Genomic DNA, 49940 nt, shown 5'->3' with positions numbered 1-49940 from the left:
TTAAACCCTTTTTAACACGTTCGATTTTTAATAATCTTGTGGTTAAAGTTTTTTTCAACATTCGGCAAATCGCTTCATTTACCTCCGCTTTTTTGCTATATTTGATAAAATAACCGGGGTTTTAAGACAAACTGACGTTGTCTGATAGAGAATTAAAATTAGCTGTAAGTAGAGAACGTTTTGAAAAACTTTTTAATCTAGCAGATGTGCCTTTAGCTTTGAATAATATTGAAGGGCAAATTATTGATTGTAATAGAAGTTTTGAGAATATTTTAGGTTATACACCTGATGAAATACTTACTACTGAAGAGTGGTTTAAATTGGCATATCCAAATCCTGAATATAGAAAAGAAGTAATTAATATTTGGACAAATGAGGTTGAAATTGCGAAGGAAAAAGGAGTTAACATTGCAGCAAGAGAATATGAAGTGCAAAATAAAGCTGGAAAAAAATTAACCGTTATAATTTCTGGAACAATTATTAATAATGAAATACTTGTTACTTTTTTTGATATTACAGAGCTTAAAAAAATTGAAAAAGAATTAATAAAAGCCAAAGCAAAGGCAGAGGAATCAGATCTTTTAAAATCGGCGTTTCTTGCTAATATGAGTCATGAAATACGAACACCTATGAATGGTATTCTTGGCTTTGCAGAGCTTTTAAAAATACCTAACTTATCAGGTGATAAGCAGCAAAAATACATTCACATTATAGAAAAAAGTGGCGCTAGAATGTTAAATATTATTAACAATATTGTTGATATTTCAAAAATAGATTCCGGGTTAATGAAAGTAGTAATTGCTGAAACCAATTTAAATGAACAAATTGATTTCATATATAAATTTTTTGAACCTGAAATTATACGTAAGAAAATACAGTTTTTGGTTAAAAACAGCTTAACTTCAGAAGAAGCTATCATAAATACAGATCGAGAAAAAGTATATGCAATTCTTACAAACTTAGTTAAAAACGCTATTAAATATAGCAATGAAGGATTTATAGAATTTGGTTGCGAACGGAAAGGTAAATACATAGAATTTTATGTAAAAGACACAGGAATGGGTATTCCTATTGATAGAAAAGAGGCTATTTTTGAACGTTTTATTCAAGCTGATATTCTTGATAAGAAAGCATTGGAAGGAGCTGGGTTAGGATTAGCAATTACGAAGGCATATGTTGAAATGTTAGGTGGTCAAATCTGGGTAAATACCGAAGAAGGAAAAGGTTCTATATTTTATTTTACACTTCCATACAATACAGAAAAAATTGAAATAAAGAATATTAAAACTAATTCTTTTGAAGAGAACGAAGAAATTAAAAACCTTAAAATATTAATGGCTGAAGATGATGAAACTTCTGATTTATATCTTACTGTAATACTTGAGAAGTACGCTGTTGATATTATTCATGTTATAGATGGAAAAGCAGCAGTTGAGAGCTGTGTAAATAATCCCGACATAAATTTAGTGCTCATGGATATCAAAATGCCTATAATGGATGGTTATGAAGCTGTTAGAGAGATTAGAAAATTTAATAAAGATGTTATTGTTTTTGCTCAAACGGCATTTGCATTGGCAGGAGATAAGGAAAGAGCTTTAGAATCGGGATGTAATGAATACCTTAAAAAACCAATCATAAAGGAAGAAATAGAAGTTTTAATTGAAAAGTATTTTAAAAAATAAACAAAAATTATAATGTTCTGTTAAAAAGCACACTGTAAAAAGCGTGCTTTTTTTCTTTAAAACAGTTATTTATATATTAGCGAGCTAATTAAGTTAATTCTATGAGAAAATTTATTTTTTTATTTTTTTTAAATGTGTCATTTGCAGTTTCTGCTCAAAGTAACACAACATATTGGCAACAACATGTTGATTATAGTATGGAAGTTGATGTAGACGTGAATAACTATCAATACACCGGAACCCAAAAATTAGAATACACCAATAATTCGCCAGATGAACTAAATAAAGTTTATTTTCATCTTTATTTTAATGCCTTTCAGCCAGGCAGTGAAATGGATGCTAGGTTGCAGTCAATTGTAGATCCAGATAGTAGAATGGTAAACAATTTAGGTACGCCTGAAAACCCTAAATATGAAAGCAGAATTGCAAAATTAAAACCAAATGAAATAGGATATTTAAAGGTAATATCATTAAAACAAAACGATAAAAATGTAAATCACAAAACAGTTGGAACCATTTTAGAAGTTACCTTAAATGAAACCTTAAAATCTGGTGAAAAAGCAATTTTTGAAATGACTTTTGAAGGTCAAGTTCCAGTGCATATTAGAAGAGCTGGCAGGCAAAGCGAAGATGGAGTTGCACTATCAATGGTTCAATGGTATCCGAAAATGGCGGAGTACGATTTTCAAGGGTGGCATGCACATGAATATATTGCCAGAGAATTTCATGGTGTTTGGGGTAATTTTGATGTAACTATTCATATTGATAAAAAATATACTTTAGGAGGCACTGGATATTTGCAAAATCCACAAGAAATCGGACATGGTTACGAAGACAAATCTAAAAAATTAAATATTCCGAAAGGAGAAAAATTGAATTGGCATTTTAAAGCACCAAATGTGCATGATTTTACATGGGTAGCAGACCCAAATTATAAGCACGACAAAATAATTAGTGAAAACGGAACAGAACTTCATTTTCTATATAAAAATGAGCCAAAGTACGCTAAAGCTTGGAAAGAAATTCAGCCAATTACTGCAAAAGCTTTAGAATATTATAATCAAAATTATGGAGAATATCCCTGGAAACAATATTCTGTAATTCAAGGTGGAGATGGAGGTATGGAATACGCCATGTGTACTTTAATTGCTGGAGGCGAAAAATTAAGTGATATTGCTGGCACAACGTTGCACGAGTTTGCTCATTCTTGGTTTCAACATTTATTGGCAACCAATGAAAGTTATCATTCTTGGATGGATGAAGGCTTTACCTCGTACGCTTCTTCTTTAGCTTCAAACAAAATATTGAGAAACAGTTCTGACGAGCCAAATGCTAATAGGTATTTTGGTTATTTTTATGCAGTGAAAAATGATATTGAAGAGCCATTAACAACGCATGCAGACCGATTTAACACCAATGCTGCTTTTAGTATTGGGAGCTATACAAAAGGATCTATTTTTATTTCTCAGTTAAATTATATTATAGGAAAAGAAAATTTAAAGGAAACATTTTTAAAATATTACAACGATTTTAAATTTAAACATCCAACGCCAAATGATTTTATTAGAACAGCAGAAAAAGTATCAGGAATTCATTTGGGATGGTATTTAAATGAATGGACTCAAACCTTGCACACCATAGATTATGCTATTTCAAAAGTTGAAGAAAATACTGTATCACTAGCTAGAGTTGGAAAAATGCCTATGCCAATAGATGTAATGGTAACATATGTTGATGGAACAACAGAGGAATTTAATATTCCTTTAAGAATGATGCGAGGAAATAAACCAACGAATGCTACAATTTTGGAAGATTGGCCTTGGGCACAACCTACTTACAATTTTTCAACTTCAAAAAAAATTAAATCTGTTGAAATTGATCCGTCTCAATTAATGGCTGATATTGATAGGGAAAATAACAAATTTATGAAGAATGAATTATGAATATTTGGTGTTACAAACACTAAATTACCTAGTTTAGGGAGTTTTTGAATAACGAACTAATGCATTTACTGATATTAAAGCCCAAACGCCTTCCAAAATAATGAAAGGCCAATAATTTAATAGTACAGAAGCTAAACAGGCTAAGGTAGCACCAACTAAATTTAATAGAATAAACCATAAATTCTTTGTCGAAATCAACTCTCTTTCATTCAAAAAAAAGGCAATTAAAATTAAAAAAACGCCAATAAATCCAATCCAATCTATACTATTCATTAATTTAAAAAATTAATTATTCCCATTGAAATATCTTTTTTAGCTTCATCAAGTTTTTCATTTCACTACAAAAATAAATCTTGTAAAAATATAGAAACTCATTACGATTTTTAGATAATTTGTTAAGTCTCAACCACCAGTTTGAGCTATAAATCCTTTTGCTTTTTTCGTTGCTACCCATTTCTCTTAAGCCAATGAAAAGGATAGTTTTTTAAAATAACTTACCATGCTAAAGCAATCCATTTAATAAATATTCAATTTCATAAGTTAATTTAAAATCGATTTAACTCGCCCCACTTCTCCTGTTTCTAACATTACTTTAATGCCATGTGGATGTGATGCAGTATTAGTAAGAATACGTTTTACAATTCCTTCAGTTAATTCACCAGACCGTTGATGGTTTTTTTGTACAATAGCCACTTCACATCCAATTTGAATTGCTTTTCTTGTTGTTCCGTTGTTGTTCAATTTAATATTGATTTGAGCATTAAGAGAAAAATCCCAAATAACTAAATAAAACGCCAAATAAAAGCACTAATGGGCCTAAAAATAGATACATTTTTTCAGATTTAAGCATTACTTTAAAAAATGAAAAAGAGGTTGGGAATGCCAAAATTATAATTCCTTTAATTAAAGCAATATAACCAATAATTGATATAACTATAGCGAGTGAATTATCCCAATAGGGATGAAATTCTAGAATTAAAAGCCCAAATGTAATGGCTAAAAACCCTGCTAATATCATAAAGGAAGAGCTTTTCATTAATTTTGTAAAAGTTTCTAAGTAATATTTTTTATTAAATATAAGGCCAATACCAAAGGATAAATATACCAATCCAATAATTTTTGAAATAAGCAGCGTTGTTTCCATGATTATTATTTTAAGTTAGAATTATTATTTTAAGTTAGAATAATCTCTAATAAAGGAGATATTCACTCAAATTTACAAAACATTCAAGTATGAAATGCACAACTAGTTAGTTTTTAGACATTTTAAATTTTTGAAACAGTTTTGTTTTTTAACCGTTTCATTTTTTTGGGACCGTACCATAGCCAAAAACCAGTAATTGTAAAAAGCAATAAAGAAAAACCCATTATAGAAGTGTATATTACTTTTATTTGAGTATTGGTTGTGCCAAAATAGGCATCAAGAATAGAACCGTCGTGAATTGATTCAATTAGGTCTGACTGCCTTTTTCCAAGATGCAATAAATCACCTGAAACACCATCTAGTTGAACTTCCCATAAATGTTTTTCAAAAATAAATTTAACAATACCCTTTTCTTTTCTAATATCTATTCTATCAAGTACTAAAGATATGTTTGAAGAAACGGAATCTTGCAGTATTTGAACTGCGTTTTTGTGCAAACTATCTATAGTTAACCAGTGTTTTAAATTAGATGAACTTCCTATTTCTGTTGTAGGAATTATTAAACCAGAACTATGATTTTTCCAACCTAATAGCATACCTGAGATTGCAATAAAAAAGAAAAACACAAAGAGCATAGCACCCATAGATCGATGAACTTTTCTAAATATTCTTAAAATTTTGGCTTGTTTAGTTTTTGAATTATTTTTGATCATGTATTACTTATTCTAAAAGATGGATTGTTGGAATTTTATATAGTTTATCTTTTGGAATAAAACCTTTTAAGATTAATAAAACACCAAAAAACATAAGCATTATACCCATAATTCGTTTTATTTTATAGGCAATTCTAGGTGTTAAATTGCTTTTTAATTGTTTGGCTAATAGTATTTTAACAACATCAGTTATAAAATAACTCACAATAATGGCAGTAAAATAATTAAGAATTTTATGAGGACTCATTGCAACATTAGATCCAACAATTAAAATCATTCCTAACCAAAAACCCAATACGCCAACATTAATAAAATTCAGAAAAAATCCTTTTAAAATTAGTTTTAAGTAATTTGATTTTTCAGTAAGAACCAAAGAATCATCCTGAACTTCAATTTGTTGTTTTTTATCTAAAAAGGAAATGACACCATAAATAAATAAAATAGCACCTCCAATAAAAAATGAACGAGGGTCGTCTTTTATTGTTTCGAGAACACTTTTACTTCCAAAATAAGCGATTAGAACAAAAACAATATCACTCAAAACCACACCAAAATCAAAAGCTAATGCAGCACGAACACCTTTAACAATACTAGTTTGAATTAAAGTAAAAAACACAGGACCAATCATAAAGGATAAAAATATCCCTACTAGGGCGGCGTCTTTAATTTCGTAAAAAGTCATAAATTTTGTTTGAAGAGTGAAAATACTATAAATTATTAAATATCGTCATAATCAATAGTAATTTTTTGAGTTGTTGGATGTGCTTGACATGTTAAAATCAATCCATTTTTTACTTCTTCTTCTGACAAGATTATATTTTTAATCATACGCACTTCACCTTCTGTTATTTTTGCCAAACAACTACTGCAAATACCACCTTGACAAGAATAAGGAACGTCGATTCCTTCTTTCAATGCAGCTGCCAAAACAGTTGATTTTATTTCTGAAAAAATTGTGGTTTTTTCTCCATCTAGAATTATGGTTATTTCAGATTCCTCATCAAAAACCTCAATATTTTCTTTTATTTCTAAAACTGGTGTTGAAAATAATTCGAAATAAATGGAGGAAGCCTCCATACCAGATGAAACCAATGTTTTTTTAGCAATATTTATAAGATCTGCGGGGCCACATAAAAATGCTTTATCAAAAATTTTATGTTTTTTTACAAAATTGATATTTCCTTGGTCTATTCGTCCAAAAAGAGCACCTTCAATTTGCACCCTACTAAAAACATATTGAACAATGAATCGATCTAGGTACTTTTGAATTAAGGCATCAATTTCATTTTTAAAAATGGTGTCATCAATCGTTTTATTGCCATAAATAAGTGTAAATGTACTATTTGGTTCTTCGGTTAAAACTCCTTTTATCATTGCCATAATTGGGGTAATTCCACTTCCAGCAGCAATTCCTAAATAGTTTTTTTTATTTGTTTCTGCAGTTTCTAATCTAAATTTTCCTTCAGGTGTTGAAACTTCCAACATATCACCTTGTTTTAAAATAGTAGTTGCAAAAACAGAAAAATAACCGTTATCAACTGCCTTAACAGCAATTCGAAACTCACCACTATTTGGAGCAGAACAAATAGAATATGCCCTGCGTAATTCTTTACCTGCAAGTTGTTTTTTAATAGTAATGTATTGACCAGCAATAAATTGAAATTTTTTTTTAAGTTCAGAAGGAATGTGAAATACAATAGAAATTGCATTTTTGCTTTCCTTTTTTAGTTCTTTTATAGTAAGTGAATGAAATGTTGACATGGTAGAAAATTATGATGACAAAAGTAGGCAATCTTTATCTATTTTTATTTTAAAAAAAAAGTACATTTACCGCAACTTAAGAAAATAAATATTGACTTATTACTAAAACGGCTCATGAATGATCAAACATTTTATAAATTTTGAATGGAAACAATTTTTTCGCTCATCGTACTTCCAAAAAGGAATTGGAATTAAAATTTTACTCTTTTTAGGAGTTTTATATTTTGGAGGAATAGCTTTGTTTTTGGGAATTGCGTTATACTTTATCCTTAAAGAATCATTACCAACACAAGATCCGATTGTATTAGTAAATAATTTTTTAATTTATTGGCTTTTGTTTGATTTGGCAATTCGATTTTTTATGCAGCAATTACCTGTTATGAATGTAAAACCCTTAATGATAATACCTGTAAAACGAAATACAGTCATAAATTATTTGTTAGGGAAAACAGCAATTTCATTTTTTAATTTTATACCCATATTTATCTTTTTGCCTTTTAGTATTGTTTTATTAACGAAAGGTTATCCAGTTTTGAATGTGATTTGTTGGTTTTTTACAATCTTGTTTTTAGGGTTTTCAAATAACTTTTTAAATTTTCTTATCAATAAAAGTAATACGGTTTTTTATGTTCTTATTTCAGTTTTAGCTTTGTTAGTTGGGTTAGAATTTTTCGATATTTTTAAAATATCCAAACCTATAGGTATTGCTTTTAATGCACTTTATAATAACCCGATTTTAGGTATAATTCCTTTACTATTAATGATAGGATTGTACTACATAAATTTCAATTTTATTAAAAAAGGATTTTATTTAGATGATGCTGTTTCAAAAAAAATAAAAGAAGTAAATGCAGCTGATTTATCTTGGATGAATCGGTTTGGAAGCGTTGCAATATTCCTAAAAAACGATGTAAAATTAATTTGGAGAAATGCAAGACCAAAACAAGTGATGATGATGTCGTTCTTATTTTTATTTTATGGCTTAATCTTTTTTACAAGTAAAACGTACAGTAATTCACCTGCTTGGTTGGCTTTTGCGTCCATATTTGTTACAGGTGGGTTCTTATTAACATTTGGTCAATTGGTACCTTCTTGGGATAGTGAATATTATAAATTGTTAATGAGCCAAAATATTCCATATAAAAAGTATTTAGAATCTAAGTGGTATTTAATGGTTTTTGGAGTTACGTTGTCATTTATATTAAGCACGCCGTATTTATACTTTGGTTGGAAAATTTACGGAATGATTGTCGCTGGAGCATTGTTTAATATTGGATTAAATTCATTTACCACTCTTTTTGGAGGAGCTTTAAATAGAGTGCCAATTGAGTTGAATGTAAAAGCAAAAGCATTTAGCAATACCAACGGTTTTAATCCAACACAAATGTTAATAGCTATACCTAAAATGGTATTGCCAATGCTACTATTTTACATTCCTTATAAATTTTTAAATTATGAAGCTGGCCTTTTGGTTTTAGGATTAAGTGGTGTTTTGGGAATAGTGTTTAAAGATTTTTTCTTAACTAAAATTGAAAAAATTTATCAAAATGGGAAATACAAAACAATAGCTGCATTTAATGAAAAAAATAATTAAGATAATATAATATTCAATGATACAAACAACCGAACTTTCAAAAAAATATAGTGGAATTACCGTTTTAAACATACCATCTTTAGAAATTCCAAAAGGACAATCCTTTGGGTTGGTTGGGAATAATGGTGCTGGAAAAACTACCTATTTTAATTTATTGTTAGACCTTATAAAGCCAACAACTGGACACATAATTAATAACGAAATACAAGTAAATAAAAGTGAAAAATGGAAACCTTTTACTGCAGCTTTTATTGACGAAAGTTTTTTAATTGGATATTTAACAGCAGAAGAATATTTCTATTTTATTGGTGAATTAAGAGGAATGAATAAAGTTGATATTGATACTTTTTTAGAGCAATTTAAAGATATTTTTAACGATGAAATTTTAGGCAAGAAAAAATATTTAAGAGATTTATCAAAAGGAAATCAGAAAAAAGCAGGAATTGTTGCAGCGTTAATTGGAAGTCCTGAAGTTATTATTTTAGATGAGCCATTTGCAAACTTAGACCCAACTACACAAATAAGGCTTAAAAAATTATTGAGAGATTTAACCTTAAACAGTAATTCTACCGTTTTAATTTCTAGTCACGATTTAGGTCATGTTACCGAAGTATGTGAACGAATAGTAGTGTTAGAAAAAGGAAATATTGTTAAAGATATTCAAACTTCAGATGAAACCCTACAAGAGTTAGAGGCATATTTTTCGGTGTAAATGAGTTAAATGCACATTATTTTGTATTTTTACAATCCTTCTACAATAATTAGAGCCATTTAACAGTTGTAGGGGTTACGTAAAACAAAACAATTTGAAGAATACTTTTAAAATAGGTTTCGGATTTTTATTTTTAATTGTAGCTGGTTGTTCAACCAAAAAAGATGCATTTTTAAACCGAAGTTTTCATTCCACAACCACCAAATATAATGTTTTGTTTAATGGGAAGGAAGCTTTAGAACAAGGTTTAGATCAATTGAATGCCAATTATGAGGATAATTATTTGGAAATCCTTCCAATAGAACCTCTAAAAGTTGAGATATTGGCATTACCAGGTATGGAAGCAGATAAAGATGGTTCTCCTATTGAATTTGAAAAAGCTGAAGAAAAAGCGGTAAAAGCCATTCAAAAACATTCCATGTTAATTGCCCGTCAAGAACGAAATAAGCAAATTGACGATGCATACCTTCTTTTAGGAAAATCGCGCTACTATTCCAAGCGTTTTGTGCCAGCATTAGAAGCCTTTAATTTTGTTATTGAAAATTATCCAAAGGCTAATTTAATTAACGAAACTAAAGTTTGGCACGCAAAAACGTTAATACGTTTACAAAATGAAGAACAAGCCATTGAAAATTTAAAGAAAGTATTAAAAGGAACCGATTTGAGCGATGATGTTAAAGAAAGAGCACATACCGCAATGGCAATGGCATATAGCTCTATTAATAACTCAGATTTAGCATTACTTCATTTAAAAAAAGCTGTAAAAACAGATGTTAATAAAGAACAAACTGCTCGTAATTTATTTGTTCTTGGGCAAATGTACGGTTCTAAAAAACTAAAAGATTCAGCTAATTTAACTTTTACTAAATTGTTAGATTTAAAAAAAGCACCTAAAAAGTATAAAATAAGAGCGGAATTAGAAAAGGCCAAAATAGCAACCAATAAATTAGATATTTTAAATTCAAAAGAAACTTTGGTTAAGCTGAGTAATGATAGAACAAACAAACCTTTTTTTAGCGAAATTTATCATCAGTTAGGTTTATTAGAAAAAGCCACCAATGAAACTCAAGCGATTTCATTTTTTCAAAACTCATTAAATGCAAACCCAAATTTTAATGTTCAGAAGGAATTAACTTATCAAGAATTAGGAGATCTTTATTTTGAAAAAGCAGCATTTGTTACCGCAAGTAAATATTATGATAGCATTTTAAATATTACAAGCAGCGACAATTCTAAACGAGTATTAAGTTTAACTCGAAAAAGAAATAATTTAAATGAAGTAATTAACTACGAGGCTATTGCAAAAAATAGCGATAGTATTTTAGAGCTGGTTGCTATGAATGAAGAGGAAAGAATTAATTATTTTACAGATCATATTCAAAAAGTAAAGCAAGCTAAAGAAAAACAACAAAAGAAAATAAACACTGGAAGCGGGTTTTTAAATTTTAAGAGTAATGACGAAACTTCCAATAATGCAGGAAAATGGTATTTTTACAACTTACAAGCAGAAGGTTTTGGTCAACAAGAATTTTCACGCATTTGGGGGAACAGACCACTTGAAGACAATTGGAGATTGAGTGATAAAAGCAAACTACAGAGCGCAAGTTCAATCAACAAAATAACTCAAAATCAAACTATACCAATAAATGGAAATGAGCCTACTGTTGAACAATATTTAAGTAAAATTCCAAATGATAAGTATCTAATTGATAGTATTTCTTCCCAAAGAAATAACGCCTATTTTAAACTGGGACTTATTTATAAAGATCAATTTAACGAAAATGAAATTGCTCTTGAAAAATTTGAAAAATTATTAACTTTTAAACCAGAAGAGCAACTAATTATCACTTCAAAATATCATATATATAAAATTTATAGTCAAACAGACAAGGAAAAATCAGAAGTGTTGAAAAGCGAGTTCGTTGCAATTTATCCTAAATCGGTTTACACACAGTATATTTTAAATCCAAATGTACTTATTGTAAACTCAGATCAAAAGGCTTCTGAAAAAGAGTATGCACTTGTTTTTTATGATTATAAAGAAGAACTGTATGATGTTGTTATAGAAAAAGCAACAAAAGCAATTAACACCTATGAAGGATTGCCAATTGTACCCAAATTCGAATTATTAAGAGCATATGCTATTGGAAAAAGAGAAGGTTTAGAAGCGTTTAAAAAAGCATTAGATTTTATTGCTATGAATTACCCCAACACAGAGGAAAGTAAAAAAGCCTTGGAAGTTATTGCAACAATAAATACTAAATTATAAACCAAACCCCGAAAAATAGAAATTATGTTTTCAGAAAAAAGAGAAAAATTACCCATAGTATCAGAGCGTAACGTGGTAGGTAAAAACACGTCCATTGTTGGAAACGTTAATTCTGAAGGAGATTTTAGAATTGATGGTAGTGTAGAAGGGAATATTAAAACAGCAGGAAAAGTGGTGATTGGAGAATATGGTTGTGTTAAAGGAGAAATAGAATGCGATACAGCAGATATTGAAGGTAAATTTACAGGAGAACTAAAGGCTTTGAGTTTACTTTCGTTAAAATCAAAAGCTGTTATTACTGGAAATGTATACATTGGAAAATTATCTGTTGAACCAGGTGCGGAATTTAATGCTACGTGTACAATGAAAGGAGTTATTAAGGAAATGAACCATGGACAATCCCAACAAGAAAAATCAGTTTCATAAGTATTTAGAATTAACAAGTGTTGCTTTTCAGATGGGTATAACTATTTATTTAGGAACCTTTTTTGGGAAATGGCTTGACGGTTATTATGAAACCACCAATAGAATTTTCACTATTATTCTTACATTAATTTCGCTACTTATTGCTATTTGGAGCGTTTTATTACAATTAAAACGAATAAATAATAAGTATGATTAAAGAAGTTACTTTTTTTACATTAAAACTGGTTCTTTTTATTGCGGTTGGATTTAGCATACATATTGGAGTACTTGACTATTTAGAGAAGCCTGTATTAGATCATTTTATTATCCCGTCGTACTTCACTAATATAGTATTGGCATTATTTATTTTTATTTCATTAGTAAAACTTAAGGAAAAGCAAAATCATTTGCTAGGATTTGTTTTTATGGCTGGGAGCTTTTTAAAATTTGGAGCCTACTTTATTTTTTTCAATCCTCTATATAAAGAAAACGGAAACGTCAGTAATATTGAGGCAACTACATTTATGATTCCCTATTTAATGTGTTTATTTTTTGAAACTACTTATGTTATAAAAATGTTGAACAAAGAAGGTTAAAATCCGATTTGTAGCACCTTATTTTACTCAAAAAATCGATAAAAAATTATTTTTTGGTTTCTATTTTAAAAACGTACATTTGCAAAATATTTTTAGAAAACACTATTAATAAAGTGATATGCATAGAATTAACATAGTAAAATTACTTTCGTTACTACTATTAACTGTAACATTTTCGGTACACGCACAAGATGAATCTCAAAACGATAATCATGCAGAAAACAGCCACACAGTTAAAGATTTAAAAACTGAAATTAAAGAATATATTAGTCACCACTTATTAGATTCACACGATTTCACCTTGTTTTCTTATACAACTGTTGAAGGAGATCATAAATATATTGGATTTCCATTACCTGTAATTTTATGGGATAATGGGATTAAAATATTTTCTTCATCAAAATTACACCATGGAGAATCGGTTGCAGAATTGAATGGTGAGTATTTTTCTTTATATCACAATAAAATATACAAAACAGATGCTGAAGGCACTATAACATTTGACAATCATCAGCACCCAACCAATAGTAAACCATTAGATTTTTCACTTACTAAAAATGTTGCTTTTATAATTTTAGTTGGGTTGTTTATGTTGTGGATGTTTAACAGTATGGCTAAATCTTATAAAAAGAGCACCATTCCTTCTGGAATTGGACGTTTTTTAGAGCCAATAATTTTATATGTAAGAAATGATATTGCAATCCCTAATATTGGTGAAAAGCATTATAAAAAATATATGAGTTATTTATTAACGGTATTCTTTTTTGTGTGGATTATTAACTTATTAGGTTTAACACCATTAGGAGTTAATGTAACTAACAATATTGCAGTAACATTTGCTTTGGCTTTAATAACGTATTTATTTACCACTTTTACTGCCAACAAAAATTATTGGAAACATATATTTTGGATGCCAGGAGTACCGTTACCAATGAAAATAATTTTGGCTCCAATAGAATTACTAGGAACTTTTATTAAACCGTTTTCATTAATGATTCGTTTGTATGCAAACATTACAGCAGGTCACATAGTGTTAATGAGTATTATTGGTTTAATGTTTATTTTCAAAAACTGGATTGGTAGTCCGTTATCATTTGGTTTAGCTTTCGCATTGGCGCTTTTAGAATTATTAGTTGCGGCATTACAGGCCTATATTTTCACTATGTTATCTGCACTATACTTTGGTATGGCAGTAGAAGAACACGAACATAGTGAGCATCATTAAAAAAAAGAATGTTTAATTAAATAAATATATACATTATGACAATTCCAAACATAGTAGGAGCAGGTTTAATCGTAATCGGTGCTGGATTAGGTATCGGTAGAATTGGTGGTTCAGCAATGGACGCTATTGCACGTCAGCCAGAGGCTTCAGGAAAAATTCAAACAGCAATGCTAATTGCAGCGGCGCTTATTGAAGGTATTGGATTTGCTGCATTATTTGCGGCTTAATAAATACAACAACAACTATAACGGTTGGTTATAGTTGTTGTTTTTAATTTTAATTAAATTTAGATTATATTAAACATATAACATGGAAAAGTTAATAGAACAGTTTTCATTAGGGTTATTTGTCTGGCAATTAATTTTATTTGTTGGATTGGTACTTTTATTGAAAAAATTTGCGTGGGGACCAATTTTAAACGCCGTTAATGAAAGAGAAGAAGGTATTAAAGATGCTTTAGAAGAAGCTGAAAATGCCAGAAAAGAAATTCAAAATCTGACTGCAGATAATGAACGAATTTTAAAAGAGGCAAGATCAGAACGCGATGCAATGTTAAAAGAAGCTCGTGAGATGAAAGAAAGCATTATTACAGATGCCAAGGAAGAAGCGAAAGCACAAGCATCTAAAGTTGTTGAACAAGCACAAGCTACTATTCAAGCTGAAAAGCATGCCGCTATTGCCGATTTAAAAAATCAAGTAGCAGAACTTTCTGTGGGAATTGCAGAAAAAGTAATAAGAGCAGAATTAACAAACAAAGACAAGCAAATTAAACTTGTTGAAGAAATGTTAAAAGAAGTAACAATTAGCTAATAAAAATGAATGGATCTAAAGCAGCAGTGAGGTATGCAAAGGCAATTTTAAGTTTTGCACTTGAACAAAAAACAGAAGTTCATGTGAATAACGATATGTTGCTGATAGTTAATACAATTAATGAAAATAAAGAATTGGAGCTATTTATCAATAGCCCTGTTCTTAAGTCAGAAATTAAAAAAGCTGCACTAAACGAACTGTTTTCTGGTAAAATTTCAGAGACTTCTATAGCGTTAATTAACTTATTAATAGTTAATAAACGTCTTTCCTTATTAAAGGAAGTAGCAAAAAAATATGAAATTTTATTTGATAAATTAAAGGGAATTGAAGTGGCGAAAGTTACTACAGCTATTCCTTTAACTGAAGAGTTAAGTAAACAGGTGCTTCTAAAAGTAAATGAAATTACCGGAAAAGAAGCAACTATCGAAAACATAGTAAATCCAGAAATTATTGGAGGATTTATATTGCGTATTGGAGATGTTCAATACGATGCGAGTATTACGAATAAATTACAAAAGTTAAAAAGACAATTTGAAAGCGATATAGCTATTTCAAATTAGTACATAAATTTAGTTTTAAATAAATATAAAATGGCATCAATAAAACCAGCTGAAGTATCAGCAATTTTAAAACAACAATTAGCAGGATTTGAAGCAAGTGCTTCATTAGACGAAGTTGGAACAGTATTACAAGTAGGTGATGGTATTGCTCGAGTGTATGGTTTAGCAAACGTTCAATACGGTGAGTTAGTTGAATTTGAAGATGGATTAGAGGCAATTGTATTAAATTTAGAAGAAGACAATGTTGGAGTTGTGTTACTTGGTCATTCAAAAAATATAAAGGAAGGTTCTATTGTAAAACGTACCAAAAGAATTGCTTCACTAAAAGTTGGTGAAGGGATTATAGGTAGAGTTGTAGATACATTAGGAAATCCTATAGACGGTAAAGGTCAAATTCAAGGAGAAACTTTTGAAATGCCATTAGAACGTAAGGCGCCGGGTGTAATTTATCGTCAACCAGTTACGGAACCATTACAAACAGGTGTAAAGGCAATCGACGCCATGATTCCTATTGGAAGAGGCCAACGTGAGCTTATTATTGGTGACCGTCAAACTGGTAAATCTACTATTGCAATTGATACAATTATCAATCAGAAAGAGTTTTACGATGCTGGTGTTCCAGTTTATTGTATATATGTTGCAATCGGGCAAAAAGCATCAACAGTTGCAAGTATTGCAAAATTATTTGAAGAAAAAGGAGCATTAGCTTATACAACTATTGTGGCTTCTAATGCATCAGATCCCGCTCCTATGCAAGTGTATGCACCCATGGCTGGAGCTTCAATAGGTGAATATTTTAGAGATACAGGTAGACCTGCATTAATTGTTTATGATGATTTATCTAAGCAAGCCGTTGCCTACCGCGAGGTTTCATTATTATTACGTCGTCCTCCAGGACGGGAGGCTTATCCAGGTGACGTTTTCTATTTACATTCACGTTTATTAGAGCGTGCTGCAAAAATTATTAATGATGATACTATTGCTTCTCAAATGAACGATGTTCCACTTAGTTTAAGAGGAAAAGTAAAAGGAGGTGGTTCACTAACGGCGTTGCCAATTATTGAAACTCAAGCAGGTGATGTTGCTGCATATATTCCAACAAACGTAATTTCAATTACAGACGGACAAATTTTCTTAGATGGGGATTTATTTAATTCAGGGGTTCGTCCAGCAATTAACGTAGGTATTTCAGTATCTCGTGTTGGTGGAAACGCTCAAATTAAATCGATGAAAAAAGTAGCTGGTACTTTAAAATTAGACCAGGCACAATATAGAGAATTAGAAGCATTTGCTAAATTTGGTTCTGATCTTGACGCCGCTACTCTAAATGTAATTGAAAAAGGTAAACGTAACGTAGAGATTTTGAAACAAAATCAAAGCGATCCGTTTACAGTAGAGGATCAAGTTGCAATTATTTATGCAGGCTCTAAAAATTTACTTAGAGCAGTTCCTGTGAATAAAGTAAAAGAATTTGAAAGTGATTATATTCAATATTTGAATGCAAAACATAGAGATACTTTAAATTTGTTAAAAGCAGGTAAATTAACAGATGAGGTTATTGATGTATTAACAAATGCAGCAAAAGAAATTTCAGCAAAATACGCATAAAAAGTCCTCTAAATTTCCCAAAGGGAAACTTATTTAGGGTTTCAGATAAATAATTAAATTAATTCCTCTTTTTTGAGAGGTTAGGAGAGGCTTAAAATGGCAAACTTAAAAGAAATACGTAACAGAATAGCATCTATTGGATCTACAATGCAGATTACACGAGCTATGAAAATGGTATCGGCTGCAAAATTAAAAAAGGCACAAGATGCAATAACTCAAATGCGTCCGTATTCTAATAAACTCTCAGAATTATTACAAAGTTTGAGCGCTTCTTTAGAAGGCGAAGTGGGTGGTGTTTATTCTCAACAAAGAGAGGTTTCAAAAATTTTATTGGTTGTAATTACTTCAAATAGAGGTTTATGTGGCGCTTTTAACTCTTCTGTAATTAAAGGGTCAATGGCCAATATTGAAGAAAATTATAAAGGAAAACAAGTAGATATAATTACTATTGGGAAAAAGGGGAATGATATTTTATCCAAAAAATTAAATGTTGTTGACAATCACAACAAAATATTCGATGATTTAACCTTTGATAATGTTGCATTAATTGCAACCCAATTAATGAATTTATTCGCTGAAGGCAAATACGACAAAATTGAGATAGTATATAATCATTTTAAAAATGCTGCAACTCAAATAACATTGATTGAGCAGTTTTTACCAATTTTACCACCAAAGGGTTCGAGCAAAACTACTTCAGATTATATTTTTGAGCCGTCAATGCAAGAAATTGTATTGGAATTAATTCCAAAATCGTTAAAAACGCAATTGTATAAATCCATAAGAGATTCTTATGCCTCTGAACATGGTGCACGAATGACTGCAATGCACAAGGCAACCGATAATGCAACTGAATTACGTGAAGATCTTAAATTAACATATAATAAAGCGCGTCAAGCGTCAATTACAGGTGAAATTTTAGAAATTGTTGGTGGAGCCGAGGCTCTTAATAATTAAAAAAACATACATATATATAAAAAAGAGCTTAACAATTTATGTTAAGCTTTTTTTAGTTTTAAAACACTTATCAAATCAATTTTAAAAATATCTTATCCAATTTCAAAACTAAATTATTTATTGAGTATAAAAAACAATTAGATGTAAAAATATTATAATGAATTAAACTACTTAAAATTAAGATTTTAAAAAGTATTATTAATCATTTATTTTTTTGGCATAGTAATTGAATTTATTCTGTTATAACTCAAAATTAGATGATTATGAAAACGCTAAAATTACTTTTTATTACACTTTTTGCAGGTTTCGCATTTACTTCTTGTAGCGTTATTATAGATGATGTAGACGAGACTTTTTATGTAAATTTAGAAGATGTTGTTACAGGTTATGATTTATGGTACATAGATTATAATAAAACAGTTGGAAATGGCGATGTGCCTTTTTTGTCAAAAGCGTTTACCATTTCATTTATAAATGGACGAGTATATGCAAATAACAATTTAGTTGGTTTAGGCTCTACAGGTAATGGTTATGGTATTCAAGTTGGAAATTACAATACTCATAAAGGTTTTTTGGAAGTTAATCATTCAATAGATGGTTATTTCGATTTTGATATTATTCAAATTTCTATTGATCGCATAAAATTGAGAGATAATTATAATGGTGTAACTTACTTTTTGGAAGGTTATCAAAAACACTTGTTTGATTATGATAAAGTTTTTTATGATAACATAGAATATTTTTTACAAGAGTATAAAGTTTGGGAAAAATCTTTCACAAGTAGTGCGGGAATTGTTAATGAATTTGATAATGAGAATTATCTAAAATTCACCCCAGAAAATTTAACAACATTTTATTCATCTCAAGATAAGGTTGGCATAGCTATTGCTAATATTTTATGGGATTATGAAGGAAGTTATTCAGTTGAAAATTACCAAGGGTATGATAATTTAAAACATTTAACCTTGAATTATGGAGCATTAGGTAAGGAAGAATTTGAATTAACAGTTGTAAATGATCAAAAAATTAGTTTGTTTCATTTAAGTTCTGGAACTACCTACGAGTTCAGAGGAAGAAGTTATATTCAATATATGAAAGATGGAATTAGCTCAGAAGATGTAAGGATTGATGGTAGAAAACGAACTAAAATAAGTAGAGAAACTATAGTAAAAACATAAAAATAAAGTTTGGTTAGTTGATTTCTAATTGGCTATTAAATAATAGCTAATTAGAAAGAACCGCTCCGCATTGGAGCGGTTTTTTTGTATATTTATGCTATTAAAATTTAAAAAATGTTTAAAACAGTATTTATAACGGGAGCTACATCGGGAATAGGAAAAGCAACAGCACAATTATTTGCAAAAAACAAGTATAAAATTATTATTTGTGGCAGGCGAATCGAACGTTTAATTGAGTTACAAAAGGAATTGAGCAAATTTACAGAAGTTCATTATTTGAGTTTTGATATTAGAAATAAAGTAGACGTTTTTAACGCAGTTAATTCTTTACCAACCAATTTTAAAAATATTGATATATTAATAAACAACGCTGGAAATGCACATGGTTTAGGAACTATTGATAAAGGAAATTTAGATGATTGGGATGCAATGATTGATGGAAATGTAAAGGGCTTATTATACGTTTCAAGGGCTATTTTACCTCAAATGGTTGAAAGAAAAGATGGTTTTATTGTTAACATTGGATCCATTGCGGGTAAAGAAGTGTACGCTAATGGAAATGTTTATTGCGCTTCGAAATATGCTGTTAATGCTATTAATAAAGCCATGAGAATTGATTTAAATGAGCATAACATTAGAGTTTCAGCAATTCATCCAGGTGCTGTTGAAACCGAATTCTCTGAAGTACGATTTAAAGGTGATAAAGAAAAAGCGTCAAATGTTTATAAAGGATTTAAGGCACTTGAAGCTAAAGACATTGCAGATATTATTTATTTTGTAGTTACAAGACCTTATCATATTACCATTGAAGATCTTGTGGTATATCCAACAGCACAGGCTTCTGCTACCATTTTAAAAAGAGAATAAATAAAATGATTAATAAAAGGCTTTTGGTTAAAACGTTATTAGCTCACGTAGATGAGAATAGCTTTTATGATAAAAAGCAGCAGATTTCCTTGGACACAAAAGAAGGAAAAGCAAAATTTTTAAAACATATTTGCGCATTGTCAAATTCAAATCCAGAAAATAATTCTTACTTGGTAATTGGAGTTGAAGACGAGGAAAATAAAATTGGAGGAGTTGATTTTTATGACGATAGTAAGATTCAAAATTTGATAGATTCTTACCTTGAAAATCCTCCTAAAATCCTTTACGAAAACATACCATTTCCAAGATTACCAAAGCATAAAGTTATTGGTTTGGTTACCATAAGCCCAATTCAAAAGGTAACATTTTTAAAAAGAGCCATTTGGAAATATGTAAAAGGGAAAACATTTTACAGAAGAGGAAGTAATTCAATGTCTACCTTGGGGAAATTTGAATTAAAAAGCACTAATAAAGATACTGTTGAGGCAATTGAAAAAAAAGCCAGTAATAATGTTGAACTTACTTTAGATGCGGTTTTTGATTTTTTTAATCGACATCAGAACGGGTTTAACCCAAAATATAAAGTTTTTAATGAACAATTTGTTTTATGTTGGGCAGGAATTAAAAAAAAAGCAGGTGATAAAACCTTTTATTCTAGAGTAGATATTGAGTTAATAAATGAACAAGTTAGGTTGTTTTATTCTGTTTTAGATGAAGTTAAAATAGAATTTAATAGCAGATCATTTATAATTACAGAGTATGTTTTTATAAAAATAAATGAGTTAAGTGATTATTATCCACTTGAAAAAACCGTCATAAATTTTAAAGATAATGGTAAATTAGACATTGTAAATGAGCTTTTATTTCAGCCCCCACAATTTAACAAAAAGGATTTGTACCATATTTTAAATAATTGCAACGCCTTGATTGATAAATTAAAAAAGAAGGTTCCTTTGGAAGCTCATGAGTTAATAGAAATTAAAGAAGTACCAACAAACTACATGATTTGTATTTTAAACAATATTCCAAATACATTGCAAAAATTACAAGAAGCAAAACTTTTTTTGAGAGAGTTAGAGGACCAAACAGCCTATTTAAAATATAAAGATGCCCTTCGAGTTTTACGAAAAGTCAATTTTTAACGAGTTCAATTATCAATTATTTGAAAGTGGTATACAACAAAAATTAACCAGTTAATTTTTTATATAATTGCAATGCAAAACCATCTGTTAAACTAGCAACGTAACCGCAAACCGTTAAAAGTCTAAGGTACTGATTATCTTTTGGTTCGTGTAAACTTTCGGGCAATAAGGAAATAATTAATTGATCATAATTACTCATATTTCCTTCATATTTATGATTGAGTGCGGTTACGAAAACATCTAATAAAGTGCCAATAATTTTATATCCAGAAACCTCTTTTTCTATAACAGTTCTACTTTTATATATTTTATCAACGCTTATTTTAATAATATCATTAATTTGGGCTTCAAACTTACATTTATCTAACAATGAATAGTGAAATTCACCTTTTAAAATGGCGTCTTCATTTTCTAAAAAAACAGTTGTTGCTTCATTAATAAGTGTTCCAATAGCCAATGCTCTTAAATAACTTAAACGATCTTTTTTAAATTTTAACTGATGGTATTTTTTAATATTTATGGTATTTTTCACTAATTTTATTAAGTATTCCAAGGCAAATTCTTCTTCAATTAAGCCTAAGTTTATACCATCTTCAAAGTCAATAATGGTATAGCAAATATCATCTGCAGCTTCAACTAAATAGGCTAAAGGATGTCTTTTAAAAGCAACGTTACCATTTACTCCTGTTGCAACTAGGCCTAATTCTTGAGCAACATCATTAAAGAACGAAATTTCAGATTGAAAAATTCCAAATTTCTTATCTGCAATATGATTCGATGGTTTTTTAGGTAATGATTCTTTTGGATATTTTATAAAAGCACCAATCGTTGCATAGGATAATCGCAAACCACCTTTCATACCTTCTTTAGATTCGTTTAAAATTCTAAAACCATTTGCATTTCCTTCAAAATCTATTAAATCTTGCCATTGTTTTTTAGATAAAACCAACTCATATTTTTGACCATTACCATTTTTAAAAAATTCACCAATAGCTTTTTCTCCACTATGTCCAAATGGGGGGTTTCCTATATCATGCGCTAAGGCTGCCGTTGCTACAATGGCACCAAAATCGTTTATTTTATATCCTTTAATCGCCAATTCAGGGTGTTTTTTAAGAACCTGTTCGCCAACAATTCTTCCCAAAGACCTAGCCACAACACTCACCTCTAAACTATGTGTTAATCTGGTATGAACGAAATCTGTTTTAGAAAAAGGAACTACTTGTGTTTTATCTTGAAGACTTCTAAAAAAATCAGAAAAAATAATTCGGTCATAATCCACTTCAAAACCAAGTCTGGTTTCATCTTGTTGATTTCTTAACCTTTTTTGAGTGTCTCCAAATCGTTTTAAAGAAAGTAATTGTTCCCAATTCATAAGTTAAATTTTAGATTGCAAGATACTTAATAATTTATATTTTTTTGTAGACTTAACTTTATTGAATCTTAACCTTAACATCACACAATAATAAACGACACATAACCTTTAATTAACATATAAACCTTCATTTAGCAATATTATTATTTACTATAAACATATGAGATTAATATTAATTATTATACTACTTTTTTCAAGCGGATTAATTTCCGGACAATCATTTAAGATTGATTCATTTTTTTTAGAATCAAATAATAAAGGAAAAATATCAGGTATTATTTTAGACAATGAAACCAAAAGTGAACCATTGGCTTTTGCAACTATTACAGTTAAAAATACTGATTTTGAAACAAATTCAGATTTAAACGGGTCTTTTTCTTTCAATTTAAAACCTGGAAACTATATATTGGAAGTGCAGTTTTTAGGCTATGAAACCATTGAATTGTGCGATATTGCCGTTGTTGCGGGAAATACGCTTTCCATTAAGCAAAAAGTAAGCGCTTTAAAGTTGAATGCTGATATTTCATTAACTAATTAATCAACGTCTTCTTAACATTAACTTTACGCTATTATCACCTTTTTATAACTTCTAAGTAACCTTCTGTTTAACCAAGCGCTATTTCTTTGCATCAACATTTAAACAAATAAATTAAACTAAATTTTACTTATGAAAACTTTTTATTATTTGATTATACTGATTTTTATTTCAAATTTTGCCGCTAGTTGCGGAAACGACAATGATTCACCTATAATCATTGATGAGGAAGAACCACTAACGGTAGTGACGAAAGCGGGAATTATTAAAGCAAATGAAACTTGGACTGCTAACAAAATATATATTTTAGGAGGAAAAGTTGTTGTAGATGATGGGGTTACATTAACTATTGAAGCAGGCACAATTGTTAAAGGCGCTGAAGGGCAAGGCTCATTGGCCTCTGCATTGATAGTTGACCAAGGAGGAAAATTAATTGCTGAAGGAACTACTGCCAAACCAATTATTTTTACATCTGTATTGGACAATATCAAAATTGGACAAAAAGCCGGCACTAATTTATCTTTTTCAGACGACGGTTTGTGGGGTGGGTTAATCGTGCTTGGTAAAGCCCCTATTTCTGTAAGCGGTGATGTTGCCACCAAACAAATAGAGGGAATTCCTGCAACAGATACATTTGGACAATATGGAGGAAATGTTGCCAATGACAATTCAGGTGTTTATAAGTACATTTCTATAAGACATGGAGGAATTACAATTGGTGCGGATAATGAAATTAACGGATTAACGCTTGGCGGCGTTGGTTCAGGAACCACTATTGACCATATTGAAATTGTTGCCAACCAAGATGATGCAATTGAAATTTTTGGAGGCAGCGTAAATGTGACAAATATACTTACTTGGGCTCAGGGTGACGATGGATTGGATTTTGACCAAGCCTGGTCCGGATCAATAAAAAACGCCTTGGTTATTTTAGGGGTGGACTCGGACAGTGCATTGGAGTTTGACGGCCCAGAAGGTTCTGCCGCAAAGGAAGCCGGTTTTACCATTGAAAACATTACCCTTAAAGGGGCGGGCACTTCAAGTAAATATGCCGATTTACGAGACGGGCTTATTGCAAACATGAAAAATGTATTAGCTTATGGTTTTTCGGTAGATTCTAAAGTTAAAGTAAACGGTGCCGACTCTGCCACAGAGTTGGCAAATGGTAGAATTACCTTCTCTAATTGGCAAATAGTTTTACCTGTCGGTGTCACAATAGGTAGTTTGATTACAGGGGCCAAACTTGGGGATGAAGTAAAATTCACGAATAATGCAACCTCAATAGCGTCTCCAAGTGCCGCAACGGTTGGTGCAAATACATCTCTATTTTCTTGGACTTATGCAGCTTCAAAAAGCGCCTACTAATATAATTTTAAAACTTTAAAATAAAATGTCCATGCCTGTTTTGGCTATGGACATTTTGTTCATTTATATAATATTTTTAAATAAGATAATAAGATAAAGAGATGTTAAAAAAAGGGATTCTTATAATTGTGTGTTTAATAGCTATACAAGTGATGAAAGCACAATCAGGAAAAGTAACGGGAAAAATTTTGGATGGTGAATATAATGATGTTCTTGCATTTGCCAATGTTTCGGTAAAAGGCACAGAAAAAGGAACTACATCAGATTTTGAGGGTCTTTATGCTTTAAAACTTAAAGAAGGAGTTTATACCATTGTTTTCTCATTTATTGGCTATGAATCAAAAGAAATAACAGGAGTAAGCATTAAAAACAATCAGGTGTCAACCATAAATGTCACCTTAAATTCTTCGGTTTTGTTGAAGGAAGTGATGGTTACCTCTTCAGCCAGACAAAATACCGAAGCATCCATATTATCTTATCAGAAGAAATCGGCGACATTAATAGACGGTTTGTCTATTGCGAGCATCAACAAAACCGGCGCCAGCAATATCGCTTCTGCCATAAAAAGCGTTCCTGGGGTTTCTGTTCAGGACGGAAAGTATGTTTATGTCAGGGGTTTGGGCGACAGATACACAAAATCTATTTTAAACGGCATGGATATTCCAGGGCTGGATCCCGATAAAAATACCATTCAAATGAATATTTTCCCAACCAATATTTTAGAAAATATTCTCGTTATTAAGTCTGCTTCCGCCGATTTACCAGCCGATTTTACGGGTGGCGTTATTGATATTGTGACCAAAGATTTTCCTTCACAAAAGCAAATGGAATTTTCTGTTTCAGGAGGTTTTAATCCGAGTATGCATTTAAAAGATAATTATTTAACTTATGAAGGAGGCAGAACAGACTTTTTGGGATTTGATGATGGCGCCAGAGGTATTCCAATTTCAACAGCGCAAATTATCCCAAATCCAGCATCAGTAAAAAACAGAACTTTAGAGCCGATTACGCGCGCTTTTAACAGGACGCTGGCCACGGAGCAAAAAATAAGTTTTCCCGATTTTGGTTTTGGTTTTAATTATGGAAATCAGTTTGATGTTAAAGACAATAAACTCGGTTTTATAGCTTCTGTTGATTACAAAAACACCACCAATTTTTATGAAGGTTTTGAAAACGGGATTTATCAAAAACCTGAAGAAAGAGACGAATTTGAGCTTCGTTTTGACAGAAGACAAAGAGGAGATATTGGCACAAATAATGTTTTGGCCTCTGTTTTAACGGGTTTGTCTTATAAAACCCTAAAATCAAAATACAATCTTAACTTTTTGCACATTCAAAATGGTGAAAGCAGAGCTGCATTATTTGATCAAAAAACGGAGATTTCAAACGCGATAGATGTTGTAAAAGACAATTTGGAATATACAGAACGCGCCATTACCAATGTGCTTTTATCGGGTAAAAACACCAGTGAAGACGCCTCGTTTATTACAGAATGGAAAATATCGCCAACCTATTCCAGAGTTTATGATAAAGATGTTAGGTTGACCACTTTTATAAAATTGCCTGACGGATTTACCATCAGTTCAGATGCCGGTTTTCCTAACAGAATTTGGCGGAATTTGGAAGAAATAAATGCAGTTGGAAAAATAGATTTTACAAAAAAATACGATCTTTTTTCGAGCAAGGCGGTATTTAAATTTGGAGGGTTGTACAGTTATAAACAGCGTGATTATTCGGTTTACAATTACGAAATTGCTTTTAGAAATATAAGTCCGACGGTATTTGGCGGCGACCCAAACACCATATTGGCCGATGAAAATATATGGACGCCATCCACCAATTCAGGTTCCTATATTCGTGGTAATTTTGAACCTGCAAACTCTTTTGATGCCAATCAAAACACTGCGGCGGCCTATGTTTCCAATGAATTTAAAATTGGAGAAAAATTGAGAACTATTTTGGGGGTAAGGGCAGAGTATTTCACCACTTTCTTTACGGGCCAAAATAATTTAGGCAGCCAAATATATGACAATGAAAATACCCTTGAAGAAATGGATTTTTTCCCTTCTGCAAATTTCATTTATGAATACAATGATGCCATAAACATCAGAATGTCGTATTCTAAAACCACTGCAAGGCCAAGTTTTAAGGAATTGTCGGTGGTTCAAATTCCCGATTTGCTTACAGGGGTGATGTTTTTGGGGAACATTGACTTAAAACCTTCTTATATTGACAATGTCGATTTTAGGTTTGAAAAGTATGGCGAACAGGCGCAAATGTTTGCGATAAGCGCTTTTTATAAAAGTTTTAAGAATCCTATTGAGCTGGTTGCATTTTCTGTGATTGCACCAAACCAATTTACGCCAAGAAACTCGCCATCGGCAACAGTTTTTGGTTTTGAGTTTGAGGCAAGAAAGAATTTCAACTTTATTTCTGAAAGTTTAAAAGACCTGAGCTTAAACGTAAACCTTTCCATCATCGATTCCAAAATAAAAATGAATAAGGGCGTAAATCAAGAATTTGATTCCAGACAAACTTTTGCCCGTGACGGAGAAGTTATTGACGACACAAGACAATTGCAAGGGCAATCACCGTTTCTTGTAAATGCTGGATTAAATTACAATAATAAAACAATGGGATTGGAAACTGGAATGTTTTTCAACGTGCAGGGAAAAACGCTTGAAGTTGTTGGTTTTGGGCAAAACCCAGATGTTTATGTGCAGCCTTTCAACAGTTTGAATTTCAATTTTTCAAAAACATTGGATAAAGAGGGTAAATCTTCCATAAGTTTAAAAGTTGACAATATTTTGGATGAAAAACGACAAAGTTTGTACGATTCTTACGGAGCTGTAGCACAACCATTTTCCTTCAGAAAACCAGGAATAGCATTTTCCTTGGGATACAGTCTTAGCTTATAAAAAAAAGCTGGTACATAAAAACAAAAAGGCTGAAATTTAAATTTCAGCCTTTTTGTTTAATCATAATTATTTTTTTCGTTAATTAACAACCAACGTTTTTTCTTCAACATGGATTATTTTGTTTCCCTGGTAGGTAACAACGTTTATTTTATCGGTTTTAAAATAAGTCCAGACACCTTCTTTTATGCCATTATTATAGGTGGCAATCGCTTTTTTGTTTCCTTGTAAATCATAGCTGATCCACGTGTCATGCAATTTACCTTCTTTATTGAAATACCCTTCTCGTTCAACAATGGTACTGTTATCGGCAAAATAATAGGTGACTTTTACCAAATTGTTCTCCATTTTTTGATATACTGCTTTTTGTTCTTGTGAAAATGCTGTGATACAAAACAACATTACAACGAGGTTTATAAATGTTTTCATGGTCTATTTTGTTTTAAGTTTTTTTTTACACATTATAAATGTAGGCAATTTGCTTTTTATTTACTTAAAGTTAACGTTAAGTTTACATTAAGTTTTTTAAAATATGTGTTATATATTTGATATACTGACACTTATGAAATCGTAATTTACACCTGAAATAGTTGTATTTGTAATATTAATTTGTGTTAACATTAACTTTACATTGTGTTTTTTTAATTTCAAGAGCTAATCTGTTAATTTTATGAGATAAAAAAATCTTCTCATATATCACAAATATCTAAAAATAAAAATCCTAAAATGAGGGAGCTATAACTCAATTCTTTTAAAAAAATCCATTTTTAATTAATATTGTATTCCCAAAACAAAACTCAAACCATAACCCTAGCTAATAATGGATAAATAAAATTTAAAAGAAATATTTAATAATTAGATAATGTTTGGGTCACATTTAATTGAATTTATTACTTGATTTTTGTGCTATATTTAAAATATATCTTTTCATATAATCTATTAGTTTTTGTCGACTAAATTATGAAATGTTGAGGCTACCTCTCTTGGGTAGCCTTTTTTTTAATTTAAACTTTATTGAATTCGTAACACACTCTTAACGTTAATTTAACAAACGTTTTAGTTCTTTGCAGCGACAAAAACTAATACGAGATGAATCAAAAGAAAAAAGCATTAGTAAATTACTCTTTTTTTGATTTTCATTATAATTTTTCAATAAAAAAACTTTTCCCGCAAAATGTGGTAATGAATTAAAAATTATTATTTTTCTTCACTAGCATCTAAGAAATTATTAATAAAACCTTACTTTTATAAAGTAAATTGAAAATTTTCGATTTTTAGTTTATACTAAAAAAACAATATTCGAATGAAAAAAAAATTATTATTTTTAACTGCCCTCATTTTATCACTTGCTTCATTTTCTCAAAATTCAAATGAAGAGTTTAAACCAAACGGAGAACCAATTTTAAGAATATTTTGGAATTATCACGTTGATTTTACTAAAAATGCAACAAAAACAAGTGCTTTTGAATTAAAAAGAGCTTATTTGGGCTATAAATATAACATTTCGAAAGATGTTTCAGTAAATGTTACGTTCGATGTTGGTAACAATACTGGCGGAAGTAGTTATACTGCTTTTGCAAAAATTGCTCAATTAGATTGGAAAGTGGCGCCAAGTTTAATACTTAGTATGGGATTGATTGGAATGAATCAATTTAGTGAACAAGAAAAATTTTGGGGTTACCGATATGTTTTTAATTCGTTTCAAGATGCAAACGGATTTGGTCCAACGGCAGACTTAGGAATTAATGCAGAAATTGCTTTAAGTGAGAAATTATTGGCGAATGTTACAGTTACCAATGGTGAAGGTTTTAGAAATTTACAAGATAATGATGGAAATCAAAAATTTGGAGTAAATTTAGTTTACAAACCTGTTAAAGGACTTACCACATCGGTTATGTTTGATAGCCAATCTTCAGATAATTCAGATGCAATTACTACTATTGGCGTTTTTGCAGGTTATAATTTTGAAAATTGGAGAATAGGAGCAGAATACAATAAACTTAATAACGGTAAAACCTATTCTACTGCCGCAAATGATCATAATTTAGATGGTTTTTCAATCTATTCTACCTATGCATTTAATGGCAAATTTGAAATTTTTGGAAGATATGATCAATTACAATCAAATACCTTAAGCGGAGATGTAAATGCTTGGAATTATGGAAAGGACGGTGAGCGGATTATCACAGGGATACAGTACAATGCTTTAAAAGGAATTAAATTTTCATTAAATTATCAAGGGTTTAGTTTCGACAACAGTACTTTAGATAATAAATCGTTGGTGTTTTTAAATGCTGAATTTAAATTATAATTAAATCATTTTATAAAAAATATTAAACAATTAATTCTCAGTTAACATAAACTTTACAATTAAATCATTTTTTTGTAAAATTAAATTAAATTAACATAGACAAATATGAAAAAATTAGTATTTATTCTGTCCATAACATTAATTATGGGCGCTTGTGGAAACAAAAAAGAACAAAAAGAAAACAATTCTGAAACAACACAATTAGAAGGAACAATTAGTATTGACGGGTCGAGTACTGTTTTTCCAATAACCGAAGCTGTAGCTGAAGAATTTAGAAATGTTCAGCCAAATGTAAAAGTAACTATTGGAGTTTCGGGAACCGGAGGTGGTTTTCAAAAATTTTCAAGAGGAGAAACCAACCTATCAAATGCATCTCGCCCAATTAAAGATAAAGAAATTGCTGCTTGTAAAGAAAACAATATCAATTATTTAGAATTGGAAGTTGCTTACGATGGTTTAGCGGTATTAGTAAACCCAAAAAATACTTGGGTAGACAGTTTTACAGTTGAAGAATTAAAGAAAATTTGGGAGCCTGCAGCCCAAGGGAAAATAATGAAATGGAATCAAATTCGTCCAGAGTGGCCAAATGAAGAAATTCATTTGTTTGGACCTGGTGTTGCTTCAGGAACATTTGATTACTTTACTGAAGCTATTGTTGGTAAAAGCGGTTCAAGTAGAGGTGATTTTACAGCAAGTGAAGATGATCACGTTTTAGTGCAAGGAATTGCCGGGGATAAATTTTCATTAGGTTTCTTTGGTTTAGCTTATTATACTGAAAACAAAGATAAATTAACATTAATTGGTGTGCATAACGGAGAAACAGTTGTAAAACCTACTTTAGAAACAGTTAGAAATGGAACTTATAGTCCATTATCGAGGCCTTTGTTTATCTATGTAAACAGCACATCTGTAAAATCTCCTGAAGTTATAGAATTTGTTAATTTTTATATTGACAATGCTGGAAAATTATCTAAAGATGTAGGTTATATTCCTTTACCTGCGGAACTATATACAAAGCAAAAAGAAAATTTAAAAGCTTTTGTTGCTAAAAATAAATAATGAAAAGGAATAAATTAAGATAAAACAGCTAACTTTATTGTTAGCTGTTTTCTTGTTTATATAAAATTTGATGCGTAGAATAAAAGAACTTATAATTGAAAAATCACTTTTATCAAGTGCTTTAATAACCATTGCGGTAACAGTTGGAATTATTTTAGTTCTTGCTATCGAAGCTGTTAGTTTTTTTAAGGAAGTTTCAATTTTTGATTTTTTCACAGACACTCAATGGACACCATTGTTTACCGATAAACATTACGGTATCCTTCCATTACTTTCAGGTACATTACTAACTTCATTCATTGCAATTTCTGTAGCGCTTCCAATTGGCTTATCTATAAGTATTTATCTAAGTGAGTATGCTCCAAAAAGTTTTAGAAAAACTATAAAACCACTATTAGAACTATTAGCAGCCGTTCCAACTGTAGTTTATGGGTTTTTCGCATTAATTGTTGTAACTCCTTTTTTACAACAATTTATGCCAAATTTATCGGGATTTAATTCCCTTTCTGCAGGTATTGTAATGGGAATCATGATTATTCCTTTTATATCTTCCCTTAGTGAAGATGCCTTATATGCAGTTCCAAAGGATTTGAGAGAAGCCTCCTATGGTATGGGTGCAACTAAATTTCAAACTGCTTTTAAGGTTGTTGTTCCAGCGGCTTCATCAGGTATTATTGTATCAATTATATTAGCAATTTCAAGAGCCATAGGGGAGACCATGATTGTAGCAATAGCTGCAGGACAGCAGCCAAGATTAACATTAGACCCAACGGTTCCTGTAGAAACTATTACCGCATTTATTATACAAGTTAGTTTAGGAGATGTTCAACATGGTTCCATAGAGTATAAAACTATTTTTGCTGCAGGAATCACATTGTTCGCGTTTACATTTTTACTTAACACAATTAGTTACCAAATAAGAAAAAAATACCAAGAAAAATATGAATAGCATTCAAAAAAACAGATTGAAAGATCAGCTATTCAAATACTGGGGAATAGCTTGTACTTTAATTGGACTCGTTTTATTAGTCCTATTTATTGGGGATATTTTAATTGATGGGATTAGTAGAATAGATTGGGCGTTTATTACTGATTTACCTTCAAGAAAAGCAGAAAAATCTGGTATTTATACTGCATTAATGGGAAGTATCTGGATATTATTGCTAACCACCATAATAGCAGTTCCAGTTGGTGTTGCAGCAGGAGTTTATTTGGAAGAATATAGTAAAAAGAATAGGCTTTCAGCAATATTAGAAATAAATATTTCGAACCTGGCAGGAGTTCCTTCAATTATATATGGATTATTAGGATTAGAGGTTTTTGTAAGAATTATGAGTCTTGGAGCAAGTGTTCTAGCAGGAGCTTTAACCTTATCACTTTTAATTTTACCCATTATAATTGTGGCAACAAGAGAAGCTGTAAAAGCCGTTCCAAAATCAATTAGAGACGCTTCTTATGCATTGGGCGCTTCAAAATGGCAAACAATTTGGTATCAATTATTACCTGCATCTGGCGGTGGTATTTTAACAGGAGTAATTTTAGCACTTTCTAGAGCCGTTGGAGAAACAGCTCCTTTAATTGTTGTAGGTGCTTTAGCATACGTTCCATTTGCTCCATCAAACCCATTAGATGAATTTTCTGTATTGCCAATTCAAATATTTAACTGGATTTCAAGGCCTCAGCATGGATTTATTGAAAATGCAGCAGCAGCAATTATTATTTTATTATTAATTACCTTCGTTATGAATGGTATCGCAGTTTATTTTAGAAATAAATGGCAGAAGAAATGGAAATAACAATGAATAAAATAGCAGATAGAAAAATTGATTTAAATACTATTAGCAGTAAAGATGGGACTGAATTAAATCAAGCATCACGAATAGAAGCGAAAGATGTTAAGGTTTGGTATGGTGATTTTATGGCAATCAAAGGTATTGATATGACTATAAAACCAAATACAGTAACAGCCTTTATTGGTCCTTCTGGATGTGGAAAATCTACATTCCTTCGTTTATTTAATAGAATGAACGATTATGTTGAAGGATTTAAAATGGAAGGAAAAATTAAAATAAATGAGGATAATATTTATAAGAAAAAAATAAATGTTGAAGAGCTTCGAAAAGAAATTGGAATGGTTTTTCAAAAGCCGAATCCTTTTCCTAAATCGATTTTTGAAAATGTTGCTTACGGACTAAAAATTCAGGGAATAACTGACAAAAAATTTCTTAATGAACGTGTTGAAAAAGCGTTAAGACAAGCCGATCTTTGGGAAGAAGTAAAGGGTGATTTAAAAAAATCGGCTTTAGCATTATCTGGTGGACAACAACAACGCTTATGTATTGCAAGAACCTTAGCTGTTAAACCTTCCATTATATTAATGGATGAACCAACTTCAGCTTTAGATCCTATTTCTACGGCAAAAATAGAAGAATTAATACATCATTTAAAAGAAGAATATACTATTATTATTGTAACACATAATATGCAGCAAGCATCTAGAATTAGTGATTATACTGCATTTTTTTATTTGGGAGAATTAATTGAATTTGATAAAACAAAAAAGATATTTACAAATCCAGAAAAAAAACAAACAGAAAATTATATTACAGGTAGATTCGGTTAAAAAATTAAATTATGATAAATATTGAAGAACAAAGAAATGGATTGAGTCAAATTTGTGAAGAAATGTTGTTGTTGTGTCAAAAGCAAGTTGAAAACGCTTATGAAACCTTTACTGCTTTTGATACAGATTTAGCAGAAGATATTATTTTAAAGGAAAATCGGATGAACGCCCTCGATTTAAAAATTGAGCGAGATACAGATCATTTTATAGCTTTATACAATCCTGTGGCAACTGATTTAAGATTTGCTCTAGCCGTACTTAAAATTAATTACAATTTAGAAAGAATTGGAGATCAGGCATTTGATATTGCAAATCATACCATCGATTTAAATCAAAAGTTAACTCCACAAGTAATGGATAGTTTACAATTTAAAGAAATGTTTGAAACGCTAGATAGTATGTTTAAAGATGTGGTAACTGCATATATGGATGAAAATTTAAATGCTGCCAGAAAAGTATTTAAAAAAGATAAAATTATTAATAAAATAAATGCAAATGCTTTTGAAATTGTAGCAGAAGACGCACTTAAAAACCCAGAATTAATTCGCCAGTATTTAATGGCACTTGTGGTGATGAAAAAATTTGAAAAAATTGGTGATTTACTGAAAAATATTTCTGAAAGTATTATTTTTTATATTGATGCGAAAGTGTTAAAACATAAACATAAAAAAAACAAATAGCTTATTAAATAAAGTATTATATTGGTAATAGCTTAACGCTGTATTAACCTTTACCTATCATTAAAATATGTTATTTGTGTTGCTTTATTTTAAATCCAAAATTAATGTGAAATATAATAATTTTTTATTATATTTCATTTCATAAATAAAAATAGAAACCCGCGTACAGTAATGGCTGTAAGCGGGTTTTTTTAATTAATAATTAATAATCAAAAAACAAAAACAAAAATATGGATAATCTTTATTTTTATATGATAATTGCCTTAGGTGTTTTGGCAATTGTTGATTTAATAGTTGGCGTTAGCAATGATGCCGTTAACTTTTTAAATTCAGCCATTGGGTCAAAAGCTGTTTCTATGCGTACAATTTTAATTGTGGCAAGTGTAGGGGTGGCGTTAGGAGCAATTTTTTCTAGTGGCATGATGGAAGTAGCAAGAAAAGGAATTTTTAACCCAGAAATGCTAATGTTTAGCGACATCATGATTATTTTTATGGCTGTTATGATTACGGATATTCTATTATTGGATTTCTTCAATACTATAGGAATGCCAACTTCTACAACTGTATCTATTGTATTTGAATTATTAGGAGCCGCAGTTGCAATGGCTTTAATAAAAATTTCTATTGTAGATGGTCATTTTTCTGATGTTGTAAACTACATAAATACCTCCAAAGCAACCGAAATTATTGTTGGTATTTTACTTTCTGTTGTAATTGCATTTACGGTTGGTATGCTGGTACAATATGTAGCACGATTGCTATTGTCTTTTAATTTTGAAAAGAAAGCAACTTGGATTGGTGCTCTTTTTGGAGGTATTGGATTAACATCAATTATTTATTTTATTCTATTAAAAGGAATTAAAGACACAGGTTTTGCAGCTGAAAATTACGATTTTTTAGGTGGAATGACTATAAGTCATTTTTTAGAAAAATTTGCAATGTTAATAATCCTTCTCAATCTTGCTTTTTGGTTTGCCATTTCGTATATTTTAATGTCATTTTTTAAAGTAAATGTGTATAAAATAATAATTTTAGCAGGTACTTTTGGTTTGGCATTGGCTTTTGCGGGTAACGATTTAGTTAATTTTATTGGGGTGCCAATTGCTGCGTATCAATCTTATGAAGTTTGGAGTGTTTCGGGGATTCCTGCCACTGAGTTTGGAATGGGCTTTTTAGCCGATAAAGTTCCAACTCCAACAATACTATTATTTTTATCGGGTATTGTAATGGTTTTGACCCTATGGTTTTCTAAAAAAGCAAGATATGTTACTCAAACTGAAATCAATTTATCAAGAGAAGGCTCGTCCAAAGAAAGGTTTCAACCAAACTTTTTGTCGAGATCGCTGGTTAAATCAACCAAAGCAGTTTCAAAGTATTTTCTAATAAAAACGCCAAAACCAGTTCTTGATGTTATTGAAAAACAATTTGAAAAACCAGCTTTTGAATTTAACAGCGATAAAACTCAAAATTTACCTGCATTTGATTACATAAGAGCATCAGTAAATTTAATGGTAGCTAGTGTTTTAATTGCAGTTGCCACATCTTATAAATTACCACTATCTACTACATATGTAACTTTTATGGTTGCTATGGGATCTTCTTTATCGGATAGAGCTTGGGGTAGCGAAAGCGCAGTATATAGAGTTGCTGGGGTTTTAAATGTAATTGGCGGATGGTTTTTTACTGCATTTATTGCATTTGTATCCGCGGCATTAATGGCGTACTTAATTTATTCGGGAGGAAACACCATGATTATTGTTTTACTGGTAATTGCCGCAATATTAATTTTCAGAAACTCTATGCTGTACCTTAAAAAATCTAGACAAATACCGGAAGAAGACAGTTTAAGTTCAACTCAGGAAAGCTCATTTCAAGGAGTTGTTGAAGAGACAGGTAAAAACATTTCAAAAGTGTTTAAAAGAGTAAATAAAATTGAGGAAAACACCATTGATGGTTTAATAAACCAGGATATAAAAACGCTTGAGAAAGCTAAAAAAACAGTTGGCAAGTTAGAGGTTGAAATTGAAGATTTACAAAACAACATTTTCTATTTCATTAAAAATTTACAAGAATCTTCTGTAAATGCTAGTACTTTCTATATTAATGTTATTGGCGAGTTACAGGATATTACTCAAAGTGTTGGGTTTATAAATAAAATTAGCCATAAACATATTAAAAATCATCATTCGAGTTTAAAGAAAAATCAAGCGAAAGAACTGATAGATATTCAAAAGAAGTTGGAGGTTATTTTTAGTGAAGTGGAGGATTTATTTAACACTATGTCTTTTTATAAAATTCAAGGTTTAAACCATGATATTCGATTATTATTGCAAGAAGTTTCAAAATGTGCTCAAATGCAAGTAGAGCGAACTAGAACTACAGAATCTAGTCCCAAAAACGCAACGTTGTATTTTAATATTTTATTGGAAATTGAAGACATGTTAAAATCTACCATGAACTTGTTAGATCTTAATTCTCAACATAATTAACATAAATTAATAAATGGTAAAAGGGGTTCATTTTCTGAGCCCCTTTTTTTATGCAATTAAACTAGTGAGAAAGAAGAATCTTCATTGTCAACAATCCATTTTTCAAATTTGTTTTCATCAATTGTAAAATCAACAAAATAAAATTTAGCATTTTTAAAAATTTGCGCATCTTTTGTTAGTTTCTCAAAAATACAATCTTCAATGTTTTTTAAAATTTCATTAAATTTAAAAACAGCAAACAAAGTATCATCTTTTGCTTTAATATCAAATCCGCTTAAATTTCCAACTTCAAAACCTTCAATGCCACCTAAAATTTGCTCGTGAAAAGTTCCAATAGAATTATTTATGGATTTGTCTATTTGTCTTAAAATTTCAGCTTGTATTAAACTTTCTTCTTCGTAATATTGTTTTTAGCTTTTAAGTATGCTATATGGAGATTTTCTATACAATCTAATAGATGTTTATCCGAAATATAATCTACATATTTATTTTTCATACTTTTTAGAAGTTAGTTTTGCGTAGCTAAATTATGAATTATTATTCAATTTTATCAAAAGTTATAATTTTCACTATTTTGATATTGTTATTACTGCAGATGAAAATTTTAAAATGGAGTTTACAGTTTAGTCTTAAAACTGAGCTCTTAAACCTTGTTCCCATTCATCTAAAAACTCTTGAATTTCGTCAATAAATTCAGTAGCTTTTTGAGTTCTATTTATAGTAGCATGCATAACAATTTTATTTCTTTCGGGAGGAAATCCTGTAGTAATTGTCCAAGATAAAGCATTCGGACAATCTAATAATGTAAATCGAACTCCCCCATTAATTTTATCATAACTAATATTAAATTCACCCCAAAGAGTTCCTCCTAAAAAGTTATTATTTAGATCTTCAAGTAAAAACATACTTTCGGTAAAATCTTCTAAACGTTGTGGGTTTATGTTGTCCTGAATTATTTTTTCAGATACTTGTTTATCTATAATTCTAAAAAATTCCATGATGTTTTTTTAAAAATGATTTATTCTCATTCCTGTTCTTGCAGGAACGACATTTCAAATATATATTTAATTATATTTTTCTAGATTGAAAACTTTCAAATACTACTGTCGATAGAATCAAAAACCCACCAATTAATGTGTTTTCAGAAGGCATTTCATTTAATAATAAGAACCCAAAAATAATTCCATAAATAGGTTGAACGCTACTTATAATACTTGCTGTACCAACAGAGAAATTTTTAAAACTCATGACAAATAATGTATGACCAATTGAAGTTGTTACCAAAGCTAAAACAAGTAAAGCTTGCCAATCGTTTGATGTTGGATTTGTTTCAAAATAGAATAAAACGGGCCATAAAAAGGCCGTTATTATTACCATTTGATAAAACATGAGCATAGAGCCATGGTAATTTGATACTTTTTTCTTGATCAATATATTTCTTATTACATAAAAAACCGCAGATATTAATCCAAAAAGAATCCCTTTCGTTGTATTATTTTCAAAGTTAAATTCAGGTGATAAAAAGTAAACGCCAACTAAAACAACAACACCTAAAAATACATGTTTTTTATTCAATGCTGTTTTAAAAAAAAGTGGTTCTAATAATGCTGTTATTACTGGGTACGTAAACAAAGAAAGCATTCCAATGGCTACATTTGAAAGTTGAAGCGCATAAAAATAAGTAATCCAATGCGCACCAAAAAACAGACCACTTAACATTATAGCAGTACCATCTCTTTTGCTTTCAATTTTTAAATTTATGTTACGGTACCAGCAGAAAACACCTAAAATTACTGCTGCGATTAAACAACGCAGCCAAATTGTTACTGGAGGCGGCATTGAAATAAACCTTCCTAAAACACCTGAGCTACTTACCAGAAGAACAGCAATATTAAGTTCAATAAGGTGTTTAAAATGTAAATTTTTCAATTAATTTATATTTTGAAGTGTTTCCAATGCTTTATTCACAGAGGTTATTTTAATAAAAGTTAATAACAGCCTTAGTCCATTTTTGGTTTGTTTTTCTTTTAATACACAACTAGTAGGATTTTGTTTTACGTAGTGTAACACGTTTGTGAAATGCGAAGTATTAAAAAACGTGCTTTTTTGGTCGGAAATAAAATAACCAATCATTCGATGATTTTTTAAAACTAACTTTTCGATACCAAGTTTTTTGGCAATCCATTTTATGCGAACACTGTTTAATAAATCCGCCACTTGAGTTGGCAGGGGTCCGAATCTATCTATTAGTTCTAACTCAAAAAGTTGTAACTCAATTTCAGTTTTGAGCTCTCCTAATCTATTGTATAGGTTTAACCGTTCTGTAATTACATTTACATAATTATCTGGGAATAATATTTCAAAATCAGAATCGATTTGAATTTCTTTCACGTATATTTTTGGGGTATCGGCATCTTCTTTGTACAAGTCTTTAAATTCACTTTCTTTAAGTTCTTCAATGGTTTCATTTAAAATTTTCTGATAGGTTTCAAAACCTATGTCATTAATAAAACCACTTTGTTCTCCACCCAATAAATCTCCAGCGCCTCTAATTTCTAGATCTTTCATTGCAATATGAATTCCACTTCCTAATTCGGTAAATAATTCGATGGCATTTATTCGTTTTCGGGCATCATCGGTCATCATATGAAAAGGAGGTGTAATAAAATAGCAAAATGCTTTTTTGTTAGATCTACCAACTCTACCGCGCATTTGATGTAAATCGGATAAGCCAAAATTATTTGCGTTATTTATAAAAATCGTGTTTGCATTTGGCACATCTAAACCGCTTTCAACAATAGTGGTAGAAACTAATACATCAAATTCGTTGTTAATAAATGCGAGCATTAGACCTTCCAATTTTTTACCATCCATTTGTCCGTGGCCTATTCCAATTTTAGCATCAGGAACCAACCGTTGTAACATTCCAGCAATTTCTTTTATATTTTCAATTCTATTATGAATAAAAAAAACTTGTCCGCCTCGTTGAATTTCATACCTAATAGCATCTCTAATTACTTCTTCATTAAATCTAACAACTGCACTTTCAATAGGAACTCTATTAGGAGGAGGTGTGTTAATAACAGACATGTCTCGGGCAGCCATTAATGAGAATTGCAAAGTTCTTGGAATAGGGGTAGCTGTTAAGGTTAATGTGTCTATATTTTCTTTTAGTGTTTTTAATTTATCCTTTACAGCAACTCCAAATTTTTGTTCTTCATCTACAATTAAAAGGCCTAAATTTTTATATTTAATGGATGTATTGGTGAGCTGATGGGTTCCAATAACAATATCTACTTGTCCGTTTGCTAACCCTTCCAAAACTTCTTTTCTTTGATTTGCAGATCGAAAACGATTTAAATATTCGACGTGAACAGGAAAATCTTTTAAGCGTTCAGTAAAGGTTTTAAAATGTTGAAAAGCTAAAATGGTAGTAGGAACCAAAACAGCCACTTGTTTCCCGTTATCAACTGCCTTAAAAGCTGCACGAATTGCTATTTCTGTTTTCCCGAAACCAACATCGCCACAAACCAATCTGTCCATAGGTTGTTCACTTTCCATATCGTTTTTAACATCTTGCGTGGCTGAAGATTGATCTGGTGTATCTTCATATATAAAACTAGCTTCAAGTTCATGTTGTAAGTAACTATCTGGCAAAAATTGAAGTCCTTTTTGCATTTTTCGCTTTGCATATAATTCAATTAAATTATAAGCAATGTGCTTGATACGAGCTTTTGTTTTTTGTTTTAACTTTGCCCAGGCTCCTGAGCCTAACTTGTATAATTTAGGAGCGGCTCCATCTTTTCCATTGTATTTAGAAATTTTATGTAGTGAGTGAATGCTGATATACAAAATATCTCTATCTCCGTAAATAAGTTTTATGGCTTCTTGCTTTTTTCCTTCAACATCAATTTTTTGTAATCCACCAAATTTTCCAATTCCGTGGTCAATGTGAGTTACATAATCGCCAATTTCTAAATTAGTTAATTCTTTTAAAGAAATAGTTTGCTTTTTAGCATAGCCATCTTTTAATCTGAATTTATGATAGCGCTCAAAAATTTGATGATCGGTATAGCAAATAAGTTTATGTTCTACATCAATAAATCCTTGATACAAAGGCGATACAATGGTTTTGTATTGAATTTCTTTATTAACATCATTAAAAATATCATGAAATCGTTCCGCTTGTTTTTGAGAATCGCAAAACAAGTAATTGGTAAAACCGTTTTTAGTATTTTCGTTGAAATCGGCAATTAATAAATCGAATTGTTTGTTAAAAGCAGGCTGAGGTTTTGTTTGGAACGAAACTACATTAATCTGATTTTTTTGATGAGAAGCTAAAATAGGCGCGGCTTTTTGTGCATTTACAATTTCTACAAAAGAAAAATCTTGTAATTGCTTGGTTAAAACATCTCCATTACAAAAAAGCTCGTTTGGCTTAGCATGGTTTAATACCGATTTTAAATTTTGAAATGCAATTTCGGCCTTATCGAATAACTGGTCTAAATCGTTTTTAATTAAATCAGGATTTTTTGCAATTACTACGGTATTAGATGAAATATAATTTAAAAAACTTTCTCTTTTTTCAACCAATGTTTTATTTTCAACATTGGGCATAATACTAATTTTGATTTGTTTCTCAAGAGATAATTGTGTTTCTACGTCAAAAGTTCGAATGCTATCTACTTCATCACCAAAAAACTCTATTCTGTAGGGTTCGTTGTGGGAAAAAGAGAACACATCAATAATTCCACCCCGCACAGAAAATTGTCCAGGTTCGCTTACAAAATCGACTCTATTAAAATGATATTCAAAGAGCACTTCATTAACAAAATCTAAACTTAATTGATCTTTTAAATTAATTTTTAATGTATTTCTATTTAGTTCTGCTTTTGTTACCACTTTTTCAAACAATGCACCCGAATACGTAACAATAAGTGAAGGTTTTTTTTGAGAATTAATTCTGTTTAAAACTTCAGATCTTAATAAAATATTAGCGTTGTCGGTTTCTTCAATTTGATAAGGTCTGCGGTAAGAACCAGGATAAAAAAGTACATCTTTATCGCTTAAAAGTTGTTCAAAATCATTTAAATAATAAGCAGCTTCTTCTTTATCATTTAAAATAAAAAGAAATGGTTTGTTGGTTTTTTTAAAACATTCTGAAACAATAAAAGATAACGAAGAACCAACCAAATTTGAAATTTTCAAAGTGGATTTTTCTTTCGATAATTGCGGAATCAATTGTTTGTTCTCAACAATTTTTTCGAAAAGGTCCAGAATCTTTTGCTTGCTCAAATTTTGCGAATTTTGCCAAAGGTAACATTTTAATAAAAACACCTAAAAAGTATTGTTGAATTTTCTTGACTTTTAATTGAATTTAAATGAGAATCTTTTCAATTTAAAATTCTGTCTATTATATCGGTTTTATTATATTTGCGATAAATAAAATAAAAAATGAGTATTTCAGATTACAATTTAAGTGGCGAACAAAAAAGAAATTTATTTCATTTTGCAAGTGTTGTAAAATTAGCATTAGAAGATAATATAATTACCATTGAAGAAGAAAAGCTGCTTAAAAGATTGGCAAAACGATTCCATATTTCTGACGAAAAATATAAGCAAATTATTGAAAACCCAGAGGAATATCCGATAGATACACCTCATAGTTATGACGAACGAATTGAGCGTTTGTATGATTTAATTAAAATGGTTTTTGCAGATGGGTCAGTGTCCAGTCATGAATTGCATGTTTTGAAAAAAATTAGTTTAGGACTTGGTTTTTCATTACAAAATGTTGATAATGTAGTCTCTGAAGCAGTTAAAAGTTTAGAAAACGATTTAGATTTAGAAGATTTTTCAAAAGCGATTAAACGCTCTAATAAAATTTAAAACTGTCCTAATTTCATTATCTTGCATTATATTTATACGTAATGCAGCTTACTTCAAATTTTCAAGTTTATAGTGCCTCTGCTGGTAGTGGAAAAACATTTACATTGGTTAAAGAGTATTTAAAAATTCTTTTGTCGGATGATAATCCATTTAAATTTCAGCAAATATTAGCAGTTACTTTTACTAATAAAGCTGCTGGTGAAATGAAGGAACGAATTATTGAAAATTTAAATGATTTTGCCTCAAACAAATCAAACGATTTATTGTTAATAATTTGTAAAGAATTGCAGGTAACAGAAAAGCTTATTTTTAGTAAATCCAAACAGATTTTAGGTGCTATATTGCAAAATTACTCAGCATTTAGCGTTACAACAATAGATAGTTTTACTCACAAATTAGTTAAAACATTTGCGTTCGACCTTAAACTTCCGCTTAATTTTGAAGTTGAAATGGACGCCGTAAGTTTATTAAATGAAGCGGTAGAATTAATGATTTCTAAAATTGGAGAAGATAGAGAGTTGACAAAAGTACTAGTTAATTATTCACTACAAAATATTGATGACGATAAGGATTGGGATATTTCAAAATCGCTCAAAAATTTTGTTAAAATAATATTAAATGAAAATAATGCGGCGCCTTTAGAATCTTTAAAAAACCTCGAGTTAAATTGGTTTGTTTCCCTTAAAAAAGAATTGATAGCAACCAATAAAAAAATAGTTAAAGAATTTGAAACTATTGGAAATAAAGCACTTGAACAAATTAAACGTGCAGACTTGGAGATAGCTGATTTCGCCTATTCAGGTGAATTGCCAAATCATTTTAATAAATTATCACTTTTTAAATTAAAACACGACACGGTAAATTTTGAAGGAAGATTAAACAAGTATTTTGAAGAAAAAAAACATTTTTATGCTGGGAAATGCTCATCAATTATTAAAGAAAAAATTGACCAGTTAATGCCAGATTTAGAAATAATCTACAATCAATCCAAAAAGATGTTTCTTGAAAATTATAGTAACTATGTTAGAAATTTACTTTTGGCAGAGAGTTTAACCCAGTTAGCGGTACTTAATAGCATTTATCAATCTTTAACCGAGATTAAAACAGAAAATAATATTTTGTTGCATTCAGAGTTCAATCGGCTTATAAGCGATTCAATTAAGGATGAACCAGCCCCTTTTATTTATGAAAGAATTGGTGAGAAATACAGATATTATTTTATTGATGAAATGCAAGACACTTCTGTTTTGCAATGGGAAAATAGTATTCCACTTGTTGAAAATGCTATTACATCTGAAAATGAACTTGGCGAAACAGGTAAATTAATGCTGGTTGGAGATGCAAAACAATCAATTTACAGATGGCGTGGAGGAAAAGCGGAACAGTTTATAAATTTATCTTCTAAAAATGACATTGATAACCTTTTTAAAGTTGCTAAAAAAGTAGAGAATTTAGACACCAATTTTAGAAGTTATAGCCAAATAATTAACTTTAATAATTCATTTTTCACCTTTGCGGCTTCTTTTTTAACCAATAATGAGTATAAAAATTTATATGTAGAGGGATCTAAACAATTATTGAATAAAAAAAGTGGCGGATATGTGCAGTTCGATTTTGTAGATAAAACAGATGATGAAGAGGAAGATAAGGATTTAGTTTATCCCAAAAAAGTATACGAAATCATAAAAAATCTTGATGGTATTTTTGATAAAAGTGAAATTTGCGTGTTAGTTCGAAAAAACAATCAAGGAGTTGAAATTGCAAATTATTTAACCCTAAATAAAATTGACGTAATATCGTCGGAATCGTTGCTTATAAAAAACAATAAAAAAGTAAATTTTATTATTACTATTTTTCAGATTTTAGATAATCCATTAGGTAAAGACTTTAAACTAAAGGCACTCTATTTTTTATACGATTATTTATTAGTTCAAAAAGATAAACATGAGTTTTTTGAAGAAACAGTTCACTTAAATAATTTCAATTTTTTTAATAGTTTAAGACAGTTTAAAATTATTTTTAGTGAAATTAAATGTGCTCAATTGGCACTTTACGAAATGGCGGAATATTGTATTCAAGCTTTTAAACTAACTGAAACATCAGATGCATATTTACAATTTTTCTTAGATGTAATTTTTGAGTTTCAACAAAAAAACGGATCAGATTTAAATGGGTTTTTGGAGTTTTGGGAATTGAAAAATGAAAAATACAGCATAGTTGCTCCAGAAGCAAAAGATTCGGTAAGAATAATGACCATTCATAAAGCTAAGGGGTTAGAATTTCCAGTTGTAATTTTCCCATACGATATCGATATTTATTATCAGCAAAATCCAAAAGTCTGGTATAATTTTGATCATATGGAGGAGCAACACCAATTACTTATTAATTACAGTACCAAACTCAATAGTTTGGGCGAGCAAGGAGTGCAACTGTTTTTGAAGCAACGAGAAGAATTGGAATTGGATAATTTTAATATTTTATATGTAGCTCTCACAAGAGCAAAGGAACAATTATACATAGTTTCAGAGTTCAATAAAAAAGGAAAAGAAATTGAAGATAAACTAAAAAAAACATCAGGTTTATTTATTCAATATTTAAAATCCTTAAATAGTTGGCAATTGGGAAAAACAACCTATTCATTTGGAAATAAGAATAGATTATCAACTCCAAAACTGCCTGACACAGGCACTATTACTCATAAAAAATTAATTTCAAATTCCCTAGAGAATCATCAAGTAGTTTTAGCAACAAGTTCTTCATTATTATGGGGTACAGAGCAGGGCAATGCTATTAATAACGGAAATTTGTGGCACGAAATATTGGCTAAAATTAAAACAGAGAGTGATATTAGTGAGGTTGTTGCAAGTTATTATTTTAAAGGAATTTTAAATGAAAGTGAAAAAAATCAAATTGAATCTTATTTGGAGCAATTGATAAATCATCCAAAAATAGCTATTTATTTTAGTCAAAATTACGAAGTAAAAACAGAACAAGAAATAGTTATAGAAAATAGAGCAATTTTAATCCCAGATCGATTATGTTTTATGGGTAATAAAGTAACAATAATTGACTATAAAACAGGAACAAAAGAAATGGAACATCGGAAACAGTTAGAAACATATGCACAAGCGTTAGAAAAAATGAACTATACGGTTGAAAATAAAATATTGATTTATATTGGAGCTAAAATCACCATTGAAGAAATATAAATTCCTTTAACTTTGTAAAAAATAAAACAGATATGTACGGTAAAATGCAACAACATTTAATTAATGAACTTCAAGAAATTAAAGAAGCAGGTTTATATAAAAGAGAACGAATAATTACATCATCTCAAGATGCTGAAATTACAATAAGTACTGGCGAAAAAGTTATTAATTTTTGTGCCAATAATTATTTAGGTCTATCAAATCATCCAGAAGTAATTCAAGCAGCTAAAGAAGCTTTGGATAGTCACGGATATGGAATGTCATCAGTTCGTTTTATTTGTGGAACACAAGACATTCACAAACAATTGGAGCAAAAAGTCGCTGATTTTTATCAAACAGAAGATACCATTTTGTATGCTGCTGCTTTTGACGCAAATGGTGGCGTTTTTGAGCCTTTATTTTCTGAACAAGATGCAATTATTTCAGACGCCTTGAATCATGCTTCAATTATAGATGGTGTTCGTTTGTGTAAAGCAGGTAGATATAGGTATGAAAATAATGACATGAAGTCGTTAGAAGAACAACTTATTGAAGCTACTAAAAAGGGACATCGTTTTAAAATTATTGTCACCGATGGTGTTTTTTCTATGGACGGAGTGGTTGCAAGTTTAGATAAAATTTGTGATTTGGCGGACAAATATGACGCCTTAGTTATGGTAGATGAATGTCATGCTGCTGGTTTTATTGGAAAAACAGGAAGAGGTACCTTGGAACTAAGGAATGTTATGGGTAGAGTTGATATAATAACAGGAACCTTTGGTAAAGCATTGGGTGGAGCAATGGGTGGATATACTACTGGTAAAAAGGAAATTATTGAAATTTTGCGCCAACGATCGAGACCATATTTATTTTCAAATTCATTGGCACCAGCAATTGTAGGAGCTTCCTTAAAAGTATTTGAAATAATATCTTCAAACACAATTTTAAGGGATAAATTAGAATGGAATACGAGATTTTTTAAGGATGGAATGATAAAAGCAGGGTTCGATATTGTAAAAGGGGACTCAGCAATTGTACCTGTTATGCTTTATGATGCCAAATTAGCTCAAGAAATGGCCAATATGTTATTGGAAGAAGGTATTTATGTAATTGGTTTCTTTTTTCCAGTTGTTGCAAAGGGTAAAGCAAGAATTAGAGTGCAATTATCTGCTGCTCATACTCAAATACAGTTGGAAAAAGCAATACTAGCTTTTATAAAAGTTGGGAAAAATTTGAAGATTATTTAGAAATACCGCAAAAACACTCTATTTTTAATATTATTTTGTATTTTTGTTATTAAGTTTAAGCTAAAAATAGCTTACGATTGTAAAAAAAGAACACTAAATTTAAATTTTTGAAAATGAAACACTTAAAAATTGCCGTATTGGCTTTGTTATTTATGGGAATCTGTAACACTGCGAATGCTCAGGATAAGGATAATCCTTGGATGACAAATTTTGGATTAAATTACATTGATATTAAAGATGGTGATTCTGGAAGTTTTCTTCCAAGAATTTCTGTTGGTAGGTATTTAGGATCGGGGTTTAGTTTAGAACTTGCTGGCTCTGTAAATAAAATTGGTAAACCATGGGGGTCAGGAAATATTGCTACCTACGCCGGATTAGATTTAAATGCAAAATATGATTTAAATAATGCTTTTGGAGAATCAAAATGGTTTGATCCATTTTTGTTCGTTGGAGCTGGTGAAAATTGGCTTGGTGCTCAAAATGGTTTAGGAATAAATGCCGGATTAGGATTTAATGCATGGTTTAATAACCACGTTGGAATTAATGTTACTTCTAGTTATAAAAAAGTTAACACGCCAGTTGATTTTCAGATGTATCAACATTCTGTAGGAGTTGTATGGAAATTTGGGAAATATGATTCCGATGCTGATGGAATTAGAGATAAAGATGATGAGTGTCCAAACGTTGCTGGTTTAGCAGAATTTAATGGTTGTCCTGATACAGATGCTGATAATGATGGTGTGGCTGATTGTTGTGATGAATGCCCAGATGTTTTTGGGTTAAAAGAATTTAAAGGATGCCCTGACACAGATGGAGACGGAGTTCAAGATTCAGAAGATAAATGTCCAGAGGTACCAGGTTTAATAACTTTAAACGGTTGCCCTGATAGAGATGGTGATGGTGTTACAGATGCTGAAGATATTTGTCCAGATGTATTTGGTACAGAACCAAATAGTGGTTGCCCTTATATTGATAATGATGGTGATGGTGTAATTGATATTTTAGATAAATGTATAACTGTACCTGGTCCTGCTGAAAATGAAGGTTGTCCTTATGTTTTTGGTGAACAAATCACGGTAGATATTGCTGCTAAAGGAATTAATTTTGACACAGGGAAAGATATTATCAGACCAAATGTTGCAAAAATATTAGATAATGTGGCAGTTATTTTAAATAAAAATGAAAACCTTAAATTTAATTTTAAAGTTGATGGACATACAGACAACCAAGGTTCTGATGCTACAAACTTGACACTTTCAAATGCTAGAGCCACAGCTGTTAAAAAATATTTGGTAGGTAAAGGTGTTAATGCAAATAGACTTACAACCAATGGATTTGGGGAATCCTCTCCTATTGATACCAATGATACTGCAAAAGGTAGATTTAACAATAGAAGAGTTGAAATTAAAGAAATTAAATAATAGTTTAATAGTTTATATATAATAAAGCAAAAGCTGTTTCAATTTTATGAAGTAGCTTTTGCTTTTATTATTTGGAATCTAAGATATTAAATCATTAAATTTGCGAATAAGAACAAAAAGAAGTATTAATTTAAATTACACCGTAAAAATGAAAAATTTTAAATTAGCCCTATTGGCTTTATTATTTATTGCAGGATTTGGGAATACTTACGCTCAGGACAATAATAATCCTTGGGCTTTAAGTTTTGGAACCAATGCTGTTGACTTTTACCCTACTAACGCTGGACTTGCCGGTCATGGTGGTTGGTTTGATGAATTTGTAAACACAGGAGATCATTACAACATGTTACCTGTAATTAGTAAAATTAGTGTAGGTAAGTATTTAGCAGATGGTTTTAGCTTAGAAGCAGTTGGATCATTAAATAAAATTTCTAAAATTGGAGATAACACTGCTGATGATTTATCTTATTACGCTTTTGATGGTGGTGTGAAGTATGATTTAAACAATGTGTTCGGAGAATCTTCTTGGTTGGATCCTTATGCTACTGTTGGTGGTGGTTATACTTGGATGGATGAATTAGGAACAGGAACATTTAATGGAGGTTTAGGTATAAACTTTTGGTTCAATAACAATTTAGGTCTTAACTTAGAATCTAAATACAAACATACCTTTGAAAGTAATATCGTTCAACATTTTCAACATTCTTTAGGTCTTGTTATAAAATTTGGTGGAACTGATACTGATGGTGATTGAATTTTTGATAAAGATGATGCTTGTCCTGAGGTGTTTGAATTAGCTGAACACAAAGGTTGTCCAGATTCTGATAATGATGGTATTATTGACTCAAAAGATGATTGTCCTAATGTTGCTGGTTTAGCTGCTTTAAACGGTTGTCCTGATGCAGATGGTGATGGTATTGCTGATAAAGATGATGCTTGTCCAAACGAAAAAGGTACAAAAGCAAATGGAGGTTGTCCTGATACAGATGGTGACGGATTAATTGACTCAAAAGATGCTTGTCCTAAAGTTGCCGGTCCAGCTGACAATAAAGGTTGTCCTTGGCCAGATACAGATGGAGATGGCGTTTTAGACAAAGATGATAAATGTATTAATGTTGTTGGTCCAGCTTCAAACAAAGGTTGCCCAGAAATCTCTGCAGAGGAGGTTGTTAAATTAAAAAGTTTATTTAAAACAGTTTATTTTAATACAGGATTAGCTACTTTTAAATCTGAAACATACCCAGTATTAGATGAGTCTGCTACAATTATGGCGAAATATCCAATCACAAAATATTCGGTTGAAGGTCATGCAGATAGCGTTGGTAATAATGCTCTTAACTTAAAATTATCTGATGCTAGAGCAAATGCGGTTAAAGATTACTTAATTTCTAAAGGTGTTAACGAAAGTAATATTTCAGCGAAAGGTTTTGGTGAAGAAATGCCAATTGCTTCAAACAAAACAAGTAAAGGTAGATCTCAAAATAGAAGAGTTGAGATTAAATTAGTAAAATAATTTAATTACTTTAAAATTATATTTAAAGAAGCTGTCTCACAACTAGAGACGGTTTATTTATACTTTTATTTGGAAGTTTTATTAGTTTTTTGTATATTTAATCATTGATATACAGATACTTAACTATGAATTTCAGACATTACAACCAACAACAAACGATACTT

The 49940-nt window shown here is 30.4% G+C and carries 43 protein-coding genes and 1 pseudogene; 32 read left to right on the top strand and 12 right to left on the bottom strand.

Features of this window, described 5'->3' with window-relative positions; all coding sequences use genetic code 11:
• The first annotated feature begins 137 nt into the window (after window positions 1-137).
• Together Q8S45_RS07585 and Q8S45_RS07580 are read left to right on the top strand one after the other, a co-directional pair.
• Window positions 138-1682, top strand: coding sequence for an ATP-binding protein (locus tag Q8S45_RS07585; RefSeq protein WP_305603149.1), 1545 nt, complete (start codon window positions 138-140; stop codon window positions 1680-1682).
• Between the two features lie 101 nt (window positions 1683-1783).
• On the top strand, window positions 1784-3625 hold the full coding sequence (locus Q8S45_RS07580) for a M1 family metallopeptidase (protein ID WP_305603146.1): 1842 nt from the start codon (window positions 1784-1786) through the stop codon (window positions 3623-3625).
• A 33-nt stretch (window positions 3626-3658) separates the two neighbouring features.
• Here Q8S45_RS07580 and Q8S45_RS07575 read toward each other — a convergent pair whose 3' ends face one another.
• The 6 genes from Q8S45_RS07575 to Q8S45_RS07550 all read right to left on the bottom strand — a co-directional run bounded on the left by Q8S45_RS07575 (window position 3659) and on the right by Q8S45_RS07550 (window position 7243).
• On the bottom strand, window positions 3659-3898 hold the full coding sequence (locus Q8S45_RS07575; RefSeq protein WP_305603143.1) for a hypothetical protein: 240 nt from the start codon (window positions 3896-3898) through the stop codon (window positions 3659-3661).
• A 267-nt stretch (window positions 3899-4165) separates the two neighbouring features.
• Entirely contained in the window at window positions 4166-4366 is a 201-nt protein-coding gene (locus tag Q8S45_RS07570; protein WP_305603140.1) for a YwbE family protein, read from the bottom strand.
• Between the two features lie 19 nt (window positions 4367-4385).
• Window positions 4386-4769 (bottom strand): hypothetical protein, encoded by a 384-nt coding sequence (locus Q8S45_RS07565; RefSeq protein WP_305603138.1) that lies wholly within the window; start codon window positions 4767-4769, stop codon window positions 4386-4388.
• A gap of 122 nt (window positions 4770-4891) precedes the next feature.
• Window positions 4892-5482 (bottom strand): PepSY domain-containing protein, encoded by a 591-nt coding sequence (locus Q8S45_RS07560; protein ID WP_305603135.1) that lies wholly within the window; start codon window positions 5480-5482, stop codon window positions 4892-4894.
• Between the two features lie 7 nt (window positions 5483-5489).
• A complete protein-coding gene (locus Q8S45_RS07555; RefSeq protein WP_305603130.1) occupies window positions 5490-6164 on the bottom strand; it encodes a LysE family translocator in 675 nt (224 codons plus the stop codon).
• 35 nt (window positions 6165-6199) lie between these two features.
• Entirely contained in the window at window positions 6200-7243 is a 1044-nt protein-coding gene (locus Q8S45_RS07550) for a 2Fe-2S iron-sulfur cluster-binding protein (RefSeq protein ID WP_305603127.1), read from the bottom strand.
• A gap of 118 nt (window positions 7244-7361) precedes the next feature.
• On the opposite strand from Q8S45_RS07550, the gene Q8S45_RS07545 reads away from it, so the two are divergent.
• From Q8S45_RS07545 to Q8S45_RS07475, 15 genes are all read left to right on the top strand, one after another.
• Entirely contained in the window at window positions 7362-8837 is a 1476-nt protein-coding gene (locus Q8S45_RS07545) for a DUF5687 family protein (protein ID WP_305603124.1), read from the top strand.
• A 16-nt stretch (window positions 8838-8853) separates the two neighbouring features.
• The gene (locus Q8S45_RS07540; RefSeq protein ID WP_305603120.1) at window positions 8854-9549 is read left to right on the top strand and encodes an ABC transporter ATP-binding protein; all 696 of its coding nucleotides are present in this window, start codon (window positions 8854-8856) and stop codon (window positions 9547-9549) included.
• A gap of 94 nt (window positions 9550-9643) precedes the next feature.
• Window positions 9644-11818 carry a lipopolysaccharide assembly protein LapB gene (locus Q8S45_RS07535; RefSeq protein ID WP_305603117.1) on the top strand — a complete coding sequence of 725 codons (2175 nt, stop codon included), beginning with the start codon at window positions 9644-9646 and terminating at the stop codon, window positions 11816-11818.
• Window positions 11819-11842: 24 nt separating this feature from the next.
• Window positions 11843-12244, top strand: a complete 402-nt coding sequence (locus Q8S45_RS07530) for a polymer-forming cytoskeletal protein (protein ID WP_305603114.1) — start codon at window positions 11843-11845, stop codon at window positions 12242-12244.
• On the top strand, window positions 12210-12440 hold the full coding sequence (locus tag Q8S45_RS07525; RefSeq protein WP_305603111.1) for an AtpZ/AtpI family protein: 231 nt from the start codon (window positions 12210-12212) through the stop codon (window positions 12438-12440). The genes Q8S45_RS07530 and Q8S45_RS07525 overlap by 35 nt, the downstream gene beginning before the upstream one ends.
• Window positions 12433-12819, top strand: a complete 387-nt coding sequence (locus tag Q8S45_RS07520; protein ID WP_305603110.1) for a hypothetical protein — start codon at window positions 12433-12435, stop codon at window positions 12817-12819. Before Q8S45_RS07525 ends, Q8S45_RS07520 begins: the two co-directional genes overlap by 8 nt.
• A 118-nt stretch (window positions 12820-12937) precedes the next feature.
• Window positions 12938-14044: a F0F1 ATP synthase subunit A gene (gene atpB, locus Q8S45_RS07515; RefSeq protein WP_305603107.1), complete on the top strand. Its 1107-nt coding sequence runs from the start codon at window positions 12938-12940 to the stop codon at window positions 14042-14044.
• A gap of 35 nt (window positions 14045-14079) precedes the next feature.
• Window positions 14080-14271 (top strand): ATP synthase F0 subunit C, encoded by a 192-nt coding sequence (gene atpE / locus Q8S45_RS07510; protein ID WP_305603104.1) that lies wholly within the window; start codon window positions 14080-14082, stop codon window positions 14269-14271.
• Between the two features lie 82 nt (window positions 14272-14353).
• On the top strand, window positions 14354-14854 hold the full coding sequence (locus Q8S45_RS07505) for a F0F1 ATP synthase subunit B (protein ID WP_305603102.1): 501 nt from the start codon (window positions 14354-14356) through the stop codon (window positions 14852-14854).
• A gap of 5 nt (window positions 14855-14859) precedes the next feature.
• Window positions 14860-15414, top strand: coding sequence for an ATP synthase F1 subunit delta (gene atpH / locus Q8S45_RS07500; protein WP_305603100.1), 555 nt, complete (start codon window positions 14860-14862; stop codon window positions 15412-15414).
• A 30-nt stretch (window positions 15415-15444) separates the two neighbouring features.
• Window positions 15445-17022: a F0F1 ATP synthase subunit alpha gene (gene atpA, locus Q8S45_RS07495; protein WP_305603097.1), complete on the top strand. Its 1578-nt coding sequence runs from the start codon at window positions 15445-15447 to the stop codon at window positions 17020-17022.
• 96 nt (window positions 17023-17118) lie between these two features.
• Window positions 17119-17979, top strand: coding sequence for an ATP synthase F1 subunit gamma (atpG, locus tag Q8S45_RS07490; RefSeq protein ID WP_305603094.1), 861 nt, complete (start codon window positions 17119-17121; stop codon window positions 17977-17979).
• Between the two features lie 263 nt (window positions 17980-18242).
• Window positions 18243-19157: a hypothetical protein gene (locus tag Q8S45_RS07485; RefSeq protein ID WP_305603091.1), complete on the top strand. Its 915-nt coding sequence runs from the start codon at window positions 18243-18245 to the stop codon at window positions 19155-19157.
• Between the two features lie 114 nt (window positions 19158-19271).
• On the top strand, window positions 19272-20024 hold the full coding sequence (locus tag Q8S45_RS07480; RefSeq protein ID WP_305603088.1) for an SDR family NAD(P)-dependent oxidoreductase: 753 nt from the start codon (window positions 19272-19274) through the stop codon (window positions 20022-20024).
• 5 nt (window positions 20025-20029) lie between these two features.
• The gene (locus Q8S45_RS07475) at window positions 20030-21166 is read left to right on the top strand and encodes an ATP-binding protein (RefSeq protein WP_305603085.1); all 1137 of its coding nucleotides are present in this window, start codon (window positions 20030-20032) and stop codon (window positions 21164-21166) included.
• 43 nt (window positions 21167-21209) lie between these two features.
• On the opposite strand, the gene Q8S45_RS07470 is transcribed toward Q8S45_RS07475, so the two are convergent.
• On the bottom strand, window positions 21210-22541 hold the full coding sequence (locus Q8S45_RS07470; protein ID WP_305603082.1) for a deoxyguanosinetriphosphate triphosphohydrolase: 1332 nt from the start codon (window positions 22539-22541) through the stop codon (window positions 21210-21212).
• A 160-nt stretch (window positions 22542-22701) separates the two neighbouring features.
• On the opposite strand from Q8S45_RS07470, the gene Q8S45_RS07465 reads away from it, so the two are divergent.
• From Q8S45_RS07465 to Q8S45_RS07455, 3 genes are all read left to right on the top strand, one after another.
• Window positions 22702-23079, top strand: a complete 378-nt coding sequence (locus Q8S45_RS07465) for a carboxypeptidase-like regulatory domain-containing protein (protein WP_305603079.1) — start codon at window positions 22702-22704, stop codon at window positions 23077-23079.
• Window positions 23080-23208: 129 nt separating this feature from the next.
• Window positions 23209-24441 carry a hypothetical protein gene (locus tag Q8S45_RS07460; RefSeq protein WP_305603076.1) on the top strand — a complete coding sequence of 411 codons (1233 nt, stop codon included), beginning with the start codon at window positions 23209-23211 and terminating at the stop codon, window positions 24439-24441.
• A gap of 152 nt (window positions 24442-24593) precedes the next feature.
• Window positions 24594-27359 carry a TonB-dependent receptor gene (locus Q8S45_RS07455; protein WP_305603073.1) on the top strand — a complete coding sequence of 922 codons (2766 nt, stop codon included), beginning with the start codon at window positions 24594-24596 and terminating at the stop codon, window positions 27357-27359.
• A gap of 78 nt (window positions 27360-27437) precedes the next feature.
• On the opposite strand, the gene Q8S45_RS07450 is transcribed toward Q8S45_RS07455, so the two are convergent.
• Window positions 27438-27785 (bottom strand): membrane-binding protein, encoded by a 348-nt coding sequence (locus Q8S45_RS07450; RefSeq protein ID WP_305603071.1) that lies wholly within the window; start codon window positions 27783-27785, stop codon window positions 27438-27440.
• 874 nt (window positions 27786-28659) lie between these two features.
• On the opposite strand from Q8S45_RS07450, the gene Q8S45_RS07445 reads away from it, so the two are divergent.
• From Q8S45_RS07445 to Q8S45_RS07415, 7 genes are all read left to right on the top strand, one after another.
• Window positions 28660-29667: an outer membrane protein gene (locus Q8S45_RS07445; protein WP_305603069.1), complete on the top strand. Its 1008-nt coding sequence runs from the start codon at window positions 28660-28662 to the stop codon at window positions 29665-29667.
• 105 nt (window positions 29668-29772) lie between these two features.
• A complete protein-coding gene (locus tag Q8S45_RS07440; RefSeq protein WP_305603066.1) occupies window positions 29773-30726 on the top strand; it encodes a PstS family phosphate ABC transporter substrate-binding protein in 954 nt (317 codons plus the stop codon).
• Between the two features lie 70 nt (window positions 30727-30796).
• A complete protein-coding gene (gene pstC, locus Q8S45_RS07435; protein WP_305603154.1) occupies window positions 30797-31675 on the top strand; it encodes a phosphate ABC transporter permease subunit PstC in 879 nt (292 codons plus the stop codon).
• Complete coding sequence (gene pstA, locus Q8S45_RS07430; RefSeq protein ID WP_305603062.1) at window positions 31668-32522, top strand: phosphate ABC transporter permease PstA; 855 nt, start codon at window positions 31668-31670, stop codon at window positions 32520-32522. The genes pstC and pstA overlap by 8 nt, the downstream gene beginning before the upstream one ends.
• Window positions 32501-33349 (top strand): phosphate ABC transporter ATP-binding protein PstB, encoded by an 849-nt coding sequence (pstB, locus tag Q8S45_RS07425; protein WP_305603060.1) that lies wholly within the window; start codon window positions 32501-32503, stop codon window positions 33347-33349. Before pstA ends, pstB begins: the two co-directional genes overlap by 22 nt.
• Window positions 33350-33360: 11 nt before the next feature.
• Window positions 33361-34029, top strand: coding sequence for a phosphate signaling complex protein PhoU (gene phoU / locus Q8S45_RS07420; protein ID WP_305603058.1), 669 nt, complete (start codon window positions 33361-33363; stop codon window positions 34027-34029).
• A 230-nt stretch (window positions 34030-34259) separates the two neighbouring features.
• Window positions 34260-36518, top strand: coding sequence for an inorganic phosphate transporter (locus Q8S45_RS07415; protein ID WP_305603055.1), 2259 nt, complete (start codon window positions 34260-34262; stop codon window positions 36516-36518).
• 56 nt (window positions 36519-36574) lie between these two features.
• Here Q8S45_RS07415 and Q8S45_RS07410 read toward each other — a convergent pair whose 3' ends face one another.
• The 4 genes from Q8S45_RS07410 to mfd form a co-directional block, all read right to left on the bottom strand.
• Entirely contained in the window at window positions 36575-36865 is a 291-nt protein-coding gene (locus Q8S45_RS07410) for an Eco47II family restriction endonuclease (protein WP_305603151.1), read from the bottom strand.
• A gap of 282 nt (window positions 36866-37147) precedes the next feature.
• Entirely contained in the window at window positions 37148-37516 is a 369-nt protein-coding gene (locus tag Q8S45_RS07405; protein ID WP_305603052.1) for a hypothetical protein, read from the bottom strand.
• 70 nt (window positions 37517-37586) lie between these two features.
• The gene (locus Q8S45_RS07400) at window positions 37587-38447 is read right to left on the bottom strand and encodes a DMT family transporter (RefSeq protein WP_305603049.1); all 861 of its coding nucleotides are present in this window, start codon (window positions 38445-38447) and stop codon (window positions 37587-37589) included.
• Window positions 38448-41813, bottom strand: coding sequence for a transcription-repair coupling factor (mfd, locus tag Q8S45_RS07395; protein ID WP_305603047.1), 3366 nt, complete (start codon window positions 41811-41813; stop codon window positions 38448-38450). It abuts the gene before it with no gap.
• 159 nt (window positions 41814-41972) lie between these two features.
• On the opposite strand from mfd, the gene Q8S45_RS07390 reads away from it, so the two are divergent.
• The 5 genes and pseudogenes from Q8S45_RS07390 (at window position 41973) to Q8S45_RS07370 (ending at window position 49776) form a co-directional block, all read left to right on the top strand.
• Window positions 41973-42407: a TerB family tellurite resistance protein gene (locus tag Q8S45_RS07390; RefSeq protein ID WP_305603045.1), complete on the top strand. Its 435-nt coding sequence runs from the start codon at window positions 41973-41975 to the stop codon at window positions 42405-42407.
• Between the two features lie 41 nt (window positions 42408-42448).
• Window positions 42449-45616 carry an exodeoxyribonuclease V subunit beta gene (locus Q8S45_RS07385; RefSeq protein ID WP_305603043.1) on the top strand — a complete coding sequence of 1056 codons (3168 nt, stop codon included), beginning with the start codon at window positions 42449-42451 and terminating at the stop codon, window positions 45614-45616.
• A gap of 32 nt (window positions 45617-45648) precedes the next feature.
• The gene (gene kbl / locus Q8S45_RS07380; protein WP_305603040.1) at window positions 45649-46842 is read left to right on the top strand and encodes a glycine C-acetyltransferase; all 1194 of its coding nucleotides are present in this window, start codon (window positions 45649-45651) and stop codon (window positions 46840-46842) included.
• A 113-nt stretch (window positions 46843-46955) separates the two neighbouring features.
• Window positions 46956-48263, top strand: coding sequence for an OmpA family protein (locus tag Q8S45_RS07375; protein WP_305603038.1), 1308 nt, complete (start codon window positions 46956-46958; stop codon window positions 48261-48263).
• A gap of 148 nt (window positions 48264-48411) precedes the next feature.
• Window positions 48412-49776: pseudogene (locus Q8S45_RS07370) on the top strand (OmpA family protein).
• Window positions 49777-49940: the final 164 nt, after the last annotated feature.

This window comes from Lutibacter sp., from assembly GCF_030692605.1.
In the GTDB taxonomy this organism is placed as follows: Bacteria; Bacteroidota; Bacteroidia; order Flavobacteriales; family Flavobacteriaceae; genus Lutibacter.
This window is presented reverse-complemented; position numbering and strand designations above follow the sequence as displayed.

Bases quoted from the DNA above. Each gene is read 5' to 3' on its own strand.
- Q8S45_RS07390 (WP_305603045.1), top strand. From the start codon at position 41,973: ATGAGTATTTCAGATTACAATTTAAGTGGCGAACAAAAAAGAAATTTA.
- Q8S45_RS07450 (WP_305603071.1), bottom strand. From the start codon at position 27,785: ATGAAAACATTTATAAACCTCGTTGTAATGTTGTTTTGTATCACAGCA.
- Q8S45_RS07375 (WP_305603038.1), top strand. From the start codon at position 46,956: ATGAAACACTTAAAAATTGCCGTATTGGCTTTGTTATTTATGGGAATC.
- Q8S45_RS07385 (WP_305603043.1), top strand. From the start codon at position 42,449: ATGCAGCTTACTTCAAATTTTCAAGTTTATAGTGCCTCTGCTGGTAGT.
- Q8S45_RS07465 (WP_305603079.1), top strand. From the start codon at position 22,702: ATGAGATTAATATTAATTATTATACTACTTTTTTCAAGCGGATTAATT.
- Q8S45_RS07565 (WP_305603138.1), bottom strand. From the start codon at position 4,769: ATGGAAACAACGCTGCTTATTTCAAAAATTATTGGATTGGTATATTTA.
- Q8S45_RS07445 (WP_305603069.1), top strand. From the start codon at position 28,660: ATGAAAAAAAAATTATTATTTTTAACTGCCCTCATTTTATCACTTGCT.
- Q8S45_RS07485 (WP_305603091.1), top strand. From the start codon at position 18,243: ATGAAAACGCTAAAATTACTTTTTATTACACTTTTTGCAGGTTTCGCA.
- Q8S45_RS07460 (WP_305603076.1), top strand. From the start codon at position 23,209: ATGAAAACTTTTTATTATTTGATTATACTGATTTTTATTTCAAATTTT.
- Q8S45_RS07475 (WP_305603085.1), top strand. From the start codon at position 20,030: ATGATTAATAAAAGGCTTTTGGTTAAAACGTTATTAGCTCACGTAGAT.
- pstC (WP_305603154.1), top strand. From the start codon at position 30,797: ATGCGTAGAATAAAAGAACTTATAATTGAAAAATCACTTTTATCAAGT.
- Q8S45_RS07530 (WP_305603114.1), top strand. From the start codon at position 11,843: ATGTTTTCAGAAAAAAGAGAAAAATTACCCATAGTATCAGAGCGTAAC.
- Q8S45_RS07525 (WP_305603111.1), top strand. From the start codon at position 12,210: ATGGACAATCCCAACAAGAAAAATCAGTTTCATAAGTATTTAGAATTA.
- atpG (WP_305603094.1), top strand. From the start codon at position 17,119: ATGGCAAACTTAAAAGAAATACGTAACAGAATAGCATCTATTGGATCT.
- atpE (WP_305603104.1), top strand. From the start codon at position 14,080: ATGACAATTCCAAACATAGTAGGAGCAGGTTTAATCGTAATCGGTGCT.
- pstA (WP_305603062.1), top strand. From the start codon at position 31,668: ATGAATAGCATTCAAAAAAACAGATTGAAAGATCAGCTATTCAAATAC.
- Q8S45_RS07505 (WP_305603102.1), top strand. From the start codon at position 14,354: ATGGAAAAGTTAATAGAACAGTTTTCATTAGGGTTATTTGTCTGGCAA.
- Q8S45_RS07540 (WP_305603120.1), top strand. From the start codon at position 8,854: ATGATACAAACAACCGAACTTTCAAAAAAATATAGTGGAATTACCGTT.
- Q8S45_RS07470 (WP_305603082.1), bottom strand. From the start codon at position 22,541: ATGAATTGGGAACAATTACTTTCTTTAAAACGATTTGGAGACACTCAA.
- Q8S45_RS07440 (WP_305603066.1), top strand. From the start codon at position 29,773: ATGAAAAAATTAGTATTTATTCTGTCCATAACATTAATTATGGGCGCT.
- atpA (WP_305603097.1), top strand. From the start codon at position 15,445: ATGGCATCAATAAAACCAGCTGAAGTATCAGCAATTTTAAAACAACAA.
- Q8S45_RS07555 (WP_305603130.1), bottom strand. From the start codon at position 6,164: ATGACTTTTTACGAAATTAAAGACGCCGCCCTAGTAGGGATATTTTTA.
- Q8S45_RS07575 (WP_305603143.1), bottom strand. From the start codon at position 3,898: ATGAATAGTATAGATTGGATTGGATTTATTGGCGTTTTTTTAATTTTA.
- pstB (WP_305603060.1), top strand. From the start codon at position 32,501: ATGGCAGAAGAAATGGAAATAACAATGAATAAAATAGCAGATAGAAAA.
- Q8S45_RS07545 (WP_305603124.1), top strand. From the start codon at position 7,362: ATGATCAAACATTTTATAAATTTTGAATGGAAACAATTTTTTCGCTCA.
- kbl (WP_305603040.1), top strand. From the start codon at position 45,649: ATGTACGGTAAAATGCAACAACATTTAATTAATGAACTTCAAGAAATT.
- Q8S45_RS07560 (WP_305603135.1), bottom strand. From the start codon at position 5,482: ATGATCAAAAATAATTCAAAAACTAAACAAGCCAAAATTTTAAGAATA.
- Q8S45_RS07480 (WP_305603088.1), top strand. From the start codon at position 19,272: ATGTTTAAAACAGTATTTATAACGGGAGCTACATCGGGAATAGGAAAA.
- Q8S45_RS07405 (WP_305603052.1), bottom strand. From the start codon at position 37,516: ATGGAATTTTTTAGAATTATAGATAAACAAGTATCTGAAAAAATAATT.
- Q8S45_RS07520 (WP_305603110.1), top strand. From the start codon at position 12,433: ATGATTAAAGAAGTTACTTTTTTTACATTAAAACTGGTTCTTTTTATT.
- phoU (WP_305603058.1), top strand. From the start codon at position 33,361: ATGATAAATATTGAAGAACAAAGAAATGGATTGAGTCAAATTTGTGAA.
- atpH (WP_305603100.1), top strand. From the start codon at position 14,860: ATGAATGGATCTAAAGCAGCAGTGAGGTATGCAAAGGCAATTTTAAGT.
- atpB (WP_305603107.1), top strand. From the start codon at position 12,938: ATGCATAGAATTAACATAGTAAAATTACTTTCGTTACTACTATTAACT.
- Q8S45_RS07550 (WP_305603127.1), bottom strand. From the start codon at position 7,243: ATGTCAACATTTCATTCACTTACTATAAAAGAACTAAAAAAGGAAAGC.
- Q8S45_RS07580 (WP_305603146.1), top strand. From the start codon at position 1,784: ATGAGAAAATTTATTTTTTTATTTTTTTTAAATGTGTCATTTGCAGTT.
- Q8S45_RS07455 (WP_305603073.1), top strand. From the start codon at position 24,594: ATGAAAGCACAATCAGGAAAAGTAACGGGAAAAATTTTGGATGGTGAA.
- Q8S45_RS07415 (WP_305603055.1), top strand. From the start codon at position 34,260: ATGGATAATCTTTATTTTTATATGATAATTGCCTTAGGTGTTTTGGCA.